We start from the raw sequence: 57,671 nt of genomic DNA, 5'->3' as shown, positions 1-57,671 counted from the left end.
ACTCGTGATGGTCAAGATTGTGAGCGTTACAACATGCTTCACCCAACTGCAGAGAAGAAGGTTCCTTACCTAACAACTGCAATGGGTTCTGAGCCTGCAATCGCTGCAACGGACTACATGAAGAACTACGCAGAACAAGTACGTGCATTCATGCCATCTGAGTCTTACAAGGTTCTTGGTACTGATGGTTTCGGTCGTTCTGATAGCCGTGCAAACCTACGTCGTCACTTCGAAGTGAATGCTGGCTACGTTGTTGTTGCTGCACTTTCTGAACTCGCTAAACGTGGCGATATTGATAACGCTGTAGTTGTAGATGCAATTGCTAAGTTCGATATCGACGCTGACAAGATCAACCCGCTATACGCATAAGAGGCAAATTAAAAATGGCAATCGAAATTAATGTACCAGACATCGGTGCGGATGAGGTTGAAGTAACTGAGATTCTTGTTAGCGTTGGCGACAAGGTTGAAGAAGAGCAATCACTGATCACTGTTGAAGGCGATAAAGCTTCAATGGAAGTTCCTGCTTCTCAAGCGGGTATCGTTAAAGAAATCAAAGTTGCTGAAGGCGACACGGTTTCTACTGGTTCTCTAATCATGATTTTCGAAGCCGAGGGTGCAGCTGAAGCTGCACCTGCTCCTGTGGCTGAAGCAGCGCCTGCTGCTCCAGCTCCAGCAGCAGCGGCTGAACTGAAAGAAGTTCATGTTCCAGATATCGGTGGTGATGAAGTTGAATGTACTGAAATCATGGTATCTGTTGGCGATACAGTAGAAGAAGAGCAATCTCTAATTACTGTTGAAGGTGACAAGGCTTCTATGGAAGTGCCTGCACCATTCGCTGGTACAGTTAAAGAAATCAAAATTGTAGAAGGCGATAAGGTTTCTACTGGTTCTTTAATCATGGTATTTGAAGTGGCCGGCACTCCGGTGGCTGGCTCTGCACCTGTTGCTCAAGCAGCAGCGCCTGCTCCAGCAGCACCTGCAGCATCTGCAGCGAAAGAAGTTAACGTTCCTGATATCGGTGGTGACGAAGTAGAAGTTACTGAAATCATGGTATCTGTTGGCGATACAGTGGAAGAAGAGCAATCGCTAATCACTGTTGAAGGTGACAAGGCTTCTATGGAAGTGCCTGCACCATTCGCTGGTACAGTTAAAGAAATCAAGATCGCAGAAGGCGATAAGGTTTCTACTGGCTCACTAATCATGGTATTTGAAGTGGCCGGCACTCCGGTTGCTGGTGCAGCACCTGCAGCGGCTCCTGTAGCTCAAGCGGCAGCGTCTGCTCCTGCTGCAGCACCTGCGGCGGCTCCAGCAAAAGCTGAAGCGCCTGCAGCAACAGGTGATTTCGTTGAAAACAACGAATACGCACACGCATCACCAGTTGTTCGTCGTCTAGCTCGTGAGTTCGGTGTTAACCTTGCGAAAGTTAAAGGTACTGGCCGTAAGAACCGCGTTCTTAAAGAAGACGTACAAAACTTCGTTAAAGATGCACTTAAGCGTCTTGAGTCTGGTGCAGCAGCTTCTGCGTCAGGTAAAGGCGATGGCGCAGCGCTTGGTCTACTACCTTGGCCGAAAGTTGATTTCAGCAAGTTTGGTGAGACTGAAGTTAAGCCACTATCTCGCATTAAGAAGATCTCTGGCGCTAACCTACACCGTAACTGGGTAATGATCCCTCACGTTACACAGTGGGATAACGCAGATATCACTGCGCTTGAAGCATTCCGTAAAGAGCAAAACGCGATTGAAGCGAAGAAAGACTCTGGCATGAAGATCACACCACTTGTGTTCATCATGAAAGCGGCTGCTAAAGCACTTGAAGCATTCCCTTCATTCAACTCTTCTCTATCTGACGATGGCGAGAGCTTGATCCTGAAGAAATACGTCAACATCGGTATCGCAGTAGATACGCCAAACGGCCTAGTTGTTCCTGTATTTAAAGATGTGAACAAGAAAGGTATCTACGAGCTATCTGAAGAGCTAATGGCTATTTCTAAGAAAGCGCGTGCTGGTAAGCTAACTGCATCTGATATGCAAGGCGGCTGTTTCACTATCTCAAGCCTTGGTGGCTTAGGTGGTACTGCATTCACACCAATCGTGAACGCACCAGAAGTAGGTATCCTAGGTGTATCTAAGTCTGAAATGAAACCAGTATGGAACGGTAAAGAGTTCGAACCGCGTCTACAACTTCCATTATCACTATCATACGATCACCGTGTGATTGATGGTGCTGAAGGTGCGCGCTTCATCACTTACCTAAATGGCTGTCTATCAGACATCCGTCGTTTAGTACTTTAAGGTTTCACATCCACAACGCCATGCCTACAATGCGTAGGCATGGAATTGTTGTGTAGCTCACAGGCTGCAGTAATTTATTTTTCACTCTGTTAACAGGTCTGTAGACTTGTTGTCCATCTGAAAGATAAACGTATACAAATACGTAAAAGTTACCTGATAGCTTGTTAGGGATATAAGACTTACAACGAGGTCATAATGAGTAAAGAAATTAAAGCCCAGGTAGTGGTGTTGGGTTCAGGCCCTGCTGGTTACTCTGCTGCATTCCGTTGCGCTGACTTAGGTCTAGATACGGTTCTAATTGAAAAATTCAACACACTAGGTGGTGTATGTCTTAACGTGGGTTGTATCCCATCAAAAGCATTACTTCACGTAGCGAAAGTTATCGAAGAAGCAAAAGCAATGGCTGAGCACGGCGTTGTTTTTGGTGAACCACAAACAGACATCGATAAGATCCGTCTGTGGAAAGATAAGGTAATTACTCAGCTAACTGGCGGTCTTGGCGGTATGGCTAAGATGCGTAAAGTTAATGTTGTGAACGGTTACGGTAAATTTACTGGCCCTAACAGCATTGTTGTTGAAGGTGCTGATGGCCCAACAACGGTTAACTTTGATAACGCGATTATCGCGGCGGGCTCTCGCCCAATCGAACTACCATTCATTCCGCATGAAGACCCACGTATTTGGGATTCAACAGATGCGCTTGAGCTTAAAGAAGTACCTGAGAAGTTACTTGTTATGGGCGGCGGTATCATCGGTCTTGAAATGGGTACGGTTTACCACGCGCTAGGTTCTCAAATCGACGTTGTTGAGATGTTCGATCAAGTGATCCCTGCTGCGGATAAAGATATCGTTAAAGTATTTACTAAGCGTATCGCGAAGAAATTCAACCTGATGCTTGAAACGAAAGTAACAGCTGTTGAAGCAAAAGAAGACGGTATTTATGTAACGATGGAAGGCAAAAAAGCACCTGCTGAGCCTGTTCGTTACGATGCTGTTCTTGTTGCTATCGGTCGTGTACCAAACGGTAAACTGATTGACGCTGAAAAAGCGGGTATCAATGTTGATGAGCGTGGCTTTATTAACGTTGATAAGCAAATGCGTACTAACGTTGCTCACATTCACGCAATTGGTGATGTTGTTGGTCAACCAATGTTGGCTCACAAAGGTGTGCATGAAGGTCACGTAGCGGCTGAAGTTATTTCTGGTAAGAAGCACTACTTCGATCCTAAAGTTATTCCTTCAATTGCTTACACTGAGCCAGAAGTTGCGTGGGTTGGTAAGACTGAGAAAGAAGCGAAAGCGGAAGGCATCAACTACGAAGTTGCTACATTCCCATGGGCGGCATCAGGCCGTGCTATCGCATCTGATTGTGCTGACGGTATGACGAAGATGATCTTCGACAAAGACACGCACCGTGTGATCGGTGGTGCTATCGTAGGTACTAACGGTGGTGAACTACTTGGTGAAATCGGTCTAGCGATCGAGATGGGTTGTGATGCTGAAGATATCGCATTAACTATCCACGCTCACCCAACACTACACGAATCAGTAGGTCTTGCTGCTGAAGTATTTGAAGGCTCTATCACTGACCTTCCAAATGCAAAAGCGGTAAAGCGTAAGAAGTAATTACTACTTGTTATGATAATAAAAAAGCGCCTAAGGGCGCTTTTTTGTTGTCTGCTGTTTAGCATTGCTAACATTTAATTTCAGGTTACAACTTAAACGTACCGACCATGTCATCAGGACGTTGTGATAGTTGACGTAATGCTTGGCTTGAATCAGCTAATTGCGCGGCTGTTTCTGCGGTTAGCTGAGTGGTTTCATTTATCTCTTCAATATTACAATTAATGTCTTGTACCACGGTTGACTGCTCTTCTGTCGCGCTAGCCACTTGGGTATTCATATCGGCAATTAAACTAATACGCTCAGAAATCGACACTAAAGCAACAGATGCTTGATCGGAAGCTGATCCCCCATTTTCAGACAGCTGACGGCTTTGTTCCGTCGCAACCACTGCATTGGATGCTTCTTGCTGAAGGCGGTTGATCATCGTTTGGATCTCGTCGGTAGAATCGGCAGTACGACTAGCAAGATTACGCACTTCATCGGCCACGACCGCAAACCCTCGTCCTTGTTCACCAGCACGTGCTGCTTCAATAGCGGCATTGAGGGCAAGTAGGTTAGTTTGTTCTGAGATCCCACGGATCACATCTAAAATACTACCAATCGACTGGGTATTACTTGCCAGTGAGTCAATAACATCGCTGACTTGGCTAATATCCGATGACAGTTGATTTATGGTATTACGTGCTTCGCCAACAACGGTTTGACCATCATGGGTTTGATACTTAAATGTTTGTAATTCATAAAACGGCTTATATTTATGAGCAAGTGAACAGACCATGCACAACGTGACAACGCAATACTGATCAATGAAATGAAAATACGCCGTTATGTATCTGCAAATTTGTTACAAAACTTTAGTGATTTACGTCACTAAATATGACCTGTAGCTAAAAAAGAGAAAATAAAACTAATATGAAACAAGCGTCTTTTATTTTATGCGTTATAAATATTGAGGATCGCTTTACACATTATGAACAAAGAATTTTCCTAAAATGTGAATGTTGTAAAAAAGCAGTAGTTTTTAAGTTTACGTTAAAAATGGTATAATACTGCACAGTTTTGGTCTCTCCTAAAGGGTTTTGGCTCTGACAATGTTCAGCAAAACATGATTATAAGAATCTAGAGATCACTCACTTCCAAGGATGTTTGGCCTATGGTGCCAGACCGTAATATGAGGAATATGTCGTGCTTGAAGCCTACCGTAAACACGTCGAAGAGCGTGCTGCTGAAGGGGTTGTTGCTAAACCATTGGATGCTGAACAGGTTGCCGCTCTTGTTGAGTTACTAAAAAATCCGCCAGCAGGCGAAGAAAGTGTTCTGCTGGATCTACTAGAAAATCGTATTCCCCCGGGCGTTGATGAAGCGGCATACGTAAAAGCGGGTTTCCTTGCAGCGATCACTAAAGGTGACGCGCAATCACCTATCGTAAGTAAAGAAAAAGCCGCAGAGTTACTCGGCACAATGCAAGGTGGTTACAATATCGAACCACTTATTTCTTTGCTTGATGATGACACGCTAGCTCCGATTTCAGTTAAAGCGTTATCTCATACATTATTGATGTTTGATGCGTTCTACGATGTAGAAGAAAAAGCAAAAGCAGGCAATGTATTTGCTCAGCAAGTTCTCCAATCATGGGCTGATGCTGAGTGGTTCCTATCTAAACCAGCATTGGCTGAAAAAATCACCCTGACTGTATTTAAAGTTACAGGTGAGACCAACACCGATGACTTATCACCAGCACCTGATGCATGGTCTCGTCCAGATATCCCACTTCACGCGCTTGCGATGCTGAAAAATGAACGTGAAGGTATCGTGCCTGATCAACAAGGCTCTGTGGGTCCGATCAAGCAAATCGAAGCGTTAAAAGAAAAAGGTCATCAGCTTGTTTATGTTGGTGATGTTGTAGGTACAGGCTCTTCTCGTAAGTCTGCGACTAACTCTGTGCTTTGGTTCATGGGCGATGATATCCCTTATGTACCGAACAAGCGTGCGGGTGGTTATGTTTTAGGTGGCAAGATCGCTCCTATCTTCTTTAATACGATGGAAGATGCAGGCGCACTACCGATTGAAGTTGATGTAACTCAACTCGCGATGGGTGATGTGATTGATGTGTACCCATTTAAAGGTGAAGTTCGTCGTCACGAAAGTGATGAGCTAGTGTCTACTTTTGGGCTAAAAACGGATGTGCTGATTGATGAAGTACGTGCGGGTGGTCGTATTCCATTGATCATTGGTCGTGGCCTAACCGATCGTGCGCGCCAATCATTGGGTTTACCATCATCGGATATTTTCCGTCGTCCTGTTGCGGTTGAAGATAGCGGTAAGGGTTATACTTTAGCGCAGAAGATGGTAGGTAAAGCATGTGGTGTTGAAGGCGTTCGCCCAGGCACTTACTGTGAGCCTAAGATGACAACGGTAGGTTCGCAAGATACCACAGGTCCTATGACTCGTGATGAATTAAAAGACTTAGCATGTCTTGGTTTCTCTGCTGAACTTACGATGCAGTCGTTCTGTCATACCTCGGCTTATCCGAAACCGATTGATGTTAATACTCACCACACATTACCTGATTTTATTATGAATCGTGGTGGTGTATCACTTCGTCCGGGTGATGGTGTTATTCACTCATGGCTAAACCGTATGCTACTGCCTGATACCGTTGGTACAGGTGGTGACTCACATACCCGTTTCCCATTAGGTATTTCATTCCCAGCTGGTTCTGGCCTTGTCGCTTTTGCTGCGGCAACAGGTGTTATGCCGTTAGATATGCCTGAATCTATTCTGGTTCGCTTTAAAGGTGAGATGCAAGAAGGTATCACGCTACGTGATCTGGTTCATGCGATCCCATACTACGCGATTCAGCAGGGTCTACTGACCGTTGAGAAAGCAGGTAAGATCAACGAATTCTCTGGTCGAGTACTGGAGATCGAAGGTGTTGAGCACCTAACGGTTGAGCAAGCATTTGAGCTATCAGACGCATCGGCAGAGCGTAGTGCGGCAGGTTGTACGGTTAAGCTTTCTGAAGAATCGATTGCAGAATACTTAAATTCAAACATCGTGATGCTGAAGTGGATGATTTCTGAAGGTTATGGCGATCGTCGTACCATTGAGCGTCGTATTACTGCGATGGAAGAGTGGTTAGCCAATCCTGAGCTAATGACCGCAGATAGCGATGCTGAATACGCACACGTGATTGAAATTGACTTGGCAGATATCAATCAGCCAATTCTATGTGCGCCAAATGATCCTGATGATGCGCGTTTATTGTCTGACGTTCAAGGTACACAAATTGATGAAGTGTTTATCGGTTCATGTATGACGAACATTGGCCACTTCCGTGCAGCAGGTAAACTGCTAGAGAAATTTGGTGGTCAGCTAGATACACGTTTGTGGGTCGCACCACCAACGAAGATGGATAAAGATCAGCTAACGGAAGAAGGCTACTACGGTATCTTTGGTCGTGCTGGGGTTCGTATTGAAACGCCGGGATGTTCACTGTGTATGGGTAACCAAGCACGTGTTGCAGATAAGGCGACAGTGATGTCGACATCAACCCGTAACTTCCCTAACCGTTTAGGTACAGGTGCCAATGTTTACCTATCTTCAGCTGAGCTTGCTGCAGTTGGTGCTATTTTAGGTCGTATTCCAACGAAGGAAGAATACCTAGAATACGCGAAACAAATTGATGCAACAGCGGCGGATACTTACCGTTACTTAAACTTCCACCGTATGGAAGATTACACTAAGAAAGCGGATGAAGTGATCATTCAACAACCAGCTTAGTCATTGTGCTTAGTTGTTGATTAAATAATAAAAAACGCCTCGAATATTCGAGGCGTTTTTTGTTGGTATGGAAAAAGTTTTTATTAGCGACCTAAGGTGTAAATCGCTGCGACATTACGTGCTGTGAGCTCAACGTTAATTGCAGCTTCTGCAAGTGCTTCAGCTAAACTTACCGAGCGTGGTACGACACTGAATACCGCATCAATACCGTGCTCATAAACAACATCACAGTCATAAGATAAACATCCTGCAATACCAATGACAGGTTTGTTAAAACGCTTGGCCGTACGTGCCACACCAATCGGGGTTTTACCGTGAATCGTTTGGCTATCAATGCGGCCTTCACCAGTGATCACTAAATCAGCGTCTTTTAATACATCTGCTAAATTGACCGCATCCATAACGATTTCTATCCCTGGGCGTAACTGTGCGTTAAATAGTCCAAGTAAAGCAGCTCCCATACCGCCAGCAGCCCCTGCACCTGCCATGTCTTTTACATCAGTACCTAAATCGCGTTTAATGATTTCTGCATAATGGGCGAGGTTGGTATCGAGTTGCACTACCATCTCAGGTGTTGCACCTTTCTGTGGGCCAAATACCTGAGATGCCCCTTTTTCACCACACAGTGGATTATCGACATCACAGGCAACTTCTAATTTGACCTGAGCAAGACGAGGGTCGATATTACTAATATCAATATGGTGTAAGCGAGCTAACGCACCGCCGCCGAAGCAAATTGGGTTGTTGTTTTCATCCTGTAGACGTACCCCCAACGCTTGTGCCATCCCGATACCACCATCGTTAGTTGCGCTACCACCGATACCGACGATGATGTGTTCAACTCCTTTATCTAATGCTGCGAGAATTAATTCACCAGTCCCAAAGCTGTTGGTTAACATGGGGTTTCGCTGCTCAGGGCTAACAAGATGTAAACCGGAAGCTGCAGCCATTTCAATAATCGCGGTTTTTCCATCCCCCATTAAGCCGAAGAAGCCATTCACTTGTTCGCCTAACGGTCCTGTTACTGTGCACTCAATAATGCGACCGTTGCTAGCATCCACCAATGATTGAACTGTGCCTTCACCACCATCAGCCATGGGAAGCTTTATGTATTCAGCGTTTGGTAATACTTGGCGGAAACCGTTTTCAATCGCGGTAGCCACTTCCATTGCCGTTAAGCTTTCTTTGTAAGAATCAGGAGCAATAATAATTTTCATAATAATGAGCTCTAAACGAAGAGAAGGAATACGAGCATTTTTGTTATGGTTACGTCATTGTGTAGCACGATTTGCGTCTACTTGTGGTATTGAGTTGCATTTCTTGAGTAGATCCTGACAATGGGCGGCAGCATATAGGCTGTATTTTATCAGCTTATTAAAGCAAGAAGATCATCTATGAGGAACGAAAGGTATGGACTACGAATTTAAAAAAAATACCTTGGACGGTACTTATCACGCTATTTTCTCTATGGGTCATGAAGTATTGGGTCGTTGGATCATTGAAGAAATAGGTAAGGATACCGAGAAGCTCGATCTCATCATGGATCAACTTAGTGCAATGAAAAACAGTAGCCAAGAATGGCGTTTAGTGGGGGAGGAATTAACCCTATTATTGCAAGATAATGAAGCCTTGGTTCAAGCTAACTGTTTGTTTTCAGAAGAAGAGGAAGACTTTGAAGAGGATTTTCATTTCTATGATGAAGAAAGTCTTTCTGTTTGTGGTTTTGAAGATCTTGAGCAAGTGTTAGAAGGTTGGCGTACTTTTATTGCGCGTTTTTAATTTTCTTATCGAGCTTTAAAAATAGAATTGATTTGAGGCGTTTTTATGCTTCATATTAGTGAGGAGGCTGCACTGTGATGGTGCAGCCTTTTTTCGTTAATTTTCTTTAAATATCTTAAGCTATTGAATTTTAATGTAAATGAAAGTTGGCACAATGCTTGTTTGTTAAATAACTGTAAACATCAAGGATTGGGTATTTGAGGAGCAAGCAATGAAGATAATTAACGCCATTATTAAGCCATTTAAATTAGACGACGTACGTGAAGCATTAGCCGATGTCGGTGTAGAAGGTATGACCGTCTCGGAAGTCAAAGGATTTGGCCGACAGAAAGGGCATACAGAGCTTTACCGTGGTGCTGAATATCAGGTTGATTTTTTACCTAAGGTGAAAATTGAAATTGCAACGCAAGCTCAGAATTTAGATGCCATTGTTGAAGCTATCAGCAATGCCGCACAAACCGGGAAAATCGGTGACGGCAAAATTTTTGTTTACGATCTTGAGCACGCGGTACGTATTCGTACCGGTGAAGTGGACACAGAAGCACTGTAGTTCACAACAATAAAAGAATTGATGAATTGGGTTATTAGGGGAAGACGACCATGGAATTATCAACAACAGTAATAGAATTACGTTATGCGTTAGACACATTTTTCTTTTTGCTCTCTGGCGCATTAGTGATGTGGATGGCGGCAGGTTTTGCGATGTTAGAAGCAGGCCTTGTACGTTCGAAAAACACCACTGAAATTTTAACTAAAAATATCTGTTTATACGCTATCGCTTGTACCATGTATCTACTGGTTGGTTACAACATTATGTACGTCGATAATAGTGCGGGTGGTTGGTTACCCTCGTTTGGAGCATTAATTGGTACGCAAGCTGAAGGCGCTGATCACTCTTTAGAATCTGACTTCTTTTTCCAAGTTGTCTTCGTTGCGACTGCGATGTCTGTTGTTTCTGGTGCGGTAGCTGAACGTATGAAGCTATGGTCATTCTTAATCTTTTCTGTAGTGCTAACAGCGGTTATCTATCCTGTAGAAGGTTACTGGACATGGGGTGGTGGTTTCCTATCAGAAGCAGGCTTTAGCGACTTTGCAGGTTCAGGTATTGTACATATGGCAGGAGCTGCAGCAGCACTAGCGGGTGTATTGTTACTGGGAGCACGTAAAGGTAAGTATGGTAAAAATGGCGAGATTTACCCAATTCCGGGTTCAAACATGCCACTTGCGACATTAGGTACATTTATTCTGTGGTTCGGTTGGTTTGGTTTCAACGGCGGTTCACAGTTAATGGTATCTGACTTTGAAAACGCAACGGCTGTTGGTCAAATTTTCCTAAATACGAATGCCGCAGCTGCCGCTGGTGCCATTGCAGCACTAGCAGTATGTAAAACAACATGGGGTAAAGCTGATTTAACTATGGTGTTAAACGGCGCGTTAGCCGGTCTTGTAGCTATCACGGCAGATCCATTATCGCCATCACCTGTTGCTGCGTTAATTATTGGTGTGGTTGCTGGTGCATTAGTTGTGTTTAGTATCATTGCGCTTGATAAAGTGAAGATTGATGATCCAGTAGGTGCGATTTCAGTACACGGTGTATGTGGTTTATTTGGTCTAATGGTCGTGCCATTTAGTAATGCTGATGCAAGCTTTATGACTCAGTTATTTGGTGCTGCGGTTATCTTCGGTTGGGTGTTTGCAGCAAGTTTAGCGGTATGGGGTGTACTAAAAGTCACGGTTGGTATTCGCGTAACAGAAGAGGAAGAACTGGAAGGTATGGATTCACATGATTGTGGTGTTGACGCCTACCCAGAATTTGTTAGCGTGAAATAAAATATAAGTAATTGATTAATTTATAGATAAAAACTCGCCACCTAGAAATGGGTGGCGAGTTTTATTTTTGATTGTAATAAATTGTAACTACTGGATTGCGAAGGTAAGTGTTTTACGTATAATGAATCTTATTGAGAAACGTTATCATTACATTTTGCATTTAAGGGAATAATCAATGAAAAAGCTTTTAGCTTCAGCAATCCTTATGGGTTTAGCCGCTCCTCAAGTTGCCACTGCGGCTGAAGAGGTTAATGTTTATTCATACCGCCAACCTTTCTTAGTTGAGCCTATGTTTAACGAATTCACAAAAGAAACTGGTATTAAAGTTAATGTGAAGTTTGCTAAAAAAGGTCTTGCTGAAAAGCTTGAGCAAGAAGGTGAATACAGCCCTGCTGATGTTGTCCTAACAACCGATATTAGCCGTTTGGTAGAGCTATCTGATAAGAAATTAGTTCAGCCAGTGGATAGCAAGCTGATTGATGGTAATGTTCCTGCACAGTTTCGTGATAACGAAGATGAGTGGTTTGCTCTAACATTGCGTACGCGAAACGTATATTCATCAAAAGATCGTGTAGGTAAGCTACCAGCGTCTTTTGATTATGCTGATTTAGCAAAGCCTGAGTGGAAAGGTAAAATTTGTACACGTTCAGGTAAGCACCCATACAATGTTTCACTCGTTTCATCGATGATTGCACATTACGGCGAAGCAGAAACGAAAAAATGGTTAGAAGGTGTGAAAGCAAACCTTGCTCGTAAACCTCAAGGTAACGACCGCGGACAAGTTAAAGCGGTTAAAGAAGGCCTATGTGATTTAGCGATTGGTAACAGCTACTACCTAGGTAAGATGGTTAACGATGAAAACCAAAAACCATGGGCTGAAGCGGTTTATATTAATTTCCCTGGTCAAGAAGGTAATGGTACGCACGTTAACGTAAGTGGAATGGCAATGGCGAAATACGCGCCAAACCAAGCTAACGCACTTAAGTTAATGGAATTCTTAACGTCTGATAAAGCACAAGAAATGTACGCTGAAGTGAACTATGAATACCCAGTTAAAGAGGGTGTGAAGCGCTCAGAACTTGTGGCATCTTGGGGTGATTTTAAAGCTGATGATGTATCACTAGACAAGATTGCACAGTACCACAATGCAGCAACAAAACTGCTGGATGAAGTGAAGTTTGATCTGTAATTAGTTACAAAATAAATGGGGTGCTAAGCCCCATTTTTGCATCATGCTTGGTAAATTTCACAATAAGTTGTGGTAGTTTCCTCTTCCCATCACTAGGGAATGTCGATACTTAATCTTGCCGTTTTTCTTATGGTTGAGATATTGGAAAATACTAAGTAGTAGTCAATGAAAGAAAAGTTTTTGTTCTGGAAAGCCGGTAGTTGGACCTTTGCTCTGCTACTGGTTTTTCCCATTCTGGCAATATTTTTTACCGCAATGGGTAATTCAGATGAGGTGTTTGGTCACCTAATGAATACGGTGATGCCTACCTATGCCTTTAATACTGTTGCTTTAGTTTTTGGCACGGTACTGTTATCTCTGTGCTTCGGTCTTCCTACTGCTTGGTTAATGGCAATGTGCCGCTTACCAACTGAAAAAACACTTCAATGGGCACTTGTTTTACCTTTAGCTATGCCCGGCTATATTGTTGGTTACCTCTATACTAATTGGTTTGACTACGCGGGCCCAATTCAGATTTTTTTACGTAGTATGTTCGGCTGGCAGCATGTTAGTGACTACTGGTTTCCTGACCTTCGCTCATTAGGCGGGGCATGTTTTGTTTTAGCATTAGTACTGTATCCTTATATTTATCTTCTTGTTCGTGCTGCTTTTATGGAGCAGAGCGTCAGCTTATTGCAATCAGCACGTTTGCTTCGTTGCACACCCTGGGAAAGTTTCCGCCGTATTTCACTGCCGTTAGCACGTCCGGCTATTGCTGTTGGGGTGTCGCTTGTGGCGATGGAAGCATTAGGAGATTTTGGTACGGTTAGTTACTTTGCCGTTAATACACTAACGACAGCGGTTTATGATACGTGGCTAGGTTATTCTAATCTTTATGCTGCCGCGAAAATCTCAGCCATCATGTTGCTTGTTATTTTCTTTTTGATCAGTTGTGAGCGTTTCAGTCGTCGTAAGCAAAAGATGTTTCAACATCAATGCGATAACGATGGGGATGTTAAGTACAACTTAAGAGGATGGAAAAAGTGGCTAGCACTCGTATGGTGTTGGGGGCTTGTTGGCTGTGCTTTTATTTTTCCTCTGTTACAACTGGGTTATTACGCTGTTGAGTATTTTAGCCAAAGTTGGACGCCTGAATTTAAACAGTACAGCTTAAATAGCTTATTTGTCTCGATTACTGCTGCTGTTATAGCGGTAATTTTAGGGCTTTTGGTTAACTTTTATCGACGCCTTGATGGTAACGGTCTTAGCCAAATACCAATCCGTTTATCGTCATTAGGCTACGCAGTACCGGGTACTGTGTTGGCGATAGGGGTGATGATCCCACTAACCAGTGCTGATCATCTGGTTAATGATATTGCGATGAGCTTAGGGCTAGGTCGTCCGGGGTTAATTTTCTCAGGCTCGATATTCGCGATTATTTTTGCCTTTGTGGTCCGTTTTGCTGCCGTTGCGATTGGTAGCATTGAAACAAGTTTAACCAAAGTATCGCCATCATTAGATATGGCGTCGAAAACCATGGGTTATGCCTCAACGGCGATGTTGAGAAAAGTCCATTTGCCGTTAATACGTCGGGGTTGTTTAATTGCGGGGTTACTGGTGTTTATTGAGTCGATGAAAGAGCTCAATGCAGCTTTGTTGCTGCGGCCATTTAATTTTGAAACCTTAGCGACTTACGTATTTAATTTTGCGTCAGATGAACAGCTAGAGCTAGCTGCATTACCGGCTATTTTGCTGGTGGTTGTGGGTTTAATTCCCTTGGTATTGGTTAACCGATCTTTGGAGCAAAAGAACTAATGAAACATGCATTATCTGTCAGCGGCTTAACCTGTAGTTACCATGGTCAGGCTGTGTTGCAAGACTTATCGTTAGCGGTTAACTCAGGTGAGATCGTTTGTCTGCTAGGCGCAAGTGGCTGTGGTAAGACAACGCTGTTAAAAGCGATTGCAGGATTGCTGCCTTTAGAACAAGGCTTAATGTCGATTAATGGGCGGACAATTGTTGATAAGCAGCAATGGGTACCACCAGAAAAACGTAATATTGGGATGATTTTCCAAGACTATGCCTTGTTCCCGCATTTAACCGTGGCGCAAAATATTGCCTTTGGTCTACGCCATTGGGATAAAGCCCGTACAGACGCCAAGATCCAAGAAATGTTAACCTTGGTGCATTTAACAGGGTTAGAGGATCGTTATCCACACCAATTATCAGGAGGACAACAGCAACGTGTCGCGATTGCTCGGGCACTGGCGTGTGAGCCTGATTTGATTTTGTTAGATGAGCCATTTTCTAACATAGATACACAAGTACGACATAGTTTGATTCGTGATATTCGAAAAATCTTTAAAGCGCAGGGAGTGACAGCGATCTTTGTTACCCATAGCCGTGAAGAAGCTTTCGCTTTTGCTGATAAAATGGCAGTAATGAATCATGGTGTGATTGAACAATTTGGTAGTGCTACAGAGTTGTATTATCAGCCAAGTAGTCGATTTGTTGCTGATTTCCTCGGTACCGGGTCTTACCTTCCAGCGACGGTAAAAAATCAAACGCGTTTGCTGACACCATTAGGTGAGTTAGCGTTAGCGTCTAATGAAACGTTACTTGATGAGACGTCAGTTGATTGGCTATTAAGGCCACAAAACTTGCGTGTCATGCTACAAAACGATGGTGATGGTGAAATTATCGAACAACAATTCATGGGAGATAGCTGTCGTTACACGGTTGATTTTTCAGGTTATAAATTGATTGTTAATTCAAATTTATTGATGAATGTTGGCGATCGTGTTGCAGTTGAAGTTGAGCCCCATTTACCAGTGGTGTTTGCGGTTGCGTAGCTGTTTGCAAAGAGATAGTTGAGCTCAATTTTGCTAATAATAAAGCCTGCATGATGCAGGCTTTATTATTTATGCACTTGAATTAGCGATTTAAAGCTAATGCTTCAAGGTAGATTTCAGCTTGTTCTTGGAGTGCAGTTTGATCTGGCAGTAAATTAGCTTGGATATAAATTACGTAACAAATACCGTGTAATAATTTCGCTAAATCATCGGCTTTTTGTGCGGTAGTAATTTCACCGTTATCGATAGCTTGGGCAAACGCATCACGTACTTTATGAAGGTTATTACGGTTGGTTTCAACAAATTGTGGCCATACTTCATCACGTACCGAAGTACTCCATTCAAACCATACTTTAATCCAATCTTGTTGCTCTAAAACTGTATCGATAAGATTGTGGCTAATGCAGGTTAAACGTGCATGCAGTGTCTTGTTTTTATCACCCAAACATTCTTCTAGTAATGCACTAAACTCGTTTTCAACTTCAATGAGTACTTGTTCAACCAGTGACTCACGGGTTGGAAAGTAATTAAACACAGTTGCAACGGAAACGTTTGCCATTTCAGCGATATCAGCATGCCCTGCACGACCGATACCTCTTCTGGCAAAAACTTCTAATGAGTAATCAAGAAGTTGTTGTCTTCTCTTTTCAGGTGAAAGACGAGTACGGGTTTTTTTTGTAATCGTATCCATAATTAATAATCCCTAGCCTAAGAATAAAAACTGTTTATGCATCTGCTTTAATAAAGCTAGGTTACATAATAAACAACTGTTCGGCAAATATAACTAATCTAAAGTGTTTCGGATTATTGACACTATTGATTAAATAACCATTATTTCTGAGGAGTGGTACAATGCGATTCCTTTGAAATAAGTAGCCTGTGATGGCTAGTGCAGTCGCACAAGTGGAGAAGAAAATGAAACATACAATTGAAGTAATGATTTCTGAGCAGGAAGTTCAAGAACGTGTTAAAGAGCTAGGCAAGCAAATTACTGAGTGTTACAAAGATTCAAAAGATCTAGTGATGGTAGGTTTATTGCGTGGTTCTTTTGTGTTCATGGCAGATCTTGCACGTGCGATTGACTTGCCTCATGAAGTCGATTTTATGACTGCATCAAGCTACGGTAATACGATGGAAAGTAGTCGTGATGTGCGGATTTTGAAAGATCTTGATGATGACATCAAAGGCAAAGATGTACTGCTGGTAGAAGATATTATCGATACCGGTAATACATTACATAAAGTGTACGAGATCTTATCGCTGCGTGAACCTAACTCGATTCGTATCTGTACCTTACTTGATAAGCCAGAGCGTCGTGAAGTGGACGTGAAAGTTGATTGGCACGGTTTTGTTATTCCTGATGAATTCGTTGTGGGTGTCGGTATCGACTACGCACAAAAATACCGTCATTTACCTTTCATCGGTAAAGTGGTTCCGGAATAAAAAAAAGCGACCTGATGGTCGCTTTTTTTATCATGATCGATTCTAAAGCTTAGTTAGTTTTTTCAGAAATATGATCATTGATAGACTGTTCTAACGGTGGCAGCAGTGAAGACATTGCCGATTGGTAGCCGACTTCAAGTGTTTCACGACTGGTTGAGGTAACACCAAGATCTTTAAGTACGCCATTGCTTGTACTATAGATCCAACCATGGATCTTCACTTCTTGTCCGCGTTCCCATGCTTGCTGCAGGATCGTAGAGTTACCTAGGTTATAAACCTGAGAAGCCACGTTGATCTCGGACAGTTTATCATCCCACTCTTGGCGAGGAAGGGCACCTAAATCAGTACGGTGCTTTAAGTAAAGGTCGCGAATATGCAGTAGCCAGTTATTGATTAAACCTAGCTGTGGGTTTTCAATGGCTGCGGTAACGCCACCACAGCCATAGTGACCACAGATAATAATATGTTTCACCTTCAGTACATCAACAGCATACTGAACCACGGATAAACAGTTAAGATCGGTGTGGATCACTTGGTTGGCTACATTTCGGTGGACGAATAATTCACCAGAGACAAGTCCCGTTAAACGTTCTGCGGGAACACGACTGTCTGAACAACCGATCCAAAGGTATTGTGGATGTTGTCCTTTTGCCAGTTCGGTAAAGTAGTCAGGATCTTCATTTTTAATGTTCTCTGACCAAGATAGGTTGTTTGCGAAGAGCTGCTTAATATCTGCCATGATGATACCTTATATTGATATGTTCCTTACTATACACAAGCTTCGCTAATAGCAAATCGGATTAGTGATAGATAATTAATAATTCCTTTTAATTTTGTAACAGAAAGATTGCAATTTATGAACGCTTTAGAAATAAAAAATGTAAGAAAAACTTACAAAGGCGGTGTGGAAGCTTTAAAGAATATGAGCTTAACCGTTGATGAAGGGGATTTTTTTGCGTTATTAGGGCCTAATGGTGCGGGAAAATCGACCACTATTGGCATCATTAGCTCACTGGTGAATAAGACCTCGGGCTCGGTAAAAATCTTTGGTTATGATTTAGACTCTGAAAAAGTCGATGCGAAAAACCAGCTAGGGTTAGTGCCACAAGAATTTAATTTCAATCCTTTTGAAACGGTTGAGCAAATCGTGATTAACCAAGCGGGTTATTACGGTGTAGAGCGATCGCTTGCTAAAGAGCGTGCTAAGAAATATTTATCACAGCTTGATTTATGGGGTAAGCGCAGTGAGCGTGCGCGTAATTTATCCGGTGGGATGAAGCGTCGATTAATGATCGCTCGTGCATTAATGCATGAACCTAAGTTGCTGATTTTAGATGAGCCAACCGCGGGTGTCGATATTGAATTACGCCGATCTATGTGGACGTTTTTACGTAAAATAAACCAAGAAGGGGTGACGATTATTCTTACCACTCACTACTTGGAAGAAGCCGAAATGCTGTGTCGTAATATCGGTATTATTAATCATGGTGAATTGATTGAGCATACCTCAATGAAACACTTATTGGGAAAGCTTGAATTAGAAACGTTTATTTTAGATATCAACCCGCAACAGACGCCACCAAACCTGATTGGCTTCAATAGCCTATTGGTTGATAGTGCGACGTTGGAAATTGAACTGAAAAAAGGCGAAAGTTTAAATCCTGTATTTAGTCAATTAACAGAGCAAGGGATTGAGGTTAAATCGATGCGCAATAAGAGTAACCGTTTAGAGGAATTGTTTGTCACTTTGGTACACCAAGCACAGAATAATAAAGGGGTTGAGGCGTGAAGAAACAATATTGGATCGCTTTTAAAAGCTTAATTGCCAAAGAAATCCATCGATTTACACGTATTTGGGTGCAAACGTTAGTCCCACCTGCCATTACCATGACCTTGTATTTCATTATTTTTGGTAACTTAATTGGTAGCCGAATAGGTGATATGGAAGGGTTTAGTTATATGGCCTATATCGTTCCAGGTTTGATCATGATGTCAGTGATCACTAATTCTTATTCTAATGTAGCGTCTTCTTTTTTTAGTGCTAAATTTCAGCACAACATTGAAGAGTTATTGGTTGCGCCAGTTCCTAACTACATCATTATTGCCGGTTATGTCGGTGGTGGTGTACTACGTGGTTTAGCCGTAGGGACATTAGTTACGATTGTATCATTGTTGTTTGTAAAGCTTCACATTGCACATATTGGTGTGATTGTAGCCACCGTGGTAATGACATCTATCGTGTTCTCATTAGGCGGTTTAATTAATGCGGTATTTGCCCGCACGTTTGATGATATCAGTATTATTCCAACGTTCGTGCTAACGCCGTTGACCTATCTTGGTGGGGTGTTTTACTCGATCAATCTACTGCCTGAATTTTGGCAAGGTGTATCGAAGATCAACCCAATCGTTTATATGGTGAATGCCTTCCGTTACGGCTTTCTTGGCGTCTCTGATGTGGGAATTGGTACATCGTTTGCTGTATTGAGTGTTTTTGTTATTGCGTTGTATAGCGTGGCATACTATCTAATATCACGCGGTATTGGATTACGTTCATAACGTGATATTTGAGATAAAAAAATACCGCTTAATGAGCGGTATTTTTTTATTAATCGTTATTACTAACGTTTATTCAGCGACATCTTCATCTGATGTTTGAGTCGGTCCCAAGTCAACAACTTGGTTATCAATCAGGCGGACTTTACCTAATTGAGATGACATCAAGATCACTGCTTGCTGAGTTCCTTCGGTTACAGGCAGTAAGGTGACTGCATCACGAATGAAACATTTATCAGGCTGTAAACCTGCCGCACGTAATTGATCATTGGCATCGATTACAAGCTCGTCATAGTCAGTGCGACCACCACGCATTTGGCTACTGACCCAACGCATAGTACGGGCAAGTACTGGCGCTCGTTGACGTTCATCAACGGTTAGTTTGCCATTGCGCGAGCTCATGGCTAAACCGTCCATTTCACGTACTGTAGGTACACCAACAATTTTGATATCAAGCTCAAGGTCGATAACCATTTGACGAATAAGCGCCAATTGTTGGAAGTCTTTTTCACCAAAGCAGGCTACATCTGGCTGAACAATATTAAAAAGTTTATTAACTATGGTTGCTACACCACGAAAATGACCAGGACGTAATTCGCCTTCTAAGATGCTAGATAGGACTGGCACTTCAACAAATGTTTGATTGTCTAAGCCGGCAGGGTACATCACCTCTGGCGTTGGTGTGAATACCACATCAACCATATTTTGTTGACTTAGTTTTGCAATATCTTGCTCTAACGTACGTGGGTACGTTTGTAGATCTTCTGCCTTATCAAACTGCATTGGATTAACAAAGATACTAGCAACAACAACATCGGCATGTTTACGTGCTTTACGCATTAGCGTTAAGTGGCCTTCATGCAAATTACCCATTGTTGGAACAAAAGCGATACGGCGACCCTCACGGCGCCAGGTACGAATTTGCTCTCTTAGTGGGGCAATCTCGGCGAATGTTTGCATCTTTTATTCCTTATTCAAAGGTATGTTGAGAGCCTGGAAATTCACCTGTCTCAACATCTTTAATATATTTAGTGACAGCCGCACGCATGTCGCCAGTTTCTGCGAGGAAGTTTTTCGAGAACTTCGGCATATAATTGGCAGAAATACCGAACATATCGTGCATAACTAGAATTTGACCATCGGTACTGTTACCTGCACCAATACCAATCACAGGGATCTCTACTGCTTTGGTAATGCGCTCAGCAAGGCTAGCTGGTACACATTCAAGAACAATGATCTGTGCGCCTGCATTTTTTAATAGGATAGCGTCTTTAACCATTTCATCGGCTTTGTCGAGATCACGGCCTTGTACTTTGTATCCACCAAAAATATTGACTGATTGTGGTGTTAAACCGAGGTGAGCACAAACAGGGACGGCACGTTCAGCTAGCATAGAAATGGTATCTGCTAACCATGCACCGCCTTCTAGTTTGACCATATTAGCGCCAGCACGCATTAGCTTTGCTGCATTTTCACAAGCTTGTTCTGGCGTTGCATAACTCATAAATGGCATATCAGCCATCAGTAATGCATTGGGGCTACCCGCACGAACACTACGCGTGTGGTAAGCGATTTCTTCTACAGTAACAGGAAGCGTATCTTCACGGCCTTGTAAAACCATGCCAAGAGAATCACCAACCAGTAATACTGGCATTTCCTGCTGCTCAAATAATTGAGCAAAACTTGCATCGTATGCAGTGACTGATGCGAACTTACGACCTTCTTGCTTCCATTTCATGAGATCGTTGATAGTAATTTTCTTCATAGCTTTTCCTCGCCCTGATAGATTTTTATTTTTGCCAGATAGCTAAGCCATTTAGGTCTACCTGATCCAATAGAGTGGATAAAGGGGTGTTGTCAGGTAGGGTTAACTTAGGGCTTATCTCAGCTAACGGGTAGAGTACAAATTCTCGTACTTTCATACCGTAATGTGGAACGGTTAAACGTTCGCAGTGGTGCATAAGATCACCGTATAACAGAATGTCGAGATCCAAGGTTCTTGGCCCCCAACGTTCATTTTTACGTACTCGACCATGTTCAAGTTCAATGGCTTGGGTTTGATCAAGTAATGCGAGTGGCGCTAAATCGGTATCGATTGCTACCACGGCATTGATATAATCGGGTTGGTTCTGCGGTCCCATCGGTGTACTGCTATATAGGGATGACACTGCAACGACCGTCATATCGGGATGTGCGTGTAACGCATCAATGGCGCTATTAGCTTGGGCGATAGGATCGCCCAAGTTACTGCCTATTGCGATATAAGCTCGGATCATGATGATTTCGGCTGTGGCTTTTTACGGCGTTGCTGCGGACGGCGACGACGTGGGCGACGACTGCCACTTTCATTCAGGTTTAGCACCATTTTACCGCGTTGGTTGCGATCCACGTTTTGGAATTCACTCCACCATTGCGCTAACTCTTTAACATCATGACCTTCAAATAGGGCACGCATTTCTAAGAAGTCGTAAGCGGCACGGAATTTAGGATGTTCCATGGTTTTAAACGCACGCTTGCCACTGCGACGAGCAAAACGTAATTGCTGTTGCCAAATATCGCGAACTGTCGTGGTATGGCGGCGTGGGATCGCAATCGTACGAACTTGATCATCAAGAATATCGTTACTAGCCATCATAAAGGCGTCGTAGAACGATAAACCACTGGCAAAAGACACTTCTTCTGCTCGGATCATCATTGGATACCAGAGCATTGCCGCATAGATAAAGGCAGGGTTTACGCGTTTATCTTCTGCAATACGCTTATCGGTAGATGCCAAGATGTGCTCAATCATCTTCTCTGTTTGGCTGCTATTATCTTCAGTAAAGTGCTCGGCCAAAATAGGGAAAAGTTGTTGGAACAGGTTGTATTCGCGTAGCATACGGTAGGTTTCTAAACCTTGCCCTGATTGCAGCAGTTTGAGGCTTTCTTCGAACAAACGTGCCGATGGAATATCTAGCATGAGTGGCGCAAGATCTTTGATCGGTGCTGCCGTTGCAGGATCTATTTCCATGTCTAGTTTCACCGCGAAACGTACTGCGCGTAGCATACGTACAGGATCTTCACGGTAACGGGTTTCAGGATCACCCATTAAGCGAACAATACGATTGTTAAGATCGTGAACACCGTTGGCGTAATCGGTCACCGTAAAATCTTTCACACTGTAATAAAGTGCGTTGATGGTGAAATCACGACGCTCTGCATCTTCTTCGATCGTGCCGTAGACGTTGTCACGAAGTAACATACCTTCTTGGCTACGCGACGAGATTTGCGGTTTTTGTTTGCTATCTTTTGGTGTCGTCGTTTGTACTGGCGCGTCGGAATGGTGTCCGCGGAATGTTGCCACTTCAATAATGTCACGACCAAATAGGATATGGGCAAGACGAAAACGACGACCAATTAAGCGACAGTTACGAAATAGCTTTTTAATGTCTTCTGGTGTTGCATTGGTTGCAATATCGAAGTCTTTAGGTTGTTTGTCTAGTAGTAAATCACGTACGCCGCCACCTACTAAGTAAGCGTCGTAACCGGCTTTGTTTAGACGATATAGTACTTTCAGCGCATTTTCGCTGATATCTTTACGTGAAATGCTGTGCTCTTGGCGTTGGTAAACTTGCAAAGTTTGTTCCTCTGGAACGCGAGTACTACTGTCGCGATTCAATACTTTACGGCAAAAGCTGGCTACTCGATTAAAGATAATACACCCCATTATGTGCATCTGGTTCAACAAACAGCCGTATATAATATATCACGGCAGACTATTTTAGAATGCTAGTGTGATAGCGGTGGTTTTTGGTAGCTTATCGAGCTGCCAATGTTCAACGCCCCACAATAAAATTTCTTCTACAGTTAGTTCAGCAAGTTCTGCTGGCGGCGCAAGGCCTAAAAACTGTAGCGCTGCAACTAAAGCCGGGCGAGGATTGTTTTTATCAATCGCTGGCGCATGGTTTTGTTTTGACAATTTATTGCCATTTTCCGTTACAGCGAGCGGTAAGTGTAAATAGCTTACAGGGGCATGACCAAGTTGTTGGTATAAGCCGATTTGACGTCCCGTAGGTTCAATTAAATCAGCACCACGAACAACTTCAGTGATCCCTTGTTCGATATCATCAAGCACAACCGCAAGATTATAAGCAAATAACCCGTCTCGACGTCGAATGATAAAATCCTCTCCCGCAACAGTCGTTGGTAGGGCGATTTGACCATGTAATTGATCATCGAAAAGAGTGATAGGTTTGTCCACTTTTAAACGAACAGCACTGTCTTTAGGCTGTTGATTGAGGTTACGACAGGTACCTGGGTAAAAACCGCCAGCTTCTTTGATTGCTTTACGACTACATTGACAATAATAAGCATCGCCTTGGGCTAACCATTGGTCGATTTGACTTTGGTATGCATCATGACGTTGGCTTTGATACATAATTCCACCGTCCCACGTAAAGCCATAAGCTTCAAGAGTACGAAGAATATCATCTGCAGCACCTGGCATTTCTCGTGGTGGGTCGAGATCTTCCATTCTGACAATCCAGCGCCCTTGGTGTGACTTGGCTTGCAAGTAGCTACCGAGTGCGGCTATCAATGATCCGAAATGAAGTGGCCCTGATGGTGATGGCGCAAAGCGTCCTATATATTGTGTCGTCTGTGTCATAAATTATGAACAATAAAGCAGCCTAGACCTGATTAGGTGACTAGGCTCGGCGTTAAAATATGTTGACCAGAGCTAGGGGATACTGCTGCAAGGCAACCCTCCAAACTGAATAAGATTCTTTACGCAGAACCTTATTCAGTTTGGTGCGAGCTAATCTTAAGCTCAATTGAGCGTGATTAGAGCGCAAGCAATGATCAACATGGATAAGTCGCGCTAATAATAGCGCGACACAAATTAAATCGCACGCTAGTGTAAACGAAAGAGGGAGCTTTCGCTCCCTCTAAAATTAGGCATTAACGCAGGCGACGTAATTAGCCAGCCATTTGCTTTTCTTTGATTTCTGCAAGTGTCTTACAGTCAATGCAAAGTTCTGCTGTTGGGCGAGCTTCTAAACGACGAATACCGATCTCGATACCGCAAGAGTCACAGAAGCCGAAATCATCTTCTTCAATGCGCTTTAGGGTTTTTTCGATTTTTTTAATCAGTTTACGTTCACGGTCACGGTTACGTAATTCAAGGCTGAATTCTTCTTCCTGAGCTGCACGATCGACAGGATCTGGGAAGTTAGCGGCCTCGTCTTGCATATGGTTTACTGTACGATCAACTTCTTCACGAAGCTGATTACGCCATGCTGAAAGAATCTTATGGAAGTGATCGCGTTGAGCTTCACCCATATACTCTTCACCAGCTTTTTCCTGGTAAGGTTCAACCCCAGCAATAGCCAGGATGCCTAGTGATTTTTTAACGTTGCTCTCTGGCATATAGCATCTCCTAATGTACCTAATAACCGTCACTGGTTAATTTTGGGCGGTATCTATAGCAGAAAGGGTTGGCTGTGGCAATTAATGTCTTTCTTCAATTCTATACCAATGTGAAGAAACCATCATTTTTTAGTTTGAATGACGAAATTCTATACAATTAGTCAGCTTGATTTGCTCTTTATTGAGCTCTGCTTTGTAGCAAAGAACCTCAACACCAGCCTTCACTGCTTGCGTTAATAGCTGAGCGTATATTGGATCAATATGATCAGCTACTGATACGTTATCAATTCCCGAATGTAATACTGCAAATAAAAGCACCGCTCTGTTGCCTTGATCAACCATCTCCATTAACTCTCTAAGGTGTTTTTGGCCTCGAGTGGTTACGGCATCAGGAAAATAACCTTGTCTATCTTTCCCTAATAAGGTGACGCTTTTTACTTCAATATAGCAGGGTGGTCGACTTTCTGACTCAAGTAATAAATCAATGCGACTATTTTCAGTGCCATATTTAACTTCAGCTCGCAGTGATGTGTAACCTGTTAGTTCATCAATTACGTCATTTTTAATGGCTTCTTCCACTAATCGATTGGCTTGAGCTGTGTTTACACAAATCCAATCATTACTCAGTGTTTGAGTGAGCTCCCAACTATTGGGGTATTTACGTTTTGGATTATCAGAGGTGGAATACCAAACGGTACTGCCAGGCTCGGCACAACCGGTCATGGCACCTGTATTAGCGCAATGGATAGTGCAAATGTCATTATTATCAAGTTCAATATCGGCTAAAAAACGCTTATAACGTTTGATCAGTTTGGCCGCTTGTAAAGGTTGCGCAAATTTCATAGTTCTCTCAGTGGCTGATTATTGTTTTTCGTTGTAGGTTACCTTTTCGCTACAATGGCAATTAAAGGCATGGCATTAGCCGATAAATTCGATCATGACATAAGGTACTTAGCTTGTCACAACTCCCAATAGTAGACGTATTACCCAATTTATTATCAGCACTGACATCTTCATCTCAACTGATTTTAAAAGCGCCACCGGGGGCAGGTAAGTCGACATTTCTACCGCTTTCATTATTACAACAAAATATGTTTACCGGACGTATTGTCATGTTAGAGCCAAGACGATTAGCTGCAAGAAATATTGCGGGATATTTAGCTCGTCAGTTAGGTGAGAAAGTTGGGGAAACGGTCGGCTTACGTGTACGAGGTGAAACCAAAGTCAGTGCAAAGACCAAGCTTGAGATTGTCACCGAGGGGGTGATGACACGGATGCTGCAACAGGATCCTGAGCTGACTGGTATTGATTTACTGATCTTCGATGAATTTCATGAGCGTTCTATTCACGCCGATACCGCATTAGCGTTAGCACTCGAAGTACAGCAAGCGCTTCGCGATGATTTAAAGATTTTGGTGATGTCAGCAACCTTATCTCAGCAAGCATTGATAGCGCTATTGCCTGAGGCAAGTTATATCGAATCACAAGGACGCTGCTTCCCTGTTGAATATCGCTACGCTGGGCAAACTGAGCCGAGAGATCTTATTGAAAAAATGGCACAAGCAATATGCCAATTACTCAACACTGAATCAGGATCTATGCTGGTATTTTTACCGGGTGTCGGCGAAATTAAACGGTTAGAGCAAGCGTTACAGGATCGTATCGACAATAAAACTATGATTTGTCCGCTCTATGGTCAATTGAGTATTGAACAGCAGCAACAAGCGATCAGTACGCCAATCAATGGGCAACGTAAAGTGGTGTTGGCGACGAATATTGCTGAAACCAGTTTAACCATTGAAGGTATTCGATTAGTGGTTGATAGCGGGTTAGAGCGCATCGCACAGTGGGATCCAAAATCAGGTATTAGCCGCTTACAGCAAGTACGTATTGCACAATCATCGGCAGAGCAACGAGCAGGACGAGCTGGACGTTTATCGGCGGGTATTTGTCTGCGAATGTACAGTGAAGAGCAACTAAAGCGTCAACCAGCAACCCCGCAGCCTGAAATTTTACGTAGCGATTTAACCTCATTGGCAATGGAATTAGTGCAGTGGGGTTGTCACGATCCCGCTGAATTACAATGGCTTGATATTCCTCCCGCAATCGCATTGCAACAATCTCGTGAATTATTGGTACAACTCGGCGCCATAGATACGCGAGGCCAACAAACTGAGCGAGGAAAATTGATTCAAGCTTTAGGTGCCGACCCTCGTCATGCCGCGATTCTGGCCTTTGCCCTTGAACGCTACCGAGCGCAACAGGATGAGACAATATTGTCGACAGCAGCCATGCTTGTGGCGTTATTAGAAGATCCGCCGCGAGGGATGGACAATCCGGATCTCGGTTTTCAATTACATTTATTGGAAAGTCAAAAGCTTGTCAAATCGGGGCATTATTGCCAGCGGGCGAAACAAACCCGACAAAAACTTTATCAACACCTTGATGACAAACCTAAGAGCACGTCATTAATAGTGAATAACCTATGGTTAGGTGCATTGTTAGCAGCAGGTTTTCCTGATCGTATTGCGATGACACGTAACTATGATGGACGTTATCAGTTGGCAAACGGCCAAGGTGTGATACTCGATGTTGATCAAAATTTAGCATCTGAACATACCTTGGTGGTGGCGGATGTGGTGAAAACACGGCAAGGTGACAGTCGAGTATTTTCTGCTGTGTCTGCTGATTTAGCCCAATTACAACTGATGCACCCTCAGTTATTTACCAAGAAAGACTGGCTGGATTGGGATGATAAAAAAGGGCGCTTAAGTGCTGAGCATCGGATCTATTGTGGCAAACTCATCGTTAGTCGAGATATTGCTGCCGATCCTGATCCCGCGCTTACCAGTGAAGCGTTGGTTAATGCAATAAAACGCAAAGGGTTATCGGTATTAACGTGGACAGATAAAGCCACTTCGTTGCTGACACGTGCACGTTGTGCTGCTCGCTGGTTACCTGAACTTGAACTTCCTGCATTAGATGAAACAGATTTACTTGAAGCGGCTGATCGTTGGTTACTGCCTTATATGAATGGGATCAAAACCATGAAAGGTGTCGCTAAGTTAGATGTAGTTAGCGCATTAGAAGCGTATTTAGGTTGGGATAAAAAGCAACAAGTCGATTTGCTACTGCCTACGCATTATCAAGTACCAACAGGGACGACGATAAAGATCCGATATCATGAGCAACAGCAACCCGTGCTTGCGGTGAAGTTACAAGAAATGTTTGGTGAAAAAGTGTCGCCTTGTATTGCTAATGGCAAAGTGGCATTGGTATTGGAATTATTGTCTCCCGCACAAAGGCCACTGCAAATTACCCAAGACTTAGCTGCTTTTTGGCAGGGCTCTTATAAGGAAGTACAAAAGGAAATGAAAGGTCGATACCCTAAACACCCATGGCCGGACGATCCTGCTAATCATGTACCTACACGTAAAACCAAAAAGTATATCTAGCAATAGACCTGTATATATAATCAGGTATAGTGTTCATTATTAGCCATAATCACGTTTTTAGGAGCAATGGTTGTTGCTCCTATTTTAAGATAGGAATGACCTTAGTTGATGCATTATGATTAAGTTGCCTCTTCATTTTCAGTCAAGAAAGCATGTTGCACCGCCCAAAGACAGTGGTGGAAAAAAGCCGACGACACCACGAAAGAAAACCCCAGTAAAACCTACAGCAAAAAAGCCCACTAAACGTACTCCTGCTGCGAGTGCGACTAAAAAGGCGCCAGCTAAAAGAACAGCCAAGAAAAAAACAAAAAAATCGGTTAAAACAGATCGTCCCTGGTTACGTAAACTGGGGTGGCTGAGCTTTAAAATCGGCTTAGTGGTTGTTGCCGCAATGCTGGTGATAGGGATTTACCTTGATACGATTGTACGTAATAAAATGGATGGTCAAATATGGGATTTACCGTCTGTTGTTTATGGTCGAGTATTAACACTTCGCCCAGATCAACATATCAGTATTATGGATGTGCGCCGTGAATTGGATTTATTGAAATACCACAAAGTGCACACGCCAACCCGTATTGGGGAATACTCTGCTTCATCAACTCGCATTGAATTGATCCGACGTCCTTTTGATTTTCCTGAAGGAGCTGAGAAAAAACAGCATGTGTTACTGACGTTTTCGGGCACTACGTTAACAAGTATTAAAGATCTCATCACCAAGCGTTCGTTAGGCTATTTCAACATTGAACCTAAAATGTTAGGCATGTTGGGCCTTTCAGGCAATGAGCAGCGTATTTTTATGAAGCGCGATGAGTTTCCACCACTCTTAATTGATGCATTGCTCGCAACAGAAGATAGAGATTTCTATCAGCATGATGGTGTATCACCATTGGCGATCATTCGTGCCATGTTCGTGAACTTACGTGCAGGTCGAACGGTACAAGGAGGCAGTACCTTAACTCAGCAGCTCGCGAAGAACTTATTTCTAAGTCGTGAACGTAGCCTATGGCGTAAAGTTCGTGAGGCCTATATTGCGGTTATTATTGATTATCGCTATAGCAAAGATCGGATATTAGAAGCTTACCTTAACGAGATCTATCTTGGTCAAAATGGCGGTAAAGAAGTTCATGGTTTCCCATTAGCAGCAAGATTGTATTTTGGTCGTCCATTAGAAGAGCTCACATCAGCACAGTTAGCCATGCTGGTGGGCATGGTGAAAGGGCCTTCTCAGTTTAACCCTTGGCGACATCCAGAGCGTACGCTAGAACGCCGTGATTTAGTCCTTAGCTTATTGCTGAAAAATAACACCCTTACTGGAGCTGAATATGAAGCTGCGGCTTCAAGCCCATTAGGGGTACAAAAGACACCGAAGATCGCGAGTCGACAACCTGCTTATTTCCAGCAGCTACAACGTGAATTAGAGCGTGATGTCGGTGATATTTACAAGTCAGGTAAAGGGCTACGTATCTTTAGTACCTTAGACCCATTATCACAGCAATCAGCAGAGCAAAGTGTTGCCGCAATGGTGCCAAAGCTGAATAAAAAAGCAGGGCTTAAAGTCGAAACAGCAATGGTGGTTGTTGATCGCCTAAGCGGAGAAGTACGTGCTATTGTCGGTGGTAGTCGCCCAGGTTATGCAGGCTTTAACCGTGCGTTAGATGCGAGCCGTCAAATAGGTTCATTAGCCAAGCCTGCGGTGTATTTAACGGCATTGAGCGAGCCTAATAAGTTCAATCTAGCAACCAGCTTGGATGATAAGTCGATTGTATTACGTGGTAGCAAAGGTACTACATGGCGACCACGAAATTACGATCGTAAGTTTAGAGGGCAAGTACCACTTTATTATGCGTTAGCGAACTCATTGAATGTGCCTACCGTTAATCTGGGTTTAAAAGTTGGGCTGGGAAGTGTGATTAATACTATGAGCAAACTTGGTGTCGATCGCGATGAAATTCCTAAACTGCCATCAATTCTGCTAGGTTCATTTACCTTATCACCTTATGAGGTGGCACAAATGTTCCAGACCATCACAAGTGGTGGTCGCAGAGCAGATTTAACGGCATTGCGCGCGGTTGTTGATCAGAAAGGTAGGATTCTTTATCAAAACTACCCTAAAGCCTCTCAAGTGGTGCCAGAGCAGGCAGCATGGCTAACAACCTATGATATGAAGCGAGTCGTGAGTCAAGGTACCGCACGTTACTTACAGAGTAAATTTAGTGCCGCGAAATTGGCAGGTAAAACGGGGACCACGGATAAAAACCGTGATAGCTGGTTTGCAGGTGCTGATGGGCATGAAGTGGCGGTAGTATGGGTTGGACGTGATGACAATACGCCAGTGCGTTTAACGGGCTCTAGCGGTGCATTAAGAATTTATGCTGATTACTTAACCCGTCGTAAGCCTGCACCATTAACGCTGCCATGGCCTAAGCAGATCACCACCATGAAGTATGATAAGCAAGCCAATGGCACATTAATACCAAACTGTAACGGAAGTGTCTCCTTGCCGGTTTGGGATAAAAATGGGCAATTAAAAGCGCAGTGTTCAAGCAATAAACCTGCCGCTTGGATCACTAATATGTTCACTGGTGGTTAACCGCGTGTATTCATCATTATAGGTAAAGCCTCGCTCATGTAGCGGGGCTTTTTTTGTCTCAAAGGGGGGATGTGATTAGAAAGAGGAGATTTTCTCAAGACGAAAAAAAACCTCATCAAAGATGAGGCTTCAAAAGATGGTGCCGACTACCGGAGTCGAACTGGTGACCTACTGATTACAAGTCAGTTGCTCTACCTACTGAGCTAAGTCGGCACGTTTTGTTCTTTTTGTCATAACGTCAATAACGTTACTTTTTAATATGGTGCCTCGAGGCGGAATCGAACCACCGACACGAGGATTTTCAATCCTCTGCTCTACCGACTGAGCTATCGAGGCAGAAGTAGTGATGGTTAAGTCTCTACTTTTGCATTCTTACGTGAGTAAGAAAATAAATGGTGCCGACTACCGGAGTCGAACTGGTGACCTACTGATTACAAGTCAGTTGCTCTACCTACTGAGCTAAGTCGGCACACTTTATTTTGGCTCCTCTTGCTGGACTTGAACCAGCGACATACGGATTAACAGTCCGCCGTTCTACCAACTGAACTAAAGAGGAATTGTCTCTTTTATCTGACTTGACGTATCAAGTGAGATGAATATGGTGCCTCGAGGCGGAATCGAACCACCGACACGAGGATTTTCAATCCTCTGCTCTACCGACTGAGCTATCGAGGCAAACACAGCAATTACATTGCTATTTTTGCATTTCTTACGTGAGTAAGAGAATAAATGGTGCCGACTACCGGAGTCGAACTGGTGACCTACTGATTACAAGTCAGTTGCTCTACCTACTGAGCTAAGTCGGCACACTATATTCTTTTAATTTCCCCGCTCTGTTGAGCCAAGAAATAAATAGTGGCTCCTCCTGCTGGACTTGAACCAGCGACATACGGATTAACAGTCCGCCGTTCTACCGACTGAACTAAGGAGGAACAGATTGTGGTTGCTTTGCACCATACTTCGAAAGGGAAGTATGGTGCCTCGAGGCGGAATCGAACCACCGACACGAGGATTTTCAATCCTCTGCTCTACCGACTGAGCTATCGAGGCAACGGAGCGCATTAAAAAGGTTTTCGGTCTTTGCGTCAATGCTTTTTTTCTAAATAATTATCAACTTTGTCTTTTTTGTTCCGTTTGTTTGAAAAGTAAGCTTTTATTAGGGGGGAATACCTATTTGAACATTAGTTTGTGAAGCAAGTAATAGAAATAATTAAAGATTATTTTGTGAAATATCGAAAGAAAAGGAGTCATTATTAAGTCTTTAACTGAAAAGATCGCATTGCAGGTAAGGCGATTAAAAAGATCGTGGAGTAGTGATTTTGAGAGGAATTATTTTATCTAAAAATAGTATTGGAGAAGGGAAGGTGAGAAAAGTTAGCAAATTTAAGACGAAAAAAAACCTTGTCTTGCGACAAGGTTTCTTAACTGGCTCCTCCTGCTGGACTTGAACCAGCGACATACGGATTAACAGTCCGCCGTTCTACCAACTGAACTAAGGAGGAATTATCTTTTTTATCTTACCTGACGTATCAAGTGAGATGAATATGGTGCCTCGAGGCGGAATCGAACCACCGACACGAGGATTTTCAATCCTCTGCTCTACCGACTGAGCTATCGAGGCAAACACAGCAATTAAATTGCTATTTTTGCATTTCTTACGTGAGTAAGAGAATAAATGGTGCCGACTACCGGAGTCGAACTGGTGACCTACTGATTACAAGTCAGTTGCTCTACCTACTGAGCTAAGTCGGCACACTTTATTTTGGCTCCTCTTGCTGGACTTGAACCAGCGACATACGGATTAACAGTCCGCCGTTCTACCAACTGAACTAAAGAGGAATTGTCTCTTTTATCTGACTTGACGTATCAAGCGAGATGAATATGGTGCCTCGAGGCGGAATCGAACCACCGACACGAGGATTTTCAATCCTCTGCTCTACCGACTGAGCTATCGAGGCAAACACAGCAATTACATTGCTATTTTTGCATTTCTTACGTGAGTAAGAGAATAAATGGTGCCGACTACCGGAGTCGAACTGGTGACCTACTGATTACAAGTCAGTTGCTCTACCTACTGAGCTAAGTCGGCACACTATATTCTTTTAATTTCCCCGCTCTGTTGAGCCAAGAAATAAATAGTGGCTCCTCCTGCTGGACTTGAACCAGCGACATACGGATTAACAGTCCGCCGTTCTACCGACTGAACTAAGGAGGAACAGATTGTGGTTGCTTTGCACCATACTTCGAAAGGGAAGTATGGTGCCTCGAGGCGGAATCGAACCACCGACACGAGGATTTTCAATCCTCTGCTCTACCGACTGAGCTATCGAGGCAACGGAGCGCTATTAAAAGGGTTTTCAGCCTTTTCGTCAACACTTTTTTTCATAAAAAAAGATAAACAGTGTCGTTTGTTGGCTTTTTGTTCGTTGTGGTGTGATTTTGATATTCATTATTGAGATTTCATCAAGTTAAGCAAATTAAGAGATGAAATCTCAATTATAAATTTTATTTTTCTGGCGGCGTGTAACCGTCGATAATCACATCTTGACCTTCAAACAAAAACTTCACCATTTCAGTTTCTAATAACTGGCGATGTTCAGGGTTCATCATGTTGAGCTTTTTTTCGTTGATCAACATGGTTTGCTTACCTTGCCATTCAGCCCATGCTTGCTTAGAAATATTATCAAAAATACGTTGGCCTAGTTCACCTGGGTAAAGTTGAAAGTCTAAACCTTCAGCGTCTTGTTGTAGTCGAGTACAAAAAACAGTACGACTCATGAAATATTCCTTACTGTAACTCGCTGATATACAGGCTCAGCGAAAATGAGTGATTAGTTGATAGTTATACCAGAGTCAGTGACTGGCATCTAGCATCACTGAGCGGAAATAAAAGCGGTAAAAACCGTCTTATTTTTGATGGTTTAACGAGTATGCCAAACTGTCCAAAATTTTCTGTACTGGTGCTGCTAATCCGATTTTTGGTGGATTATTAAGATCATACCATTGACCTGAAGCTTCATTGATTTCTGTAGGTTGTGATTTAAGTTCGTATAAAATCGGCACGATATCAAGATGATAATGGCTAAACGTATGACGAAAAGCAGTTAATTGACTTTGCTGTTCGATAAGTGACAGTTGTTGACCTAATTGTTTGTCTAATAGCGACGTTAAATCAGCATTGTCATGTTGAGGGAAGCACCAAAGACCACCCCAAATACCGACCTGTGGGCGTTGTTCTAACCAAACTTTATCGTCGCATTGTAAAATAGCGAACCATGTTTGTTTTTCAGGCAAGGTTTTTTTGGGTTTTTTACCCGGAAAATCGGTTTGTCGTAATTCTTTGAGTGCAATGCATTGTGTGCTTACGGGACATAATTCACATTTAGGTTTACTACGGGTACAAATCATTGCTCCCATATCCATCATGGCTTGGTTGTAGCGCTCAACGCCCTTTTCGGGCGTATTTGTTTCTGCTATTTGCCATAACGTGTTTTCAACGGTTTTCTTACCAGGCCAGCCTTCAATCGCGTAACAACGGGCAAGTGTACGTTTCACATTGCCATCTAAAATAGGGTGATGTTGAGCGAGTGAGAGTGACAGAACCGCACCAGCCGTTGAACGACCAATACCCGGTAATGCTTGGACTTGATCGATATCTGTTGGGAAAATGCCGTTATGTTCACTAACAATTAACTGCGCTGCTTTATGGAGGTTACGTGCGCGAGCGTAATAGCCGAGCCCAGTCCATAAGTGTAAGACTTCATCTTGCTCGGCAGCCGCTAAGTCTTGCACGGTAGGGAAGCGCTCCATAAAACGTTCAAAGTAGGGGATCACGGTTGCTACTTGGGTTTGTTGTAGCATGATCTCTGAAAGCCATACTTTATATGGGGTTTTGTTTTGTTGCCAAGGTAGAGTTTTGCGGCCGAATTTGTCATACCACGCTAAAATGGCATCGGAAAATGTCGTACTCAATGTTGTGCTCACTTTACAGTTTATAGCTACTTATCTTTTATACTGCGCAAAAGGATATGGCATTTGCCAATGAAGAATAGCTATCGAGTTATTTTTGCTACACAGTGAAAATTGGTGTCCGCTAGTGCAATCACTTATACTGCAAACAGAAGTGCAACGTTATTTATTGTCTATTATGGGCAAGATTGCACCATAAACTGGCCATTGTCGCAATTGATAGACTTGAATTGAGTCGATAACTTTGGATAATGCCGATCCGTTTCTTTTTTGTTTGGATAGTTATTAGCATGAGCGAAGTTTCAAAGAAGTCAGGTGAAGTGACCCTGACCGAATTTACCGAAGATGGCAAACTGGTTCGTAAGATCCGTAGCTTTGTCCGTCGTGAAGGCCGTTTAACTAAGGGCCAAGAACATGCGATGGAAAACAATTGGCCAACTATGGGTATTGATTTCGCCAAGCAAATGCTGGACTGGAAAGAAGTATATAACCGTGAAGCGCCAGTCGTGTTGGAAATTGGTTTTGGTATGGGGGCATCATTAGTTGAAATGGCTAAAAATGCCCCTGAGAAAAACTTTATTGGGATCGAAGTACATAGCCCAGGTGTGGGTGCGTGTCTAATGGGTGCGGAAGATGCGGGTTTAACTAACCTTCGTGTAATGTGTCACGATGGCGTTGAAGTGTTTGAATACATGATCCCTGATGGTAGTTTAGATACCGTACAGCTATTCTTCCCAGACCCATGGCATAAAGCACGTCACCATAAGCGTCGTATCGTTCAGCCTGAATTTGCTGAAATGCTGCGTAAAAAGCTTAAAATTGGCGGTATTTTCCACATGGCAACTGACTGGGAAAACTACGCTGAGCATATGGTTGAAGTGATGGATGCAGCGCCTGGTTACCGCAATACGGCAACAAACGGTGCTTATATTGATCGTCCAGAAGATCGCCCATTAACCAAATTCGAAGCTCGTGGTCACCGCTTAGGTCACGGCGTTTGGGATATGAAGTACGAGCGTACTGAATAATTTCTCTTTGGTATTATATGCTGAAGAAATAAGACATTATTGATTTAATGACGCTTGGTTAAATCAATGAAAAAGCCAACCTTGTGTTGGCTTTTTTCCCCTTGGAGAAAGAGATATGAAGCCAACAGCTACACTGCTAAATGAAATATTAGATGAAGTAAGGCCATTGATAGGTCAAGGAAAAGTGGCTGACTATATTCCGGCTTTAGCTAATGTACCTGCGAGTAAATTAGGTATAGCAGTGTGCTATAACGACGGAGAAATTATTCAGGCGGGTGATAGCCAAGAAGGTTTTTCTATTCAATCTATCTCTAAGGTGTTGTCGTTAACACTTGCAATGACCTTATATGAATCGGAAGAGTTGTGGTCTCGAGTTGGAAAAGAGCCATCAGGTCAAGCATTTAACTCCATGATCCAGCTTGAGCTAGAAAAAGGCATCCCACGTAATCCGTTTATTAACCCTGGTGCGATTGTGGTGTCGGATTTACTGCATAGTCGTTTATGTGCACCGCAATACCGGATGTTGGAATTGGTACGAGAGCTTTCTTGTAATCCGAATATTGTCTACGACAAAGTCGTCGCTAGCTCTGAAATGCAACATAGTGATCGTAATGCTTCCATTGCTTATTTAATGCGTTCATTCGGTAACTTTGATAATGAAGTGATGCCAGTGCTCACTAATTATTTTAGTTATTGTGCGCTCAAGATGAGTTGTGTCGATCTCGCCAGAACATTTAGCTATTTAGCAAATAAAGGGCTTCCTTTAGGCGCGAAAAAAAGAATTATCAGCCAAACTCAAAGTAAGCATATAAATGCATTGCTTGCGACTTGTGGTTTGTATGATGGCGCAGGTGAATTTGCCTATCGTGTTGGTATGCCAGGAAAGTCTGGCGTAGGTGGTGGTATTGTTGCGATTGTACCGGGTGAGATGACGATTGCAGTATGGTCGCCAGAACTTGATCAATCCGGTAATTCTGTTGCAGGGACTGCAGCGTTAGAGAAATTATCTGAGCGTATTGGACGTTCTATTTTTTAGTGAGCCCGTATACATAAACCGCGAGGCTCACATTAGGGGGAGAATCGTATGTTAATGAATAAGGGGTTTCACGAATTAAAAACATCGATATTAGGCGCAATAGTAGCGATGTTCAGTTTCTTTACGGTATCGGCTCATGCGGTTGAATGTGAGCCACTATGGCATAACTCACTGAGTTTAAATGAAGGACGGTTAACCTTAGTACAAGGTAAGCAAGAATTTATTGTGGATGCTAAAGGGCGGATGTTTTTCGATGTACATAAGGTCGCACTGAATCCTAAACAAACACAATTATTATCGGACTATTACGAGCTTTTAGATAATGACTTGCCCTATTTGTTGTCGCATTCTCAGCGTATTGATAAGCAAGTGTGTGAATTTGTTTCGCTACGAATAGAACAAGAACAACGGTTGCAAGATGCGATTCCTGCATTAAAAAACTGGCGCAGCGTAACATTAAATTAGTTAGTATCTAACCAGAGAAAAACGAGCACTGTGAATAACATAGTGCTCGTTTTTTTATTAGATATTATTCGTTATCATCGTCAACGAAGGCGGCTAGGAGATCATTTAAGAACAATTTACCGTGCTCGGTGATTTGCCAATGATCGCCCGTATCTTGGAGATAGTTTTGCGCTATCGCCCAATCAATTGTCGGCTCTATGGTTGTTAACGCTAAACCTGTTCTTGCGACAAAATCTTGCTTTGGACAGGATTCTAATAAACGAAAACGATTCATAAAGAACTCGAATGGACGTTCACCATCAGCAACCTTATTCTCTTGCGTTAAATACGGCTTATCCGCTTGTAAATATCCACGAGGGTGTTTGACTTTAACGGTACGGATGATTTGCCCATCAGCAAAACTGATTTTGCCATGTGCGCCACAACCAATGCCAAGGTAATCACCAAAACGCCAGTAGTTAAGGTTATGCTGACATTGTTTTCCCGGCTTGCTATAGCCTGATATTTCATATTGCTGATAACCGGCTTCTGTTAAAAGCTGATGACCTTGCTCAAAAATATCCCACAAGTCGTCATCATCAGGCAATGTCGGTGGTTTTGAGTAATACAGGGTATTGGGTTCAATTGTCAGCTGGTACCAAGACAAATGCGGTGGATCGAGCGCGATCGCTTGTTTTAAATCACTGATCGCATCATTCACGCTTTGATCTGGTAAGCCATGCATAAGATCGACATTAAAGCTGTTTAATCCCGCTTTCTTTGCAAGCCCTGCTGCACGAATCGCTTCATCTGCGCCATGAATACGGCCAAGACGTTCGAGTTTTTCATTTTGAAAGCTTTGAATACCAATAGAAATACGGTTTACACCAGCTTGGCGATAAGCTTCAAAACGACCCGCCTCTACCGTGCCAGGGTTGGCTTCCATAGTAATTTCAATATCATCACTAAATGGAATGCGTTGCTCAATGGCTTTTAATAAACGACCTATCTCACTTGGAGAGATCAAGCTAGGCGTCCCTCCACCAATAAAAATTGAATGGAGAGGTCGTGCTCCATTGATTAACTGATAAGCGCTAAGATCGGTTTCTAAGTCGTCAATTAAGGCATCAATATAATCAAGCTCAGGAAGATCTGTCTTTAAGGCGTGAGAGTTGAAATCACAATAAGGACATTTTTGTACACACCAAGGGATGTGGACATATAAACTCAGTGGTGGAGGTACAAGCATTTAATCGGCCTTTAATGCGCTAAACAATTGCTGTAGTGCTTTACCACGGTGTGATAGTTGCTTTTTACGAGCAGGTGGAAGTTGAGCTGAAGCACATTGATCTTCAGGTACCCAAAATACCGGATCGTAACCAAAACCATTTTCGCCATGACGTTCAGTTAAGATGCTGCCTTCCCAAGAGCCATGACAAACCAGTGGAGTAGGATCGTTTTCATGACGCATCATCACAAGCACACAATGGAAACGTGCAGTACGTTGCTCGGCAGGGACATCTTTCATTTCTGCAAGTAGTTTATTAATGTTGTCAGCATCTGATGCGTTTTCACCGGCAAAACGTGCAGAATAAATACCAGGAGCGCCGTTGAGGTAATCAACTTCTAAGCCAGAGTCATCGGCAATAGCTGGAAGGCCGGTTTCCTTTGCTGCATGGCGTGCTTTAATGATCGCATTTTCAATAAATGTGGTGCCCGTTTCAGCAACGGATGAAACGTTATAATCACTTTGCGCGACTACATCAAAACCAAAATCAGCCAGTAAATCGGCCATTTCTTTCACTTTGCCTTGGTTGCCTGTTGCTAGTACAAGTTTACTCATTTTGATGCCTTTTGAACGTCAAGCTATGTAATATTGGCGGCTATAATAACGGTTGTTATCGTAATAAAAAAGGCGCGAGTGCGCCTAGTGATTGTAGAAGAGATTGATGCTCAAGTGGTTACTTGTCAACGAAGAAGGTCTGCTTAAAGATCAGTGTTTCTTTTTTACCGTTAGAGAAAATAGTGATCGTAAAATTAAACGTTTCATCATTAGTGTGTTTAAATTCAGCAAGGTAATAAATTGATTTACCTTCTTTTATTTCTCTAAAATTTAACTTCTTTTGCTGCCCTAATACATTACGAGCAATACCGGTTAATTGTGCTTTAACCGCTGTTTTTTCTTCTTTACTGGTATCAAGAATTGCAATATTGACCAAGGCACTGTAACGGCTACGCTGAATTTTATAGTGGCTGGCAATCTCTGGGGTTAAAAATGTTGAGGCAAAACTAGAATAATGTACTTCTAAGTCGCCAAATTTTTTGAATTGTCCGGCATGGCTAGGTAGCGTGAAAACGAGCAGTAGCAGGCTGAGTAATATTTTCATGAACGATCCTTATCTTTCAGTGAGTCACTGAAGTATTTCCTTTCTGTCTCGATGTGTTGCTTGACTTGATGATTGTAGCTAAGAGTAAGGGGATAAAAAAAGCGAATATCGGTGATTGATATTCGCTTTATTGAACCAATCAAATTACATGATGGTGGCGATCTCTGAGGGAATAACTTTCGGAGCTTCAATCCGAATTTGTTTGTGCCGACCTTGTAAGCCTTTTTCTACATGAATTAGCCCCTTAGCGACCTTAAATTGTTTTGCAAGGTACTTTACTAAATGGGCATTGGCTTTTCCGTCTACCGGTGGTGCGGTAATGGCAATTTTTACTTCGTTGCCATGCAAGCCAACGATCTGATCGCGGCTTGCTTTCGGTTGGATATAAAGTCGAATAATGAGATCGTCATCATCACGAAAGATGGTCTTTTCTGTCACAGCATGTACCACACGTTACCAACTAAAGAGCCCATCGCGTAGTTAGCAAATTGTAGTGCAATAAAGATCACTAGAACACTCAGATCTAAACCGCCCATTGCAGGAAGAACGCGGCGAACAGGTGCCATTAGTGGTTCTGTTAATTGGTGCATGACATATTCGATAGGGCTTCGACCTTGGCTAACCCAGCTTAAGATTGCACGGATCAATAGTACCCAGAACAATAAACTACCAGCTGCTTTTAATAATGCTAATAGCCCTAAGAACAGGAAGCTTGGTTCAAAGGAAAAACCACCACTGCTGATTGAAATAATGATGATAAATTTAGCGACACACAGTACATAAGCAAACAGTACCGTTGCCATATCTAGCGAACCAATTGATGGAATCACGCGGCGTAATGGCGCAACGATCGGTTGAGTCGCTTTAACAATAAATTGTGAGAAGGGATTATAAAAGTCTGCACGAGACCATTGTAACCAAACTCGTAATAATACGACCATGATGTAAAGATCAAAGCCGGTTTGAACTAGATAAACGAAAGGATTCATAGATAAACCTTAAAACAATTGTTCCATTTCTTTAGCTCGAGATACGGCTGCTTGCATCGCTTTAGCAACAATATCTGAGAATTGATGTTGATTAAATGTATTAATAGCTTCAGCTGTCGTGCCACCTTTTGAAGTGACTTGATCACGTAGTGTCGACAATGAAGTATCTGGATTCGCTTTTACTAATTCAGCGGCACCTAAAGCGGCTTGCTGAACCAGTAAGCGCGCAGTATCGGCATCAAACCCTTGGTTCATCGCTTCTTGCTGCATTGCTTCCATAAACAAAAAGAAGTAGGCGGGAGCACTGCCTGCTGCGGCAATAATACCATTGATACCTGATTCTTCTTGTACCCAACAAATTTCGCCTACGGCTTGTAATAGTTGAGTGGCAAATAATCGATCGGTTTCTGTGAGTTGTGGGTTTGCATATAAGCCGCTCATCCCCTTACCAATTAAAGAGGGAGTATTTGGCATTACACGAACCAATTCAACTTGCTGGCCTAACATTTCACATAAGCGCTCGCAATTAATGCCAGCGGCAATAGAAATCACTAATTTTCCCGCAAAGTTAATGTCTTGCAGTGGTTTACACACTTCTTCCATAAGTTGTGGTTTAACCGCAAGAACAACAACATCAGCATCTTGAGCAGCATTTAGGTTATCGCTAGTGGTATGAATACCAAAGTCACGCGCTAAAGGTTCACGGCGAGCATCGCTAGGGGCGGTGGCCGTAATCTTTTTTGCATCGTAACCGCTAGCAACTAATCCTGCGATAATTGAGCGAGCCATATTACCTGCCCCAATAAAAGCAATTGAGCGTTGTTCCATGTAAAATCCTTATAAATAGGTACAAACTTAATGTTTTTTACCTTAATTGAGCTGTTGTTATCATGAACAGTACGAATATTAGTAATTATTCTTTGTTACCGTAATCACGAGCACCAAAAATCGCGGTGCCAATACGAACAATTGTACTACCTGCTGCAATTGCCGCTTCCATATCACCACTCATTCCCATTGATAATGTATCAACATTGGGATAAGTCAATTTCAACTGTTCTAGTGTATCAGCCAACGCTTTAAAAGTGGCAAATTGGCTGTCGTAATCTGTGGCCGGTTGTGGAATCGACATTAAACCGCGCAGTTCAATATTTGGCATTGCAGCTATTTCTGCGGCCAGTGCAGGCACTTCAGCCAAGGTTATTCCCGATTTTGTTGCCTCAGCGCTGCTATTAACTTGCAGTAAAACTTGCAGCGGTGCCATTGACGTTGGACGTTGATCGCTTAAACGTTTTGCTGTTTTTATACGATCAATAGAGTGCACCCAATCAAAATGCTCTGCGACAAGGCGAGTTTTATTAGATTGGATCGGCCCAATAAAATGCCATACAAGCAAGTTTTTCTCCGGATGGCTCGCAAAGTGATTAACCTTATCAACACCTTCCTGTACGTAGTTTTCGCCAAAGGCATACTGGCCTGCAGTAATGGCTTCTTCGATCGCTTCCACTGGCTTGGTTTTACTTACTGCCAATAGTTGCACGGAATCTGCAGCCCTGCCGCATTTTTCAGTTGCTAAGGTGATCTGGTTGATGACCTCAGCAATATTTTGTTTGATACTAGTCATAATTGATTCTTGGGGAAAATTTATGGATATCACCGAATTACTGGATTTTAGTGTAAAGCATAACGCATCGGATCTACATCTTTCTGCAGGTGTTCCACCGATAATTCGTGTTGATGGCGATGTTAGAAAGCTCAGTATGCCAGCACTTGATCACAGTGAAGTACACCGTTTAGTGTTTGACATTATGAACGATGCCCAGCGCCGTGAGTATGAAGAAAACTTAGAAGTCGATTTTTCATTTGAAATTCCCGACATCGGTCGCTTCAGGGTTAATGCTTTTCATCAGTCTCGTGGTTGTTCGGCGGTGTTTCGAACCATTCCTATTCATATTCCAACATTGGAATCGTTAAACGTTCCTGATGTTTTTTATGATATTGCCCAGCTTTCACGTGGCTTGGTATTAGTAACAGGTGCGACTGGCTCGGGTAAATCGACCACGATTGCTGCGTTAGTTGATTATATCAATACCAACTATAACCGTCATATTCTGACGATTGAAGATCCGATTGAATTTGTTCACAGCAGTAAACGTTGTTTGATCAACCAGCGAGAAGTGCACCGTGACACATTGGGCTTCCAAAACGCACTGCGTTCAGCACTGCGTGAAGATCCCGATGTGATTTTAGTGGGTGAGCTTCGTGATCAGGAAACCATCAGTTTAGCGTTAACCGCTGCTGAAACGGGGCACTTAGTTTTAGGTACCTTGCATACCAGTTCTGCGGCAAAGACGGTCGATCGTATCATTGATGTTTTCCCTGGTAGTGATAAATCCATGGTTCGTTCTATGTTATCGGAGTCGTTACGCGCAGTGATATCACAAAGCTTATTAAAGTGTGTGAGCGGTGGTCGTGTAGCCAGCCATGAAATTATGATGGCAACACCTGCGATTCGTAACTTGATCCGTGAAGATAAAGTCGCACAAATGTTTTCAATGATCCAAACCGGCTCATCGATGGGAATGCAAACCATGGAGCAAAGCGTGAAGATGCTGGTGGCAAAAGGCTTAGTTGAAGCTGAAGAAGGTCGTCGTATTGTTGATACCAGTCAGCGCGGTTTCTAATAACACCTCAGGTTTAACGAGGTAGGAAAAGAGATGAATTTAGATAGTATATTAGCGCAAATGGTTGAGCGTAAAGCGTCGGATTTATATATCACCGTCGGCTCAGCATGCTTACTGAAAGTTGATGGCAACTTACATCATCTTGGCGAATTACTTGATCGCGCAGCAGTGGATTCGTTGTTCCACGAAGCGATGGACGATGAGCAATATAAAGAATTTGTTGCGACCCGTGAGGCCAATTTTGCCATTGTCCGTAATGGTTGTCGTTTTCGATTAAGTGCATTTTGGCAACGTGAATTACCGGGTATTGTGGTCCGTCGAATCGAAACCAAGATACCGAATATTCATGAGCTTAACCTACCGCTGGATATGGAAAGATTAGCACTGGCTAAACGTGGTTTAGTACTGGTGGTTGGGGCGACAGGCTCAGGTAAATCGACATCCATGGCGGCCATGACGGGGTTTAGAAATCAAAACCGCAGTGGACATATTTTAACGGTTGAAGATCCAATTGAGTTTATCCATGAACATAATAAATGCATCATAACTCAGCGTGAGGTTGGGCTTGATACTGCCAGTTATGAAGTGGCATTGAAAAACTCACTGCGTCAAGCTCCAGATATGATCTTGATCGGCGAGATCCGAAGTCGTGAGACGATGGAATATGCGATGACGTTTGCCGAAACAGGGCACTTGTGTATGGCAACACTACACGCGAATAACGCCAACCAAGCACTTGAACGTATTCTTCATCTTGTACCAAAAGAGCGACGTGAGCAGTTTTTGTTTGATCTGTCGTTAAACCTGAAATGTATTTTAGCGCAACAGTTGATCCCTGATGCCAATGGTGTCGGACGACATGGTGTTTATGAACTGTTGCTCAATACGCCACGTGTCGCTGATTTGATCCGTCGCGGTGAGTTACATGAAATTAAAGATGTGATGGCAAAATCAAATCAGGCTGGAATGGTGACGTTTGATCAATCGTTATATGCATTATTTCGAGATGGGAAAATCACCGAGCAAGATGCACTGCACCACGCTGATTCACCGAATGATCTTCGCTTAATGATTAAAGTGGGTGATCCTAATAATAAAACGTCAAACAGTACCAGTACGCTATCTGGGGTGAAATTAGATCTTCAGTAATATGCTTGTGATGATCCTAACGCATTAGGATCATCATAAACTAGTTACTTATATTTAATGCTTTATTTGAGTTTAATTTTAACCTATTGAATTTTATTGAAAATCATTTAAATTATTTTAGTGATAATTGTCGGAGCAGCTTTTGAGTTCAAGAGGTACAAAAGCTGTACAAGCTGTACAAACAAGAAACAGCAAGGCCTTGAAGGAGGATCTTAGTACAGGTTTTGATCGTGTTTAGCTTTATGATGATCAATAAGAAAAAAGCTGTACAAGGTTCGACAATTGTTAGGTTTTAGATAATAAAAAAGACAAGTACCTCAACAGCACTTGTCTTTTTTGTTTCAGAAACTTGTAATATTAAGCGCTGTATTGACGTTCAAACCAGCTTTCTAAAATAACGACAGCAGATTGTGAGTCGATATTACCTTTACTTAATGAGCGATAACCACCACGCTCAAACAGTTCTGCTTTTGCTTCAACAGTACTTAAACGTTCATCGTGTAGTTCAACTTGGCAACCAAAACGACCATGTAAGCGATTAGCAAATTTTTTCGCCCGTGGTGTAATGCTTTCAAGCTCTTTACCTTCAAGGTCTAAAGGTAATCCTACAACGACTAAATCAGGTAGCCATTCTTTTAAAATCTTTTCAATATCATCCCAATTGGGGATGCCATCTTTGGCTTTTAAAGCGGCAAGGGGAGTAGCGGTTCCTGTCAGCTCTTGACCAATAGCAACACCAATACTTTTGGTGCCGTAATCAAAACCTAATACACTGCGAGATTGACTCATGCGTGACCTATGTCTAAAGAAAGGTTTGCTGGTGTAAAGCCAAGTTTTTCAATTGCTTTATGCCAACGTTCGTCGATAGGAGTGGAAAAAATAATGGTGTCATCTGCTTCAATGGTGAGCCAATTGTTATCAACCAGTTCTTGCTCTAATTGCCCCGCATCCCATCCGGCATAACCTAGCGCGACCAGAAATTGGTTTGGCGCTTGTGCAGTACCCAGCTCAGATAAAATATCCAGTGAGGTGGTCACGGCTAATTCGTTATTCACAGGTAAACTTGAGCTATATTCACCTTTCGTGGTGTGAAGTACAAAACCACGATCTTCAGAAACGGGTCCACCATTAAGTACCAGTGATTCTAAGCTAATAGGATCGGCAACAGGTAGCTTTCTCTCAACTTCTATTTGCTCCAACATATCAGCAATAGAAATATCGATAGGTTGGTTAATAATGATCCCCATTGCGCCTTCATTATTATGCTCACAAAGATAAATAACACTTTGCTTAAATTGAGGATCTTGCATAGTGGGCATCGCCACTAAAAAGTGGTTGGTCAAATTCATCTACAACACCAGAGTTTGATACAAATCAGCGAGCGTTCACTCGTTACTGATAGGTAAAAAAGCAGCGACATTGCCGCTGCATTCTTAATTTGAGTATGGTTGATGATTGTCAGTAAAGCGATATTACTTCGCGTTTACTCGACGTTCGATAGCATCCATTAATTTACCTGTAATTGAGATATCAAAAGCCGCTTCAATCTCGCGGATACAGGTTGGGCTAGTCACATTAATTTCCGTTAGCTTGTCACCAATCACATCAAGTCCAACAAAAATGAGGCCTTTTTCTTTTAGAACTGGCGCAACGGTTTCTGCGATCTTACGATCAGTTTCACTGATTGGACGCGCTTCACCACGTCCGCCAGCAGCTAAGTTACCGCGAGTTTCCCCTTTAGCAGGAATACGTGCTAGGCAGTAAGGCATAGGCTCGCCATCAACCACTAAGATACGCTTATCACCATTACTAATATCAGGAACAAAGGTTTGTGCCATGCAGTAGTTTTGGCCCATATTAGTTAGCGTTTCAATGATAACCGATACGTTAGGATCGCCTTTCATTACACGGAAAATTGACGAACCACCCATACCATCAAGTGGCTTTAAGATCACATCTCCGTGCTCTTGGTGGAAGGCTTTTAGTTTCTCGGCGCGACGAGTAACAATAGTGGTTGGTGTTAGCTCAGGGAACCATGCCGTAAACAGCTTTTCATTACAGTCACGTAGGCTTTGTGGCTTGTTTACAATCAGAGCGCCATTATCTTCGGCACGCTCAAGGATGTAAGTCGCGTAAATGTATTCAGTATCGAAAGGAGGATCTTTTCGCATTAGTACAGCATCAAGATCTGATAATTCAATTTCTTGCTCGCTGTGAAAATCAAACCAGTGATCAGGATCTTGTTGTACTGTGACGACACGCGTACGGGCAATCGCTTTACCTTGCTCTAAAGATAGATCATTCATTTCCATGTAATGAATTTCCCAGCCGCGACGCTGAGCTTCTAACATCATAGCAAAGCTAGAATCTTTCTTGATATTGATAGACTCGATAGGGTCCATCACGATACCCAGTTTGATCATTGTGTTCTCCTAATCTCTAATTTAGCCTAAATCACCGAAGCGTACTTGCAGTGCGGTGATGGCTGTCATTGCGGTGGTTTCGGTACGAAGTACGCGAGGCCCCAGCAAAATTTCATCAAATTTATATTGTTCTGTCATGCTGATTTCATCAGCAGATAAACCGCCTTCAGGGCCAATCAATAAACGAACATTAGTGACTGGTGTTGGAAGCGTGTTTATCGAATAATTAGCGCGAGGGTGTAAGTTGAGCTTTAGACCATCATATTCTTCAGCACACCATTGTTCCAGTTTCATCACTGGGCGAATAGTAGGGACAACATTACGACCACATTGCTCACAAGCTGCAATGGCGATTTTTTGCCACTGTTCGAGTTTTTTTTCAAAACGTTCAGCATTTAATTTAACGCCACATCGTTCTGAAATTAGCGGTGTAATGGTATTCACCCCTAACTCGACAGATTTTTGAATGGTGAATTCCATTTTATCACCACGTGAAATCACCTGACCTAAATGGATATCTAGTGGGGATTCAATACTGTGTTCAACCCGAGATTGGATTTCTACTTCAACGCTTTTTTTACTTGCGTTGGTGATAACGGCGGGAAACTCTGCATTACTGCCGTCAAACATTAATAGCTCTTGGCCTACTTGCATACGCATAACGCGACCAACATGGTTAGCAGCATCGTCACTGAGCATTACCTTGCCGTGAGAAGGTAAAGATTCTGGATGATAAATACGTGGAATTCTCATAATGCGGTCATCTATGCAATAAAAAAAGAGTAATGACGAATCTTAACATGGATGAGCAATTCGCCAATTATTCAGGCTTAAATAAAACATGTTATTTCTATCGCAACATGTTTGTTATGGTTAGAGAGAGCCATAAAAATGTTATGTATGCTCTCTCATACATAACAAGTTACGGTGCTGAAACGTTTTAGGCGCATCGACTCGCGAGGATTGGATTAACATTGCCTTGGATCTTTTCAATCTTAGCTGCACGTTCACATTCCCACTTAGATACAGGGTACTGTTTATCCCAACTATTCATTAATTGGCGTTGTTGACGACTCATTTTATATTTTGGATATACGGCTTCAAAATACATATAGGTACGAGCAATCACCCCGCGAGCACGCTCGGGCGGTTGAGCATCATGATCCTTTTTATCAATGATCATGTCGCAACTACCAAATGAACGATAATTCTTGCTGTTGGTTTTAGGCAGCATTACATAATTATAGTTTTGCCTTGCAGCATTAACGGCGCCAATGGCAGGGTATAAATTATAAAGGTCGGATTGCATTAAGCGGTATTCGTTATTGGCTTTTTCTGCACATTTACGGCCTTTAAAGGCTTTTCCTTTACTATCAACACAAACGGCAGCACCTTCACGCCATTCACTAAAAGCACGACCAAAGTTCTCGGCTGGAACGACATGCTCCGCTTCCCAGCGTTTAACGCGTTTTTTATACACTTCAGTAGAAAAACCGGAGGGTAATGTCACGTATTTTTTATTGTTGAAATCAGCACCACAGTAAATGGTTTTCATGTCTTGAGGAGAAATATAAATTTCCGTTTGCATGATTTTTTTTGCTTTGCTGAAAGAGGGATTAGTCGTGTTGCCAAGTTCGCTTGGCTTATAAGAGGTCGCAAATGCGGTAACAGGTAATAGTAGGGCAATAGCAAAACAGCTTGAGATACGTGTCATGAATGTAGTTCATTAATTATTTATCGTATCACTAGCTTACTGATATTTTTCTCTTTGAGAAGCGTGTCGCAATTATTTGTAACTGTGCTTTTTGATTATTTTCATACAGAATCGTACGCTACTGAGGCGAATACACCAAAACTTCACGGCATCGGCGACAATGGTAGTTGGCTTGTCCACGTAAGATACGGTTGTGCCGGCGAATAGTTAACGGATATTCGCTACAGCTACATTTATAGAGATAAGTGTCACCTGAGACTGAGCTGACATCAAAGCGATGTGTTGTTCTTGGTGCTACTTGAAACACTTCTCGCATGATCAATTGCCACTCTCTACCATGCGGTTTTACCCGGCCAAACAGTTTAAACACAATTAAATGTGCCACCTCGTGTGGAACAACTTCGTTTAGAAAAGCGTCTGCGTTTTCATTGAGTAAAACTGGGTTAAAACGGACTTCCCAGCTTTGTAAGCGTGCACTTCCCGCAATTTTCCCTCGTTGGGTAAAAGTCACCGTCGGCATTTTTAAACGTTTATTAAGGCGTTGATTGGCGGTTTTGATGGCGTGTTCGACACGTTTGATAACTTGTTGTTGCAGTGAATTCATTGTTACTCGTTCTTGGTTATTGAGATCGGCACTATACACCGAAGATAACGCGCTGGCGAGAGTAGGGAAGCAAGGTGTTTTTATTGCACATAGATAAACGGCAAGTAATAAAAAAGGACGCCTAAGCGTCCTTTTTTGTGCACGATTAAGTGTATTACTTAATGTTTGCGAAATCGCGAAGTGCAGCCACTTTATCTGTTTTTTCCCAAGGGAACTCTTCACGACCAAAGTGACCGTAAGCTGCAGTCTTCTTATAGATTGGTTGTAGAAGATCTAGCATTTCTTGTAGGCCATATGGGCGTAGGTCGAAGTGCTGGCGTACAGCTTCAATGATGATCTCATGTGCTACTTTTTCAGTACCAAATGTTTCCACCATGATAGATGTAGGATCGGCTATACCAATAGCGTAAGAAAGTTGGATTTCACAACGATCTGCCATGCCAGCTGCGACGATATTTTTTGCTACATAACGTGCTGCATATGCTGCAGAGCGGTCAACTTTTGATGGATCTTTACCAGAGAAAGCACCACCACCGTGACGTGCAGCACCGCCGTAGGTATCGACGATGATCTTACGACCAGTCAAACCACAGTCACCCATTGGGCCACCGATAACGAAACGACCGGTTGGGTTGATAAAGAATTTTGTCTCTTTATTTAACCATTCCGCAGGCAGTACTGGTTTGATGATTTCTTCCATTACTGCTTCACGTAGATCAGACGTTGAAATTGAATCACTGTGCTGAGTTGATAGAACAACCGCATCAATACCAACAATTTTACCTTGATCGTAAGCGAACGTTACCTGAGATTTTGCATCAGGACGTAACCAAGGAAGCGTGCCGTTCTTACGTACTTCAGCTTGACGCTGAACTAAGCGGTGAGAGTAAGTGATTGGCGCAGGCATGAAGACTTCAGTTTCATTGGTTGCGTAACCAAACATGATACCTTGGTCACCAGCACCTTGTTCTTTTGGATCGGTTTTATCAACACCTTGGTTGATATCAGGAGACTGTTTACCGATGGTGTTCATTACTGCACAAGAGTTTGCATCAAAGCCCATATCTGAATGGACATAACCGATTTCACGTACGGTTTCACGTGTTAGCTCTTCAATATCAACCCAAGCAGATGTGGTGATCTCACCACCAACCATTACCATGCCGGTTTTTACGTAAGTTTCACAAGCTACACGCGCTTTAGGATCTTGTTCAATAATTGCATCCAATACAGCATCTGAAATTTGATCTGCAATTTTATCTGGATGACCTTCTGATACCGACTCAGAAGTGAATAAATGTTTTGCCATCGGTAGTCTCACTTTCTTTTGAATTTAGTCGCACGGTAGCGTTTATAACGCTGTTATATAGCTATATGTACGTTTGTATGTATAGAGCTACTTCCGTCTAGACGTCTATAATACATCGAGAACAGATAAAATCAACAATATGAAAACTAGGGTTTCTTATTGTATAAAAAAATTGAATAGCTCTATTGTGGTGGTTGATAGACATAGTTTTCATCTAACGTACTGATAAATAATTATATTTATCTTAAATGTTTACACTGTGGCCTTTTTTAACTCAAAAATGTAATCACAAATTGACTATATAAAGTTTCTTTTATTAAAAATAACGATAAACAGACTTTATATACCTGAGTACAAGCAATATTTTATAGGCTATAAAGTCCGCTTCGTATGCTGGTGGATTTAGTTATAGATTGCGGTATCTATAATATGACAAGAATTTATTATCTTTTTTCTAGCAGATTGATGAGATCAACGGTACCTGCTTGAGCGCGAGACACGTAATTTGCCATGATCAAAGAGTGGTTAGGCAATAAACCAAATCCCATACCATTTAAAATCATTGGACTCCAAATCGTTTCTTGGGTTGCTTCAAGCTCACGAATTATCTGATTAATCATGACCGTTGCTTTTTCTTCTTCTAGCAGTGGTTCAAAATCATGTTTCATTGCTTTCATTAGCAGCAATATGGCCCAAGTAGAGCCTCGTGATTCGTAAAAAACATTATCAATTTTGAACCAGCTTGTTTTCGGCGCATTGAGTGAAACTTCCTTACCTTCTGTTTTGCTATCCATTATTAACTGTGGCTCACCCACAGATGAGCCAAGGTCTTGTGAAATAGTGCCTAAGCGTTTTTGTACTACTTCAAGCCAAGCCACTAAATTATCATCCCGTGAATAAAATTGTGCTGGATGGCGAGATGCCGAAAGGCGGTCACGGTATCGAGTAAGGGCGTCAATTGCATTTTGATATTCAGACTCGGCACTTGGAAAGTTCCAGCTATGGCTATTGATATTGAGCGCGGGTTGGGCTTCTTTTAAATCTGAATCGACATGGCTTTCATTTTGAGGACGGCTAAGATTATCTTTTAGTACCAGTGCCATATCTCGTACTTGCGTTAATACCCCCGTTTCCCATGCTGGCATGTTATCCATTAATAAGCTGGGTGGTAATTTATCGTTAGTAAGGAACCCACCTTGCTTATTAATCAGTAATTCTGAAATATGAATCAGCGTTGTGGTGGTCTCATACCCAGTCGTTAAAGTTTGTTGATTGAGCTTGGCTTGCTCTGCCGCATAACTGTCTGGATTAAATGTATCTGGTTCAAATGACCAATAAATAGACAAAAAGTAAAGTACGACGGTGAAAAATACTGCGCCAATAATGACTTTTACTTTCGACATAACCACCTCTTTGGAATTGCTTAATATGAACTTTTTTTCATTTATCTATTAGCTATATGTAAAAAAGTGAAGGTTTGTTAATGCCAATCCTAATCTTAAACGCCGTTTATTAATGCGTAGAAAAAGACGCTGAATGAACAAATAGTGACTTTTTAATACGTGATTTTTCGCTGTTTTATGCCTATAAATCAGTGATATTTTAAGGTTAAAGTAGAGGATATACGCGAAAATATTGATGAGTGGTGAGACTATCTATTTGGTTCTATTAGAGATTAAGTCTGCTTGGTGAGAGATGTCACAATTATGGTGATTCTGTATCTAGCTTGGTATACACTAACGCAGCTTAGTATTTTTGTAGCACGGATATGACACTAAAAGTCGCAATAAATGGATTCGGTCGCATTGGTCGCAGTGTGCTTCGCGCATTGTATGAAAGCGACAAACATCATCAGATTAACGTCGTGGCTGTTAACGAATTAGCAGAGCTGGAAGCAATGGCTCATCTACTTCAATACGATTCTAGCCATGGGCGTTTCAAAAATCCTGTCAGTCATGATCAGGAGCATCTTCTTATTGCCCATGAAAATGGTCGCCAAGATCAAATTCGTATCCTCCACCAACCTGATCTAAAATTATTGCCTTGGCATGATCTTGATGTCGATATTGTTTTAGATTGTACCGGTAAGTTTGGTTCTCGTGATGACGGTTTAGCGCATATCGCATCAGGCGCTAAAAAAGTATTATTTTCTCATCCTGCTAGCAAAGATATTGATTGCACCGTTATCTATGGTGTTAATCATCAACAATTAACATCTCAGCACCGCATTGTTTCCAATGGTTCATGTACGACCAACTGTATTGTCCCCATTATTAAAATCTTAGATGATCAGTTTGGTATTGAATCAGGCACTATTACGACCATTCATTCCGCTATGAATGATCAACAAGTCATTGATGCTTATCATCCCGATTTACGCCGAACGCGCGCAGCAAGTCAGTCAATTATTCCTGTTGATACTAAGCTACACCTTGGAATTGGTCGTATATTTCCGAAGTTTTCCGACAAATTTGAAGCGATTTCTGTGAGAGTGCCCACAATAAATGTCACTGCTATGGATTTGAGTGTCACAGTTAAAACAAATGTGAAAGTTAATGACGTAAATCAATCATTAAAAAATACGTCTCGTTGTACATTAAGTGGTATTGTGGATTACACAGAAGCGCCTTTAGTGTCGATTGACTTTAATCACGATCCCCATAGTGCAATCGTTGATGGCAGCCAAACTAGGGTAAGCAACCAGCATTTAATTAAATTGTTGGTGTGGTGTGACAATGAATGGGGCTTTGCTAATCGTATGTTGGATACAGCGTTAGCAATGCATGCAACCGAAAATACGGATGCTGAAAAGTAAAATAGTAAGAATTACTGGGCTTGGCGTTGGAACATTAATGACGACAGGCTGTCAATTTTATGAACTTTTATTTTTAATAATGTTTGAGAGGACAAAACATGTCTGTAATCAAGATGACTGATCTGGATCTAGCTGGTAAGCGTGTATTTATTCGTGCTGACCTAAATGTGCCAGTAAAAGACGGTAAAGTAACTTCAGATGCACGTATCATTGCATCTCTACCTACAATTAAGCGTTGCCTAGAAGCAGGCGCTAAAGTAATGGTTACTTCTCACCTAGGTCGTCCAACGGAAGGCGAATACGCAGAAGAATTCTCTCTACAGCCTGTAGTTAACTACTTAAACGACGCACTAGATTGTGACGTTAAATTAGCAAAAGATTACCTAAATGGTCTTGAGCTAAATGCAGGCGAGCTTGTTGTTCTTGAGAACGTACGTTTCAACAAGGGCGAGAAGAAAAACGAAGACGAACTATCTAAGCAATACGCTGCACTTTGTGACGTATTCGTGATGGATGCATTTGGTACCGCTCACCGTGCACAAGCATCAACTTACGGTGTGGGTATGTTTGCACCAGTTGCATGTGCTGGCCCTTTACTAGCAGGCGAGCTAGAAGCATTAGGCAAAGCAATGGACAACCCAGCGCGTCCAATGGTTGCTATTGTTGGTGGTTCAAAAGTATCAACTAAGCTAACTGTACTTGAGTCACTATCTAAAATTGCTGACCAAATTGTTGTTGGTGGTGGTATTGCTAACACATTCATCGCGGCTGAAGGCAACGATGTAGGTAAGTCTCTATACGAAGCTGACCTAATCCCAACGGCTAAAGCGCTAATGGCAAGCACTGACATCCCAGTAGCAACGGATGTTGTATGTGCTAAAGAGTTCTCTGACACCGCTGAAGCAACAGTTAAATCAGCATCAGACATCGCAGCTGACGACATGGTTCTTGACCTAGGTCCTGATTCAGCACAAGCGCTTGCTGACATCATCATGAATGCGAAAACGATTCTTTGGAATGGCCCTGTAGGCGTATTCGAAATCGAGCAATTTGGTAAAGGTACCGAAGTTGTTGCGAATGCAATCGCAGAGTCTGCAGGTTTCTCTGTAGCGGGTGGTGGTGACACACTAGCGGCTATCGATAAGTACGGCATCAAAGATAAAGTATCTTACATCTCAACAGGTGGCGGTGCGTTCCTTGAGTTCGTTGAAGGTAAGAAATTACCAGCAGTTGAAATGCTAGAGTCTCGCGCTAAAGCATAATTATTTTGGGCGTGGGAGCCGAATTTACGCTAAATATGAGTGTTGCTTCCACGTTTAAATGTTTGTGATAGCTATCAACTTTCAGTAGAATAGCAAGCAATCGCAAACGTTTGCACAAGAATTTTTCCACAGACAACAAAGTAAATAATAGGACTATTGTTATGTCTAAGATCTTTGATTTTGTAAAACCTGGTGTTATTTCTGGCGACGACGTTCAGAAAGTATTCGCAGTAGCTAAAGAAAACAACTTCGCACTTCCAGCTGTTAACTGTATCGGTACAGATTCTGTTAACGCTGTACTAGAAGCGGCAGCTAAAGTTAAGTCTCCAGTTATCGTTCAGTTCTCTAACGGCGGTGCTGCATTCTTTGGCGGTAAAGGTCTTAAACTAGAAGGTCAAGGTCCACAAATCCTTGGCGCTATCGCTGGTGCTAAATATGTTCACGCTGTTGCTGAGTCTTACGGTGTTCCTGTAATTCTTCACACTGACCACGCTGCTAAGAAACTGCTTCCTTGGATCGACGGTCTACTAGACGCGGGTGAAGAGTTCTTCGCTCAAACTGGTAAGCCTCTATTCTCTTCTCACATGATCGACCTTTCTGAAGAGTCGCTAGAAGAGAACATCGAAATCTCAGCTAAGTACCTTGCGCGTATGGCTAAGATGGACATGACACTAGAAATCGAACTAGGTTGTACTGGTGGTGAAGAAGACGGCGTTGATAACTCTCACATGGACGCATCTGAGCTTTACACTTCTCCAGAAGACGTTGCATATGCATACGAGAAACTAAGCGCTGTTAGCCCACGTTTCACTATCGCTGCTTCTTTCGGTAACGTACACGGTGTTTACCAAGCAGGTAATGTTGTATTAACTCCAACTATCCTACGTGATTCTCAAGCATACGTTTCAGAGAAGTTTGGTCTTCCAACTAACTCTCTAGATTTCGTATTCCACGGTGGTTCAGGTTCTTCTGAAGCTGAAATCCAAGAGTCTATCGGTTACGGTGTTATCAAAATGAACATCGATACAGATACACAGTGGGCTTGTTGGGATGGTATTCGTCGCTACGAAGCTGAAAACCACGATTACCTACAAGGTCAAATCGGTAACCCAACTGGTGAATCAGCGCCTAACAAGAAATACTACGATCCACGCGTATGGCTACGTGCAGGTCAAGTATCAATGGTTGAGCGTCTAGAAAAAGCTTTCGCTGATCTAAACGCAGTTGATGTTCTTTAATCGAACTTCAGCTATATAAAAAGTGAAAAGCCCGCTTTTGGCGGGCTTTTTTTTTGTATTTCATAATGGATTGTACTTAAATTGTTGTTTAGTGATATTTAAGTTAATTTATGTAAACATCATTTTTTTTAGTAGCTATTTACTAATAAAAACAGGAATAATTGGTATCAATATTCCGTAGTGTGTTTTTTCGCGATGAGATAGACAAACGGAAAGACAGTTCTAATGGCGTAACTCCTAGAATAATCACGCTATCTACGACTTACGCTATAGATTTATTTTAAGTAAACATAAGAGAGAGCACTTCAAATGACTGAGAGCGTTACAGACAAGGTTGTCGAAAAAATTTCTGATAACACATTAACTAATGGTGTGTTACACGCTGGAAACTGGCTGAGTAATAACCAGGATCTTTTGATCCAATACGCAGTAAATCTTGTATCAGCACTGCTAATCCTGTTTGTCGGCAATATGATCGTAAAAGCCGTTGCTGGCGCAGTTGCTAAAGTATTACGTAAAAAAGATATGGATAACGCGGTTGTTGAATTTATTCACGGCTTAGTTCGTTATCTACTATTTGTTATCGTATTAATTGCTGCACTAAGCCGTATTGGCGTTCAAACTGCTTCAGTGGTAGCAGTGATCGGTGCCGCGGGTCTTGCGGTTGGTCTTGCTCTTCAAGGCTCTCTATCGAACTTTGCTGCAGGTGTTCTGATTGTTGCTTTCCGTCCATTCAAATCTGGCGACTTCGTAGAAGTAGCCGGTGTGTCTGGTGCTGTAGAATCTATCCAGATTTTCTCTACTGAGCTACGTACGCCTGACAACAAAACAGTAGTCGTACCAAACTCATCTATCATTGGTAACCCAATTACAAACTATTCTCGTAATGCGACACGTCGTATTGATCTTGTCATTGGTGTTTCTTACAGCGCTGATCTTCAAAAAACCAAAGAAGTACTTAAGCGTGTTGTAACTGCTGATGAGCGTGTTCTTAAAGATCCAGAGCCAACAATTGGTGTTGTTGCACTTGCTGACTCTTCAGTGAACTTTGTGGTACGTCCATGGGTTAATACGCCTGATTACTGGGCGGTATACTTCGATCTTAACCAAGCAATTAAAGAAGAGCTTGATAAAGAAGGTATCGAAATCCCATTCCCACAAATGGATGTTCACCTAAATAAAGTTGATGCTTAATTTATTTAAAGCATAACGAATAGAAATGGAGCCTAATTGGCTCCATTTTTTTATCTACAGAAAATAGAAATAGTCATTAATTAATCATAAAGGAACGATGTTCAAAATAAATAATCTAATAAGGGATAGATTTCATTTTTTTGGGGTCAAAGTTGATAGATTATTTATCTTATGACTACGATAAATAAAAATAACTCTTTGTTAGCGAGGATTGATAATGAAAAAACACCTATTAGCTATATTATTAAGTACCAGTGCACTTATCTCTACAGGCGCTGTTGCCGCTGATCTATCATTTCCTCATTTAGAAACAACAGGGCGCGGTGAAGTCGTGGTGAAGCCTGATATGGCAGTATTCTCTGTGGATGTGGTTGCGACACAACCAACAGCTTCAGGTGCAAAGCAAGCTGCAGATCAGGCTGTGACTAAGTTTATTGAGCGTTTAACCAAAGCGGGTGTTGAACGTAAAAATATTAATAGTGCCAATATTTCTCTTTCTGCACAGTACCGTTATCCGAAAGATCAAGCACCAGAGTTCACAGGCTTTAAAGCAACCCGTAATGTGGTTGTAACGGTATACAAATTAGAGAATCTTAATACTTACCTTGATGGTGCATTAGGTGATGGTATTAATCAGATCAACA

Annotated in this window: 52 protein-coding genes, 16 tRNA genes and 1 pseudogene (2 of these 69 cut by a window edge); 25 read left to right on the top strand and 44 right to left on the bottom strand. The window is 42.4% G+C overall.

The genetic code is table 11. The features are described 5' to 3' along the window. The 3 genes from aceE to lpdA form a co-directional block, all read left to right on the top strand. A protein-coding gene (aceE, locus tag C9J46_RS06820) for a pyruvate dehydrogenase (acetyl-transferring), homodimeric type (RefSeq protein WP_107290686.1) crosses the window boundary here: on the top strand, positions 1-369 show its 3' portion. It extends 2,298 nt beyond the left edge of the window; only the last 369 of its 2,667 coding nucleotides appear in the window; the start codon falls outside the window, past its left edge; it ends in the stop codon at positions 367-369. Positions 370-383: 14 nt separating this feature from the next. Continuing rightward, a complete protein-coding gene (gene aceF / locus C9J46_RS06815; protein WP_107290685.1) occupies positions 384-2,294 on the top strand; it encodes a pyruvate dehydrogenase complex dihydrolipoyllysine-residue acetyltransferase in 1,911 nt (636 codons plus the stop codon). Between the two features lie 195 nt (positions 2,295-2,489). After that, complete coding sequence (gene lpdA, locus C9J46_RS06810; RefSeq protein ID WP_107206570.1) at positions 2,490-3,920, top strand: dihydrolipoyl dehydrogenase; 1,431 nt, start codon at positions 2,490-2,492, stop codon at positions 3,918-3,920. A gap of 85 nt (positions 3,921-4,005) precedes the next feature. Here the strand turns inward: lpdA and C9J46_RS06805 are convergent. Further along, a pseudogene (locus tag C9J46_RS06805) lies at positions 4,006-4,638 on the bottom strand (methyl-accepting chemotaxis protein); the annotation flags it as partial. Positions 4,639-5,105: 467 nt separating this feature from the next. On the opposite strand from C9J46_RS06805, the gene acnB reads away from it, so the two are divergent. Then, a complete protein-coding gene (gene acnB / locus C9J46_RS06800) occupies positions 5,106-7,703 on the top strand; it encodes a bifunctional aconitate hydratase 2/2-methylisocitrate dehydratase (protein ID WP_107246347.1) in 2,598 nt (865 codons plus the stop codon). 83 nt (positions 7,704-7,786) lie between these two features. Here acnB and C9J46_RS06795 read toward each other — a convergent pair whose 3' ends face one another. Then, entirely contained in the window at positions 7,787-8,920 is a 1,134-nt protein-coding gene (locus C9J46_RS06795; RefSeq protein ID WP_107260199.1) for a glycerate kinase, read from the bottom strand. Positions 8,921-9,113: 193 nt separating this feature from the next. Here C9J46_RS06795 and C9J46_RS06790 point away from each other — a divergent pair, with 193 nt between their 5' ends. From C9J46_RS06790 to C9J46_RS06765, 6 genes are all read left to right on the top strand, one after another. Continuing rightward, entirely contained in the window at positions 9,114-9,482 is a 369-nt protein-coding gene (locus C9J46_RS06790; protein ID WP_005371287.1) for a YacL family protein, read from the top strand. A gap of 211 nt (positions 9,483-9,693) precedes the next feature. Beyond that, positions 9,694-10,032 (top strand): P-II family nitrogen regulator, encoded by a 339-nt coding sequence (locus C9J46_RS06785; RefSeq protein ID WP_008987933.1) that lies wholly within the window; start codon positions 9,694-9,696, stop codon positions 10,030-10,032. 50 nt (positions 10,033-10,082) lie between these two features. Further along, positions 10,083-11,312, top strand: coding sequence for an ammonium transporter (locus C9J46_RS06780; RefSeq protein ID WP_107206573.1), 1,230 nt, complete (start codon positions 10,083-10,085; stop codon positions 11,310-11,312). Positions 11,313-11,487: 175 nt separating this feature from the next. Then, a complete protein-coding gene (locus C9J46_RS06775) occupies positions 11,488-12,501 on the top strand; it encodes a Fe(3+) ABC transporter substrate-binding protein (RefSeq protein ID WP_107260197.1) in 1,014 nt (337 codons plus the stop codon). A gap of 165 nt (positions 12,502-12,666) precedes the next feature. Beyond that, positions 12,667-14,295 carry an iron ABC transporter permease gene (locus C9J46_RS06770; protein WP_107290684.1) on the top strand — a complete coding sequence of 543 codons (1,629 nt, stop codon included), beginning with the start codon at positions 12,667-12,669 and terminating at the stop codon, positions 14,293-14,295. Further along, a complete protein-coding gene (locus C9J46_RS06765) occupies positions 14,295-15,332 on the top strand; it encodes an ABC transporter ATP-binding protein (protein WP_107206576.1) in 1,038 nt (345 codons plus the stop codon). Before C9J46_RS06770 ends, C9J46_RS06765 begins: the two co-directional genes overlap by 1 nt. A gap of 82 nt (positions 15,333-15,414) precedes the next feature. Here C9J46_RS06765 and C9J46_RS06760 read toward each other — a convergent pair whose 3' ends face one another. Then, entirely contained in the window at positions 15,415-16,023 is a 609-nt protein-coding gene (locus tag C9J46_RS06760) for a TetR/AcrR family transcriptional regulator (protein WP_107206577.1), read from the bottom strand. A 224-nt stretch (positions 16,024-16,247) separates the two neighbouring features. Here C9J46_RS06760 and hpt point away from each other — a divergent pair, with 224 nt between their 5' ends. After that, complete coding sequence (gene hpt / locus C9J46_RS06755) at positions 16,248-16,775, top strand: hypoxanthine phosphoribosyltransferase (protein ID WP_107206578.1); 528 nt, start codon at positions 16,248-16,250, stop codon at positions 16,773-16,775. A gap of 49 nt (positions 16,776-16,824) precedes the next feature. On the opposite strand, the gene can is transcribed toward hpt, so the two are convergent. Beyond that, positions 16,825-17,514 (bottom strand): carbonate dehydratase, encoded by a 690-nt coding sequence (gene can / locus C9J46_RS06750; protein ID WP_107260195.1) that lies wholly within the window; start codon positions 17,512-17,514, stop codon positions 16,825-16,827. Between the two features lie 117 nt (positions 17,515-17,631). On the opposite strand from can, the gene C9J46_RS06745 reads away from it, so the two are divergent. Together C9J46_RS06745 and C9J46_RS06740 are read left to right on the top strand one after the other, a co-directional pair. Then, positions 17,632-18,564 carry an ABC transporter ATP-binding protein gene (locus C9J46_RS06745; RefSeq protein ID WP_107260193.1) on the top strand — a complete coding sequence of 311 codons (933 nt, stop codon included), beginning with the start codon at positions 17,632-17,634 and terminating at the stop codon, positions 18,562-18,564. After that, on the top strand, positions 18,561-19,331 hold the full coding sequence (locus C9J46_RS06740) for an ABC transporter permease (RefSeq protein WP_107206580.1): 771 nt from the start codon (positions 18,561-18,563) through the stop codon (positions 19,329-19,331). Before C9J46_RS06745 ends, C9J46_RS06740 begins: the two co-directional genes overlap by 4 nt. Positions 19,332-19,400: 69 nt before the next feature. Here C9J46_RS06740 and panC read toward each other — a convergent pair whose 3' ends face one another. From panC to sfsA, 7 genes are all read right to left on the bottom strand, one after another. Continuing rightward, positions 19,401-20,288: a pantoate--beta-alanine ligase gene (panC, locus tag C9J46_RS06735; RefSeq protein ID WP_107206581.1), complete on the bottom strand. Its 888-nt coding sequence runs from the start codon at positions 20,286-20,288 to the stop codon at positions 19,401-19,403. Positions 20,289-20,298: 10 nt separating this feature from the next. Then, a complete protein-coding gene (gene panB / locus C9J46_RS06730; protein WP_107206582.1) occupies positions 20,299-21,093 on the bottom strand; it encodes a 3-methyl-2-oxobutanoate hydroxymethyltransferase in 795 nt (264 codons plus the stop codon). Positions 21,094-21,118: 25 nt separating this feature from the next. After that, complete coding sequence (gene folK, locus C9J46_RS06725) at positions 21,119-21,604, bottom strand: 2-amino-4-hydroxy-6-hydroxymethyldihydropteridine diphosphokinase (RefSeq protein ID WP_107260190.1); 486 nt, start codon at positions 21,602-21,604, stop codon at positions 21,119-21,121. Then, positions 21,601-23,034, bottom strand: coding sequence for a polynucleotide adenylyltransferase PcnB (pcnB, locus tag C9J46_RS06720; protein WP_255419021.1), 1,434 nt, complete (start codon positions 23,032-23,034; stop codon positions 21,601-21,603). The genes folK and pcnB overlap by 4 nt, the downstream gene beginning before the upstream one ends. Positions 23,035-23,088: 54 nt before the next feature. Continuing rightward, entirely contained in the window at positions 23,089-23,973 is an 885-nt protein-coding gene (gluQRS, locus tag C9J46_RS06715) for a tRNA glutamyl-Q(34) synthetase GluQRS (protein WP_107206585.1), read from the bottom strand. A gap of 311 nt (positions 23,974-24,284) precedes the next feature. Next, positions 24,285-24,734 carry an RNA polymerase-binding protein DksA gene (gene dksA / locus C9J46_RS06710; protein WP_006647288.1) on the bottom strand — a complete coding sequence of 150 codons (450 nt, stop codon included), beginning with the start codon at positions 24,732-24,734 and terminating at the stop codon, positions 24,285-24,287. A gap of 129 nt (positions 24,735-24,863) precedes the next feature. Continuing rightward, positions 24,864-25,577 carry a DNA/RNA nuclease SfsA gene (gene sfsA / locus C9J46_RS06705; protein ID WP_107260185.1) on the bottom strand — a complete coding sequence of 238 codons (714 nt, stop codon included), beginning with the start codon at positions 25,575-25,577 and terminating at the stop codon, positions 24,864-24,866. A gap of 113 nt (positions 25,578-25,690) precedes the next feature. On the opposite strand from sfsA, the gene hrpB reads away from it, so the two are divergent. Next, positions 25,691-28,189 (top strand): ATP-dependent helicase HrpB, encoded by a 2,499-nt coding sequence (gene hrpB, locus C9J46_RS06700; protein ID WP_107290683.1) that lies wholly within the window; start codon positions 25,691-25,693, stop codon positions 28,187-28,189. Positions 28,190-28,304: 115 nt separating this feature from the next. Further along, positions 28,305-30,782, top strand: coding sequence for a penicillin-binding protein 1B (mrcB, locus tag C9J46_RS06695; protein WP_107206588.1), 2,478 nt, complete (start codon positions 28,305-28,307; stop codon positions 30,780-30,782). Positions 30,783-30,919: 137 nt separating this feature from the next. On the opposite strand, the gene C9J46_RS06690 is transcribed toward mrcB, so the two are convergent. From C9J46_RS06690 to mutY, 18 genes are all read right to left on the bottom strand, one after another. Beyond that, a tRNA-Thr gene (locus tag C9J46_RS06690) sits at positions 30,920-30,995 on the bottom strand. Between the two features lie 47 nt (positions 30,996-31,042). Then, positions 31,043-31,118, bottom strand: a tRNA-Phe gene (locus tag C9J46_RS06685). A 57-nt stretch (positions 31,119-31,175) separates the two neighbouring features. After that, positions 31,176-31,251: transfer RNA gene (locus tag C9J46_RS06680), tRNA-Thr, on the bottom strand. A gap of 11 nt (positions 31,252-31,262) precedes the next feature. After that, positions 31,263-31,338, bottom strand: a tRNA-Asn gene (locus C9J46_RS06675). 43 nt (positions 31,339-31,381) lie between these two features. Then, positions 31,382-31,457: transfer RNA gene (locus C9J46_RS06670), tRNA-Phe, on the bottom strand. 55 nt (positions 31,458-31,512) lie between these two features. After that, a tRNA-Thr gene (locus tag C9J46_RS06665) sits at positions 31,513-31,588 on the bottom strand. 50 nt (positions 31,589-31,638) lie between these two features. Beyond that, positions 31,639-31,714: transfer RNA gene (locus C9J46_RS06660), tRNA-Asn, on the bottom strand. Positions 31,715-31,756: 42 nt separating this feature from the next. Beyond that, positions 31,757-31,832 (bottom strand) — tRNA-Phe (locus C9J46_RS06655). 376 nt (positions 31,833-32,208) lie between these two features. Continuing rightward, positions 32,209-32,284 (bottom strand) — tRNA-Asn (locus tag C9J46_RS06650). A 43-nt stretch (positions 32,285-32,327) separates the two neighbouring features. Next, a tRNA-Phe gene (locus tag C9J46_RS06645) sits at positions 32,328-32,403 on the bottom strand. Between the two features lie 55 nt (positions 32,404-32,458). Then, positions 32,459-32,534 (bottom strand) — tRNA-Thr (locus C9J46_RS06640). An 11-nt stretch (positions 32,535-32,545) separates the two neighbouring features. After that, a tRNA-Asn gene (locus tag C9J46_RS06635) sits at positions 32,546-32,621 on the bottom strand. 43 nt (positions 32,622-32,664) lie between these two features. Next, positions 32,665-32,740, bottom strand: a tRNA-Phe gene (locus tag C9J46_RS06630). A 55-nt stretch (positions 32,741-32,795) separates the two neighbouring features. Further along, a tRNA-Thr gene (locus C9J46_RS06625) sits at positions 32,796-32,871 on the bottom strand. A 50-nt stretch (positions 32,872-32,921) separates the two neighbouring features. After that, a tRNA-Asn gene (locus tag C9J46_RS06620) sits at positions 32,922-32,997 on the bottom strand. 42 nt (positions 32,998-33,039) lie between these two features. Further along, positions 33,040-33,115: transfer RNA gene (locus C9J46_RS06615), tRNA-Phe, on the bottom strand. A gap of 172 nt (positions 33,116-33,287) precedes the next feature. Then, positions 33,288-33,560 carry an oxidative damage protection protein gene (locus C9J46_RS06610; RefSeq protein ID WP_006647282.1) on the bottom strand — a complete coding sequence of 91 codons (273 nt, stop codon included), beginning with the start codon at positions 33,558-33,560 and terminating at the stop codon, positions 33,288-33,290. Positions 33,561-33,689: 129 nt separating this feature from the next. After that, positions 33,690-34,754 carry an A/G-specific adenine glycosylase gene (mutY, locus tag C9J46_RS06605; RefSeq protein WP_107290682.1) on the bottom strand — a complete coding sequence of 355 codons (1,065 nt, stop codon included), beginning with the start codon at positions 34,752-34,754 and terminating at the stop codon, positions 33,690-33,692. A 287-nt stretch (positions 34,755-35,041) separates the two neighbouring features. On the opposite strand from mutY, the gene trmB reads away from it, so the two are divergent. From trmB to C9J46_RS06590, 3 genes are all read left to right on the top strand, one after another. Further along, positions 35,042-35,779: a tRNA (guanosine(46)-N7)-methyltransferase TrmB gene (gene trmB, locus C9J46_RS06600; protein ID WP_045153679.1), complete on the top strand. Its 738-nt coding sequence runs from the start codon at positions 35,042-35,044 to the stop codon at positions 35,777-35,779. Positions 35,780-35,894: 115 nt separating this feature from the next. Next, positions 35,895-36,815 (top strand): glutaminase B, encoded by a 921-nt coding sequence (gene glsB, locus C9J46_RS06595; protein WP_107206590.1) that lies wholly within the window; start codon positions 35,895-35,897, stop codon positions 36,813-36,815. Positions 36,816-36,863: 48 nt separating this feature from the next. After that, the gene (locus tag C9J46_RS06590; RefSeq protein ID WP_107206591.1) at positions 36,864-37,280 is read left to right on the top strand and encodes a hypothetical protein; all 417 of its coding nucleotides are present in this window, start codon (positions 36,864-36,866) and stop codon (positions 37,278-37,280) included. Between the two features lie 64 nt (positions 37,281-37,344). Here C9J46_RS06590 and hemW read toward each other — a convergent pair whose 3' ends face one another. The 7 genes from hemW to C9J46_RS06555 form a co-directional block, all read right to left on the bottom strand. Beyond that, positions 37,345-38,508 (bottom strand): radical SAM family heme chaperone HemW, encoded by a 1,164-nt coding sequence (hemW, locus tag C9J46_RS06585; RefSeq protein ID WP_107287287.1) that lies wholly within the window; start codon positions 38,506-38,508, stop codon positions 37,345-37,347. Then, positions 38,509-39,102: an XTP/dITP diphosphatase gene (locus C9J46_RS06580; protein ID WP_107290681.1), complete on the bottom strand. Its 594-nt coding sequence runs from the start codon at positions 39,100-39,102 to the stop codon at positions 38,509-38,511. It abuts the gene before it with no gap. Between the two features lie 118 nt (positions 39,103-39,220). Then, positions 39,221-39,646 carry a DUF4426 domain-containing protein gene (locus tag C9J46_RS06575; RefSeq protein ID WP_107290680.1) on the bottom strand — a complete coding sequence of 142 codons (426 nt, stop codon included), beginning with the start codon at positions 39,644-39,646 and terminating at the stop codon, positions 39,221-39,223. A 144-nt stretch (positions 39,647-39,790) separates the two neighbouring features. Then, positions 39,791-40,084, bottom strand: coding sequence for a DUF167 family protein YggU (yggU, locus tag C9J46_RS06570; protein ID WP_005371336.1), 294 nt, complete (start codon positions 40,082-40,084; stop codon positions 39,791-39,793). Then, positions 40,081-40,635, bottom strand: coding sequence for a YggT family protein (locus C9J46_RS06565; protein WP_005371338.1), 555 nt, complete (start codon positions 40,633-40,635; stop codon positions 40,081-40,083). The genes yggU and C9J46_RS06565 overlap by 4 nt, the downstream gene beginning before the upstream one ends. A 9-nt stretch (positions 40,636-40,644) precedes the next feature. Continuing rightward, on the bottom strand, positions 40,645-41,463 hold the full coding sequence (gene proC, locus C9J46_RS06560) for a pyrroline-5-carboxylate reductase (RefSeq protein ID WP_107246365.1): 819 nt from the start codon (positions 41,461-41,463) through the stop codon (positions 40,645-40,647). An 85-nt stretch (positions 41,464-41,548) separates the two neighbouring features. Continuing rightward, entirely contained in the window at positions 41,549-42,259 is a 711-nt protein-coding gene (locus C9J46_RS06555; protein WP_107206594.1) for a YggS family pyridoxal phosphate-dependent enzyme, read from the bottom strand. A gap of 22 nt (positions 42,260-42,281) precedes the next feature. Between C9J46_RS06555 and C9J46_RS06550 the strand changes: the two genes are divergently transcribed. Together C9J46_RS06550 and C9J46_RS06545 are read left to right on the top strand one after the other, a co-directional pair. Further along, positions 42,282-43,319, top strand: a complete 1,038-nt coding sequence (locus C9J46_RS06550) for a type IV pilus twitching motility protein PilT (RefSeq protein WP_005371345.1) — start codon at positions 42,282-42,284, stop codon at positions 43,317-43,319. Positions 43,320-43,352: 33 nt separating this feature from the next. After that, positions 43,353-44,468, top strand: a complete 1,116-nt coding sequence (locus C9J46_RS06545) for a PilT/PilU family type 4a pilus ATPase (protein WP_107260179.1) — start codon at positions 43,353-43,355, stop codon at positions 44,466-44,468. Between the two features lie 357 nt (positions 44,469-44,825). Here the strand turns inward: C9J46_RS06545 and ruvX are convergent, their stop codons facing one another. From ruvX to C9J46_RS06505, 8 genes are all read right to left on the bottom strand, one after another. After that, the gene (gene ruvX, locus C9J46_RS06540; protein ID WP_107206596.1) at positions 44,826-45,257 is read right to left on the bottom strand and encodes a Holliday junction resolvase RuvX; all 432 of its coding nucleotides are present in this window, start codon (positions 45,255-45,257) and stop codon (positions 44,826-44,828) included. Continuing rightward, positions 45,254-45,817: a YqgE/AlgH family protein gene (locus tag C9J46_RS06535; RefSeq protein WP_107206597.1), complete on the bottom strand. Its 564-nt coding sequence runs from the start codon at positions 45,815-45,817 to the stop codon at positions 45,254-45,256. Before C9J46_RS06535 ends, ruvX begins: the two co-directional genes overlap by 4 nt. Positions 45,818-45,940: 123 nt before the next feature. After that, on the bottom strand, positions 45,941-46,891 hold the full coding sequence (gshB, locus tag C9J46_RS06530; protein ID WP_045084456.1) for a glutathione synthase: 951 nt from the start codon (positions 46,889-46,891) through the stop codon (positions 45,941-45,943). 21 nt (positions 46,892-46,912) lie between these two features. Further along, a complete protein-coding gene (gene rsmE / locus C9J46_RS06525) occupies positions 46,913-47,644 on the bottom strand; it encodes a 16S rRNA (uracil(1498)-N(3))-methyltransferase (protein WP_045084455.1) in 732 nt (243 codons plus the stop codon). A 187-nt stretch (positions 47,645-47,831) separates the two neighbouring features. After that, a complete protein-coding gene (locus C9J46_RS06520) occupies positions 47,832-48,605 on the bottom strand; it encodes an endonuclease (RefSeq protein ID WP_107206599.1) in 774 nt (257 codons plus the stop codon). A gap of 118 nt (positions 48,606-48,723) precedes the next feature. Beyond that, on the bottom strand, positions 48,724-49,209 hold the full coding sequence (locus C9J46_RS06515) for a SprT family zinc-dependent metalloprotease (RefSeq protein WP_107206600.1): 486 nt from the start codon (positions 49,207-49,209) through the stop codon (positions 48,724-48,726). A gap of 154 nt (positions 49,210-49,363) precedes the next feature. Then, positions 49,364-50,518: a methionine adenosyltransferase gene (gene metK, locus C9J46_RS06510; RefSeq protein ID WP_107206601.1), complete on the bottom strand. Its 1,155-nt coding sequence runs from the start codon at positions 50,516-50,518 to the stop codon at positions 49,364-49,366. Between the two features lie 443 nt (positions 50,519-50,961). Continuing rightward, entirely contained in the window at positions 50,962-51,921 is a 960-nt protein-coding gene (locus C9J46_RS06505) for a DUF2333 family protein (RefSeq protein ID WP_107290679.1), read from the bottom strand. 365 nt (positions 51,922-52,286) lie between these two features. Between C9J46_RS06505 and epd the strand changes: the two genes are divergently transcribed. From epd to C9J46_RS06480, 5 genes are all read left to right on the top strand, one after another. Further along, positions 52,287-53,333, top strand: coding sequence for an erythrose-4-phosphate dehydrogenase (gene epd / locus C9J46_RS06500; protein ID WP_107206603.1), 1,047 nt, complete (start codon positions 52,287-52,289; stop codon positions 53,331-53,333). 98 nt (positions 53,334-53,431) lie between these two features. Next, a complete protein-coding gene (locus C9J46_RS06495) occupies positions 53,432-54,595 on the top strand; it encodes a phosphoglycerate kinase (RefSeq protein ID WP_107206604.1) in 1,164 nt (387 codons plus the stop codon). Positions 54,596-54,756: 161 nt separating this feature from the next. Continuing rightward, a complete protein-coding gene (gene fbaA / locus C9J46_RS06490; protein ID WP_105060950.1) occupies positions 54,757-55,833 on the top strand; it encodes a class II fructose-bisphosphate aldolase in 1,077 nt (358 codons plus the stop codon). A 309-nt stretch (positions 55,834-56,142) separates the two neighbouring features. Next, on the top strand, positions 56,143-57,027 hold the full coding sequence (mscS, locus tag C9J46_RS06485; protein ID WP_107206605.1) for a small-conductance mechanosensitive channel MscS: 885 nt from the start codon (positions 56,143-56,145) through the stop codon (positions 57,025-57,027). A 217-nt stretch (positions 57,028-57,244) separates the two neighbouring features. Beyond that, positions 57,245-57,671, top strand: the 5' portion of a protein-coding gene (locus C9J46_RS06480) for an oxidative stress defense protein (RefSeq protein WP_107206606.1). It continues 287 nt past the right edge of the window; 427 of the gene's 714 nt are visible here — the first part of the coding sequence; the start codon lies at positions 57,245-57,247; its stop codon lies off the right edge, out of view.

Source organism: Photobacterium sp. GB-36 (assembly GCF_003026135.1).
Taxonomy (GTDB): domain Bacteria; phylum Pseudomonadota; class Gammaproteobacteria; order Enterobacterales; family Vibrionaceae; genus Photobacterium.
The sequence above is the reverse complement of the archived record's forward strand: the minus strand, read 5'-3'. Positions and strand labels throughout refer to the sequence as shown.

Excerpts from the sequence above, each read along its gene's own strand:
- C9J46_RS06760 (WP_107206577.1), bottom strand. The coding sequence starts at position 16,023 with ATGGATACGATTACAAAAAAAACCCGTACTCGTCTTTCACCTGAAAAG.
- panC (WP_107206581.1), bottom strand. The coding sequence starts at position 20,288 with ATGCAAACATTCGCCGAGATTGCCCCACTAAGAGAGCAAATTCGTACC.
- aceF (WP_107290685.1), top strand. The coding sequence starts at position 384 with ATGGCAATCGAAATTAATGTACCAGACATCGGTGCGGATGAGGTTGAA.
- fbaA (WP_105060950.1), top strand. The coding sequence starts at position 54,757 with ATGTCTAAGATCTTTGATTTTGTAAAACCTGGTGTTATTTCTGGCGAC.
- hemW (WP_107287287.1), bottom strand. The coding sequence starts at position 38,508 with ATGCTTGTACCTCCACCACTGAGTTTATATGTCCACATCCCTTGGTGT.
- gshB (WP_045084456.1), bottom strand. The coding sequence starts at position 46,891 with ATGATCAAACTGGGTATCGTGATGGACCCTATCGAGTCTATCAATATC.
- epd (WP_107206603.1), top strand. The coding sequence starts at position 52,287 with ATGACACTAAAAGTCGCAATAAATGGATTCGGTCGCATTGGTCGCAGT.
- C9J46_RS06790 (WP_005371287.1), top strand. The coding sequence starts at position 9,114 with ATGGACTACGAATTTAAAAAAAATACCTTGGACGGTACTTATCACGCT.
- rsmE (WP_045084455.1), bottom strand. The coding sequence starts at position 47,644 with ATGAGAATTCCACGTATTTATCATCCAGAATCTTTACCTTCTCACGGC.
- C9J46_RS06575 (WP_107290680.1), bottom strand. The coding sequence starts at position 39,646 with ATGAAAATATTACTCAGCCTGCTACTGCTCGTTTTCACGCTACCTAGC.
- sfsA (WP_107260185.1), bottom strand. The coding sequence starts at position 25,577 with ATGAAATTTGCGCAACCTTTACAAGCGGCCAAACTGATCAAACGTTAT.
- C9J46_RS06765 (WP_107206576.1), top strand. The coding sequence starts at position 14,295 with ATGAAACATGCATTATCTGTCAGCGGCTTAACCTGTAGTTACCATGGT.
- C9J46_RS06555 (WP_107206594.1), bottom strand. The coding sequence starts at position 42,259 with ATGACTAGTATCAAACAAAATATTGCTGAGGTCATCAACCAGATCACC.
- glsB (WP_107206590.1), top strand. The coding sequence starts at position 35,895 with ATGAAGCCAACAGCTACACTGCTAAATGAAATATTAGATGAAGTAAGG.
- C9J46_RS06580 (WP_107290681.1), bottom strand. The coding sequence starts at position 39,102 with ATGAGTAAACTTGTACTAGCAACAGGCAACCAAGGCAAAGTGAAAGAA.
- C9J46_RS06535 (WP_107206597.1), bottom strand. The coding sequence starts at position 45,817 with ATGAATTTGACCAACCACTTTTTAGTGGCGATGCCCACTATGCAAGAT.
- C9J46_RS06515 (WP_107206600.1), bottom strand. The coding sequence starts at position 49,209 with ATGAATTCACTGCAACAACAAGTTATCAAACGTGTCGAACACGCCATC.
- folK (WP_107260190.1), bottom strand. The coding sequence starts at position 21,604 with ATGATCCGAGCTTATATCGCAATAGGCAGTAACTTGGGCGATCCTATC.
- pcnB (WP_255419021.1), bottom strand. The coding sequence starts at position 23,034 with ATGGGGTGTATTATCTTTAATCGAGTAGCCAGCTTTTGCCGTAAAGTA.
- gluQRS (WP_107206585.1), bottom strand. The coding sequence starts at position 23,973 with ATGACACAGACGACACAATATATAGGACGCTTTGCGCCATCACCATCA.
- trmB (WP_045153679.1), top strand. The coding sequence starts at position 35,042 with ATGAGCGAAGTTTCAAAGAAGTCAGGTGAAGTGACCCTGACCGAATTT.
- panB (WP_107206582.1), bottom strand. The coding sequence starts at position 21,093 with ATGAAGAAAATTACTATCAACGATCTCATGAAATGGAAGCAAGAAGGT.
- C9J46_RS06590 (WP_107206591.1), top strand. The coding sequence starts at position 36,864 with ATGTTAATGAATAAGGGGTTTCACGAATTAAAAACATCGATATTAGGC.
- lpdA (WP_107206570.1), top strand. The coding sequence starts at position 2,490 with ATGAGTAAAGAAATTAAAGCCCAGGTAGTGGTGTTGGGTTCAGGCCCT.
- C9J46_RS06785 (WP_008987933.1), top strand. The coding sequence starts at position 9,694 with ATGAAGATAATTAACGCCATTATTAAGCCATTTAAATTAGACGACGTA.
- C9J46_RS06565 (WP_005371338.1), bottom strand. The coding sequence starts at position 40,635 with ATGAATCCTTTCGTTTATCTAGTTCAAACCGGCTTTGATCTTTACATC.
- C9J46_RS06550 (WP_005371345.1), top strand. The coding sequence starts at position 42,282 with ATGGATATCACCGAATTACTGGATTTTAGTGTAAAGCATAACGCATCG.
- C9J46_RS06495 (WP_107206604.1), top strand. The coding sequence starts at position 53,432 with ATGTCTGTAATCAAGATGACTGATCTGGATCTAGCTGGTAAGCGTGTA.
- metK (WP_107206601.1), bottom strand. The coding sequence starts at position 50,518 with ATGGCAAAACATTTATTCACTTCTGAGTCGGTATCAGAAGGTCATCCA.
- C9J46_RS06770 (WP_107290684.1), top strand. The coding sequence starts at position 12,667 with ATGAAAGAAAAGTTTTTGTTCTGGAAAGCCGGTAGTTGGACCTTTGCT.
- C9J46_RS06610 (WP_006647282.1), bottom strand. The coding sequence starts at position 33,560 with ATGAGTCGTACTGTTTTTTGTACTCGACTACAACAAGACGCTGAAGGT.
- C9J46_RS06795 (WP_107260199.1), bottom strand. The coding sequence starts at position 8,920 with ATGAAAATTATTATTGCTCCTGATTCTTACAAAGAAAGCTTAACGGCA.
- C9J46_RS06745 (WP_107260193.1), top strand. The coding sequence starts at position 17,632 with ATGAACGCTTTAGAAATAAAAAATGTAAGAAAAACTTACAAAGGCGGT.
- C9J46_RS06780 (WP_107206573.1), top strand. The coding sequence starts at position 10,083 with ATGGAATTATCAACAACAGTAATAGAATTACGTTATGCGTTAGACACA.
- C9J46_RS06520 (WP_107206599.1), bottom strand. The coding sequence starts at position 48,605 with ATGACACGTATCTCAAGCTGTTTTGCTATTGCCCTACTATTACCTGTT.
- proC (WP_107246365.1), bottom strand. The coding sequence starts at position 41,463 with ATGGAACAACGCTCAATTGCTTTTATTGGGGCAGGTAATATGGCTCGC.
- dksA (WP_006647288.1), bottom strand. The coding sequence starts at position 24,734 with ATGCCAGAGAGCAACGTTAAAAAATCACTAGGCATCCTGGCTATTGCT.
- can (WP_107260195.1), bottom strand. The coding sequence starts at position 17,514 with ATGGCAGATATTAAGCAGCTCTTCGCAAACAACCTATCTTGGTCAGAG.
- C9J46_RS06775 (WP_107260197.1), top strand. The coding sequence starts at position 11,488 with ATGAAAAAGCTTTTAGCTTCAGCAATCCTTATGGGTTTAGCCGCTCCT.
- C9J46_RS06505 (WP_107290679.1), bottom strand. The coding sequence starts at position 51,921 with ATGTCGAAAGTAAAAGTCATTATTGGCGCAGTATTTTTCACCGTCGTA.
- ruvX (WP_107206596.1), bottom strand. The coding sequence starts at position 45,257 with ATGAGTCAATCTCGCAGTGTATTAGGTTTTGATTACGGCACCAAAAGT.
- hpt (WP_107206578.1), top strand. The coding sequence starts at position 16,248 with ATGAAACATACAATTGAAGTAATGATTTCTGAGCAGGAAGTTCAAGAA.
- mrcB (WP_107206588.1), top strand. The coding sequence starts at position 28,305 with ATGATTAAGTTGCCTCTTCATTTTCAGTCAAGAAAGCATGTTGCACCG.
- mscS (WP_107206605.1), top strand. The coding sequence starts at position 56,143 with ATGACTGAGAGCGTTACAGACAAGGTTGTCGAAAAAATTTCTGATAAC.
- C9J46_RS06545 (WP_107260179.1), top strand. The coding sequence starts at position 43,353 with ATGAATTTAGATAGTATATTAGCGCAAATGGTTGAGCGTAAAGCGTCG.